Source organism: Chryseobacterium sp. NG-CE01 (assembly GCF_055695505.1).
The window spans coordinates 917,696-975,366 of record NZ_CM146369.1; the positions used below are offsets into that span (position 1 = coordinate 917,696).

Consider the following 57,671-nt stretch of genomic DNA (forward strand, 5'->3'; position numbering starts at 1 on the left):
GCCTGATTGCTGTGATTCTTTTTTATATGCTGAAATCAGGATTGGGATTTTTATTTTTTCAGAGTACGGGAGATGGAAAAAAGTGGACCGTATTTTATTTTACCGCTACAAAATTTTATTTTATCCTGTCTTTCATCCTGATTATCCTGTGTGTAACGCACTATTATTTCCCACTGGACAGAAATAGAATGTTCATGTACTACTTTTACTTTTTCTCTTTTGTGTTCATTTTCAAGGTTTTTTTCTATTTATTTCACAAGAATAATATCTTACCTGAAAAATGGTATTATAAATTTTTGTATATTTGCACCCTCCAAATTGCACCTCTTTTGTTGCTTTGGAAATTATTATTTTTTTAATACTGTCAATGATGAGAATAAAGTCAATATTGGTTTCTCAACCAGCGCCAAGTGAGTCGTCTCCGTACCTGGATATTGCAAAGAAGGAAAAGATAAAAATAGATTTCCGCCCTTTCATCCACGTAGAAGGAGTTGACAATAAAGAATTGAGAACACAGAAGATCGATCTTACGCAATATACCGGAATTATTTTCACGAGTAAGAATGCGATTGATCATTACTTCAGATTAGCAGAAGAGCTGCGTTTTGCAGTTCCCGACACCATGAGGTACATCTGCCAGTCTGAGGCGATTGCCAATTATCTTCAGAAGCATATTGTTTACAGAAAAAGAAAAATCAGCTTCGGGGAAAAGAATTTCTCGGATCTTCTTCCTTTATTCAAAAAATTCCCGACAGAGAAATATCTTTTGCCTTCTTCGGATGTATTGAGCCCGGATATTGTGAAAACAATGGAAGCTTCCAATACAGACTGGAAAAGAGCTATCATGTACAGAACAGTTTGCAGCGATCTTACCGATATCAATGTAAAGGATTACGACATGCTGATATTCTTCAGCCCACAGGGAATCAAGTCATTACAGCAGAATTTCCCGGACTTCAAACAGGAAGAAACAAAAATAGGCGTTTTCGGAACCACTACTCTTGCTGCCGCTGAAGAAGCCGGGCTGAAAGTAGATCTTATGGCTCCTACCAAAGAAACTCCATCCATGACTATGGCCTTGGAGAAGTACATCAAATCGCTTCACAAGTAAGTTTTACTGTAAAATATAAAGCAACCGTCTTTTCATCAGGAAAGATGGTTTTTTTTTAACTAAATTTGAACAAGAATTAATATTGAATGGAAGCTCCAAAGGCAAAAAAAATAGAAAAAATCCTTGAAACACACGGTGATAAAAGAATTGACAATTATTTCTGGCTTAATGAACGGGAAAATCCGGATGTCATAAAATACCTTGAAGAAGAAAATGCCTACGCAGATTTCGTAATGAAAGATACGGAACAGCTGCAGGAAGAACTTTTTGAAGAGATGAAAGCCCGGTATAAGAAAGACGACGAATCTTTACCGTATTTTTTCAACGGATACTGGTATATCGTGCGCTATGAAGAAGGAAAAGAATACCCTATTTTCTGCAGAAAATACCAAAGTTTAGAAAACAATGAAGAAATTATTCTTGATGTTAATATACTGGCAGAAGGCGAAAGCTACTTTGAAGTAGGAAGCGTTGCCGTTTCTCCGAATAATGAGCTGGCTTCTTTTTCAACAGACAATGTGAGCCGCAGAATCTATAGCATCAACTTCAAAAATGTAAAAACAGGAGAAATTCTCCCTGATAAGATTGAAAATACAACAGGAAAAGCAGTCTGGGCTAATGATAATGTGCATGTATTCTACATCCGAAAAGATGAAAGCCTGAGAGCATTCCAGGTGTACAGACATAAGCTGGGAACTGACGCATCAGAGGATGTTTTAATATTCCATGAAAAAGATGATACTTTTGATGTGAATGTTTTTAAAACAAAATCTTTAGAATATATTTTTATTGCAAGCTCGAGCACAATCTCAGACGAACACCGGTTTATTCCTTCCGATAATGTTTTCGCAGAATGGACAATCATTCAGCCAAGAATTGACGACCTGGAATATTCTGTTGAGCATTATGAGGACGAGTTTTACATTATCACCAACGCTGATGATGCTTTTAATTTTAAAATTGTAAAGACGAAGATCAATAACTGCGGAATGGAAAACTGGGTCGACGTAATACCGCACCGCCCTGAAGTTTTGCTGGAAGGTTTTGAGATTTTTAAAAATTACCTTGTTCTTGAAGAAAGAGAGCAGGGATTGCTGCAAATTAAAATCATAGACGAAAAAACTCAGGAATCTCATTATTTGCCGTTTTCCGACCCTACTTATACGGTTTACATCGGGGTAAATCTTGAATTTGACACGGAGGTTTTACGCTATGGTTACACCTCTTTGACGCAGCCCAGCTCCACTTACGAATATAATATGAAAGAAAAAACCACCGTTCTTCTGAAACAGCAGGAAGTTTTGGGTGGAAAATTCTTTGCTGAAAATTATATTTCCGAAAGAATCTGGGCAGACTCCAGGGACGGAAGCTCAAAAGTTCCGATCTCTCTGGTTTATCACAAAGACACCAAAAAATCTGCAGATACACCTTTGCTTCTCTATGGTTACGGAAGTTATGGACATACCGTTGATGCAAGTTTCTCGAATGTAAGATTATCAATTCTGGACCGTGGTTTCATCTATGCGATCGCTCACATCAGAGGAGGAGAATATTTGGGACGAGAGTGGTACGAAGACGGAAAAATGCTGTTTAAGAAAAATACGTTCTTCGATTTTATTGATGCCGGAAAATTTTTAATTAAAGAAAATTACACTTCCTCAAAACACTTATACGCAATGGGCGGAAGCGCAGGAGGACTGCTGGTAGGTGCTGTGATGAATTATGACCCTTCATTATTCAACGGGATTGTAGCGCAGGTTCCCTTCGTAGATGTGGTTACCACCATGCTGGACGAAACAATCCCTTTAACGACTGGGGAATATGACGAGTGGGGAAATCCAAACGACGAAGAATACTATCATTACATGAAAGAATACTCGCCTTACGATAATGTAGAAGCGAAAGAATATCCAAATGTACTGATTACGACAGGCTTGCATGATTCTCAGGTACAATATTGGGAGCCCGCAAAATGGACTGCAAAATTGAGAGAACTGAAAAAGGATAACAATATCCTGATTTTCAAAACAGACATGAGTGCAGGACATGGCGGAGCAAGCGGAAGATTTGAATCTTTAAAGGAAGATGCGCTGGAATATGCGTTTTTACTAAAATTAGAAACAAAAAAATGATTAACGAAGCAGAATACTGGCTAAAAATAGAACAATTTTTCGTAGAAAATTTTGATACGGAAAAAAATGCACCGATAGAAACGTATCTATTTCTGATCGGACTTCAGGAACTGGGGAGCGGTCAGCAGAAATACACAAAAGACGATAAGGTCAACTTAATTCATATTGCAGTCTGCCGATTACTGGAACCTTTTGGGTATTATAAATTTTCACATTACGACGATGATGGCTATCCGCATTTCGAAAAACTGGAAGAACTGCCTGAGCTGAAACCCAATGAACAGCAGCTTTTAATGAAAAAAGCGATTATTCAGTATTTTCAGGATGAAGAAATCGTTTAAAATTAAAGACGAATAAAAAACGGAAAGTAAAAATACTTTCCGTTTTTTATTCATCTTAGTTTTTGGCTAGGCCCCTCCCATTGATATTTAAATATTATTTAATACTGCTGAGAATGCTTTCCAATTGATTTAAGCCTGTTTTAAAACCCTCTTCAAATCCCATTTCTAAGAGCTGATTCATTGCCTCTTCAGAGGCAAAGTGAATATTGATGGTTACTTTTGTTCCTTCTTCCACTCCGGTAAAACCAAACAGCCATTTTGCTTCCGGGAAGTCAGGATTTACATTTCCGTTTTCATCGCAGAAAGAGTCGGTTCCGTCGAAACTTCGATGTTCCGCTATTTCTCCGTACTTTACTTTAGCATAATGTCTTTCACCTTCAGGTCCAAGCATTGAATACAGCCATATTCCTCCATTTTTAAATTCCTGAGTTTTGGTTTTACATTTCCACGGGTTCGGGGCCCACCATTGATCGAGCAATTCGGATTTAGTAAAATAGTTCCACACTTGAGTAACATCAGCATTATAAACATGCATTACATACACACTGGCAGCATCTGCATCTCTGTTAAAAACGATTTCGGATTTCATATTAATAATTTATTTACACAAATCTACTTTTTTATTTAATGAAAGCTCTTTTCCTATGGTAAAGAATTAAAAATTTATAAATAAATGTTAAAAAACACATTTTTAAGAAAAATAACACAATTTTTTGGCTCGTTTTTTGTTTGTCAAGTCATAAAATAATTAATTTTAACAGTCTGTTTTTTAAATTAAAAAAATAATGAATAATAAATTCATCCCAATAATATCGGTGTTTATGACGATTTCACTGATTGTCTTCGTCACGCTCCAGTTTTATTGGTTGAAACGTTATTATGGTGCACTGGATCAGGATTTCTCTTCCAAGGTTTATTCTGCCTTGGAAAACACCTCAAAGATCATCGGTGAAGCTGAAGTTGATAAGTACCTGAACGTCGAAAATAAAGATTTCAGAAACAGCATTCTTGCTAACAGCGACCAGCCGTCGCTAACTACGATTCAGCAGGTAGAGGATTCAGGGACTCAAAGGCAAATTGTTTATTCGAAAAGCATTATTGAAAAAAACCAGCTTCCGATTTCGCCAAAAGGAGACTCGCTGAAGCTTACCACATTGTATTCTGATGAAGCCTCTTACAAAATAAAAAGGGACACTACCAACCGGGAACTCCTGACAGCAGATATCAACCGCGATATTGAAAACGGCGATTATGCCATGAAAGAATTTGTGAGGGTAACCGGAAACAATCTGCCCATCACCAAAAGAGTAGACGAAAAAACATTGGATTCCGTTATTACAAAAGAGCTGCGGATCAGAGGGATTTCAGCTACTTTCGGGTATGGAATTACAGACAAAAACAACAAGCTTACCAGTGTTGTTAATAAATTATATAAAGATAAAAAAGATAACAATACGTACAGCTATCCCCTGTTTACAGATTCTAAAGAAAGAACGCTGTATACGCTTGCCCTGGTTTTTCCCAAAAAGGAATATTCTCTGGCGATGAATAACTGGCCGATGCTGCTGGGAACATTTCTGTCCTTACTTACCATTTTGGGCATTTACATCATTTCTATTAATTATATGATGAGACAGAAAAAACTGGCAGAGGTAAAAACAGATTTCATCAACAATATGTCCCATGAGTTTAAAACACCGCTGGCGACTATTTCCGTGGCTACAGATTCGCTGGCAAATGATAAAATCGCAACCAATCCGGATAAGGTAAAATACTATTCCGAATTGATAAAACAGGAAAATCTGCGCATGAAAAAGCAGGTAGAGAACGTTCTGAACATGTCGAAGCTTGAACGGAATGAGGTAAAATTATTCCTGAAAGAAGCCAATGTAAGAGAACTGATCAGAAGAACGGCAGAATCTTTCAGTCTTATTGTAAAACAGAGAAACGGAACCCTGAGAGAGGAATTCAATGCGACAAATTATAATTTTAAAATAGACGAATTCCACATCTCCAACATGTTGGTAAACCTTCTGGATAATGCCAATAAATATTCTCCGGAAACGCCCGAAATTTCCATTAAAACAAGAAATGAAGGACATTTTTACGTGATTGAAATTTCAGATAAGGGAATGGGTATGGAAACGCAGAACAAAACAAAAATTTTCGAAAAATTCTTCAGAGAAGAAACCGGAAATATTCATAATGTAAAAGGCCAGGGATTAGGATTATCTTACGTTAAAAAAATTGTAGAACTTCATAAAGGTCAGATTCTGGTAGATTCTCACAAAGGAAAAGGAAGCACATTTACCATAAAACTGCCGATGAGTTAGAGATAAAAAACAAGTGAATTATTAAGATTTAAAATTATAATCATCACTTGCTAAGCATTATTTAAGATCAACCAAATAAACAAGATATAAGAAGAGAGAATGGCGTGTTCATTCTTAGTATTAAAATTTAAGTATTAAAACTATGAGCAACAGAATATTATTAGTAGAAGACGATCAGAGTTTCGGAGCAGTTTTGAAAGATTATTTATCCATCAATAATTTTGAAGTTACCTTGGCCACAGACGGCGAGCAGGGATTGAAAGAATTCACGGAAAATGAATTTGACATCTGTATTTTCGACGTTATGATGCCGAAAAAAGACGGATTTTCGCTTGCCGAAGACGTGAAGAAAATTGACAAAAATACACCGATCATTTTCCTGACTGCCAGAAATATGAGAGAAGACATCCTGAAAGGATACCAGCTGGGAGCAGATGATTATATCACCAAACCTTTCGATACGGAGCTTCTTTTATACAAAATAAAAGCCATCCTTCAGAGAAGTTCTACCCTGGAAAATGAAGAGCAGGAACAGTTCAAAATCAGCAATATCTTTTTTGATTCTATGCTGAGACAGCTGAGAGTAGGAGATAATGAATACAAACTTTCACCTAAAGAAAATGAGCTGCTAAAGCTTCTTTGCATCCATAGAAATGATTTTATGCCGAGAGATCTTGCTTTGAGAAAAATATGGAAAAAAGAGAATTATTTCACCGCAAGAAGTATGGACGTATATATCGCAAAACTGCGTAAATTACTGAAAGATGATGAAGGATTGGAGATCATTAATGTACACGGTGAAGGATTCAGACTTTTAGTTAAGAATTAATTACAAAAATCCTTACGATAATTATAAATTAGCAAAGCAATTCAAAATGTTTTGCTAATTTTGTTTTATATGAAGAATACAATTTTCGGCATCCTTGCCATCTCCATAGTAACAATCTCTTGTAAAAAAGACGAGAGAGCAACTTATATTAAAGAAGAAGCCGGTGTTCAGCAGCCTGCCATAGTGGCAAATCAGGCTCCCAAAGCTTCATTGCTGGACCAGGCCGGAATCCAGACTGTACAAACCCCTTCTGCAGCAGCCGTTACAGCTCCCGGGATGAATCCTCCGCACGGACAGCCGGGCCACAGGTGTGATATTCCCGTAGGTCAACCTTTGAACAGCAAACCTGCCCAACCAGGTCAGACTGCTTCAGCGACACCTAATCAGGCTCAGACCATTCAGATTGATCCCAATTCTTTACAACCCGGAAAGTTTTCTGTAGAAAATGGAAAAGCTAAAAATAGTAAAACGGCCAAAGGAATGAATCCTCCGCATGGCGAACCGGGACACAGATGTGACATTCCGGTAGGACAGCCGCTAAACAGCAAACCGGCTCCACAACCTGTGCAACAAAATATTGTCCAAAATACACCCGCTCCGACACCTACTACCGCTCCAACAGGTCCAAAACCCGCTTTGAATCCCGCACACGGAGAGCCCTGGCATAATTGTGCCTTAAAAGTTGGTGATCCTTTGCCATAATTTTTGTATTTTTGCAGTGATGAAAATCGTTCAGATCATAACAATTGTATTTTGCTTAGGAATTTTCCTGATTCCTAAAGACAATTTTTATGCTCAGAACATGCAGGAAACATGTTGCAAAAAGTCATCAGAAAGCTCCTGCTGCAAAAAAAAACATACAGAACATTCTAAAGAAAATCACAGCAAGAAACAGAAAAGTTCTTCATGTCATGACGACTGCTGTACCTCCTGCGCAATGTGCTACAGTTTTATAGAAACTCCTTTTTCCAGAAGTCTTAAGCTGGATATTTCATACTACAAAGCCAATAAAAACTTACACTTTGAATACTCAGACCCTTATATTTCAGGCCGTCTGAGAGAAATCTGGCAACCCCCGAAAATAGGTTAATTAAAAGAAATCGTATAATGTATAATTATCAATCTTCTCATGATTGTTAAATTATTGCATTGTCAATTGTTCCATTAATTTAATTAATCTAAATCTTAAACAATAATGAAATCATATATATCCAGGATTATTCTTGGTCTGTTCTTATTATATACGCCTTTTATATTTGCACAGCATCTTTCCCAAAACCAGTATAAAGTAAAAGGAAACTGCAACCTGTGTAAAGAAAGAATTGAAACAACGGTAAAAAAAGCCGGTGCAAAAACAGCTAGCTATTCCGTAGACTCACAGACTTTAACAATAGAAACGCAAGAAAATGTTCCTCCAAACGATATTTTAAAAGAAGTTGCAAAAGCCGGACATGATAACGAAAAATTCCAGGCAGATGAGGCAGATTACAATGCTTTACCGGCATGCTGTCAATATGAGAGAGACAACAACAAACAGACGGCTGAAGAACAACACATGCATGTAAAAGCAGAAAACGAGTTTTATGTAAAGGGAAACTGTGAATCCTGCAAAGCCAGAATTGAAAAAGCAGCAAAGGAGGCCGGAGCCGATTCGGCAGAATGGAGCGCCGAAAAGCAGACGGTTACTTTAAATTTTAATGATCAAAAAACTTCGGCAGATAAAATCCTCAAAAAAATTGCTGAAGCAGGACACGACAATGAAAAGTACAAATCCAGTGACAACACGTACAAAAATCTTCCATCGTGCTGCTTATATGACAGGGAAATACCATTTGGAGAAGCCAATCCGAAAGTTCATTTGGAAGAAAGTACAGAATCAGAACATGATCACGCTGCTTCAGGCGGTAACCACGAAACAAATATTGAAGGTGTTACCGTAACTGCTGCCAAAGCCTCCACTTCACTTAATAAAAAGGAAGCCGGGCTAATTTTTAATATTGATAAAAAAGAATTATTGAAAGCTGCATGCTGTAATTTATCCGAAAGCTTTGAAACCAATGCAACAGTAGATGTTTCTTTCAGCAATGCCGTAACAGGCACCAAGCAGTTAAAAATGTTGGGACTGGACCAGAAATACACAAGCTTAACGAAAGAACTGCTTCCGGAAATCAGGGGACTTGCTTCTGCTTACGGATTAAATTTCATTCCGGGAAGATGGATTGAAAGCATTCAGCTTACCAAAGGAGGAGGTACGGTAACGAATGGTTATGAAAGCATCACGGGACAAATCAATACCGAGTTGCTTAAAAATTCTGAGAAGCCCGAAACATCACTGAATCTTTTTGCCGATTTCAACGGAAGAACAGAAGCCAATATCACAAGTGTTTCAAAAATCGATGACAAATGGTCTCAGACCTTCCTTCTTCATGGCAACGGAACTTTCGGTGATACAGATATGAATGACGACGGATTTCTTGACAGACCGAAAGGCACACAGCTGAATGCGGCATATTTGCTGAATTATAATGATCTGGAAAAATCAGGCTTCGGATCTCATTTCGGGATCAACTTTATTAAAGATGAAAGAACTGCAGGCCAGGTTGGATTTGATAAAAAAATCCCGCAGGCTCAGCAATCTCTTTACGGAGTAGGAATCGATATCTCAAGATTTCAGGTATGGAATAAAACAGGATATGTTTTTAAAGGAAAACCTTACCAGAGCCTGGGCTGGATGAACCAATATACATTTCATCAGCAGGACAGCTTTTTCGGATTGAGAAATTATTCCGGAAAACAGCAGACTTATTATTCAAATTTAATTTTTGAAAGTATTCTTGGGAACACGAATCATAAATACAAAGCCGGTGCTAGCTTTATGTATGACGGATATGACGAAAACTATTTAACGCAAAATTTTAAAAGAAACGAAATTGTTCCTGGAGCATTTGCAGAATATACTTTAACAGGATTAAAATATACATTGGTCGCAGGAGCAAGAATTGATTTTCACAATTTAGCGGGAACACAATTTACTCCTAGGTTAAATTTCAAATATGATATTACTCCACAAACGATCTTAAGACTTTCTGCAGGAAGAGGCTTCAGAACGGCGAATATTTTTGCGGAAAGCCAACAGTATTTCGCATCCAACAGAACGGTTCAGATTCTTGAAAACGGAGGAAATATTTACGGACTGAGACCGGAGATTGCCTGGAATTATGGAGCAAGCCTTCAACAGGAATTTAAACTATTCGGAAGAAAATCTTCCATTGTTGCAGATTTTTTCAGAACAGATTTTCAGGATCAGGTAATGGTAGATCTGGACCGATCTCCCCAACAGCTAACCTTTTATAATCTTGAGGGAAAATCTTTTGCCAACTCATTCCAGACCCAGTGGGATCTTATGCCTTTTAAAAACTTTGAATTGAGATTTGCCTATAAATATTATGATGTGCAGGCAGATTATCTAAACGGACGAAGAGCAGTTCCTTTTATGGCTAAACACAGAGGTTTTGTAAATGTGGCTTATGCAACCAATAAAAATGATAAAGGCGGCTTCTGGAGCTTTGACACGACTTTAAATATCGTAGGAAAACAAAGGCTTCCGGATACTTCATCCAATCCTTCACAGTTTCAGCTCGCAGCATATTCACCTTCATACAGTGTTCTGAATGCACAGATCTCAAGAAATTTCAACAAAAAAATACGGGCTTATTTAGGTGGTGAGAATTTAACCTCTTACTCACAAAGCAATGCGATTGTTGATTTTAAAAATCCTTTTGGGAGCTACTTCGACGGAGGAATGGTCTATGCTCCGATTATGAAAGCTAATTTTTATGTAGGACTGGATGTAACGTTCTAAGAATACAATATTAATTAAAATTAAACAGCATGGTTTTCAGCAGTAATAAGAAACCATGCTTTTTTTATATCTTTAAGGTAAAGTAACATCATGCCGCATACGCTTATTTTTGAAGAACAGTATAAAAGACTTGGTATAGAAAAATTCTCGGAACAGCATCTCGAAACGATTCATGGAAATAAGTTTCGCTATGACATTAAAGTAATGTACATTCCTGCAGGGTACGAACTATCGGTAGATTTCAATCACTTTTCGGTTACACAGCCAAGTATTTTTTTCTTAACCAATCAGCATGTAAAAATTACAAAAGCTCAGGGAGATGCGAAATTCCTGTATTATAACCGCGACTTTTACTGCATTCAGATTCACGATAAGGAAGTTGCATGTGACGGGCTGTTATTCCACAACGTGTTTGAAATTCCTTTCGTAGAGCTTGATCGCGAAGGAGATATTATCATTCGTCAGCTTTTTCAAAATATAGAGCATGAGCTAGAATGGAAAGATTCTTCCGCAGAAGAAATGATCCGGACGTATGTAAAGCAGATCATCATCCACGCTACCAGAAAATGGAAAAAGCAGAATCTTGATAATAATGTCATAAAAATTCCCAATAATGAGGTTGATTTTTTCCGTGATTTCAGCAGGCATCTGGAAATTCATTTCAGAGAAAAGCATAACGTCTCTGAATATGCAGATTTCCTCCACATAGCTCCCAAGACATTGACCCATAAATTTAAAAGCTTAGGACTTGAATCCCCCAACCAGCTGATCATTAACAGAATTCTTCTCGAAGCAAAAAGACTTCTCATTTATACAGATAAAACGGTGAAAGAAATTGCCTATGATCTTGGTTACGAAGATCCGGCATACTTCAACCGTCTTTTTACCGGCAAAACGGGAAGCACGCCTTCAAATTTCAAGAAAAATTACATTTTGGGAAAAAAGTACAATATTTAAAGCTATTTATGTATTTATTAGCAGCAAAACCCAACATATCTTTGTAACATCAAAACAAGCAATATTTAACAACAAAAAAATTAAAGTATTATGAGACGTAACGCAACAGCCGTTTGGAACGGTAACATCAAAGAAGGTAACGGACATTTAACGACACAAAGTACAACATTAAACCAGACGCAGTATTCATTCAACAGCCGTTTTGCAGACGGAGTAGGCACAAATCCTGAAGAATTGCTGGCTGCAGCTCATGCTGGCTGCTTTACCATGAAGTTGAGCGCAGAACTTTCCCAGGCAGGATTTACCCCTGAAGAATTAAAAACAACTTCCGTGATTACTCTTGATCCAAGTGTAGGAAAAATTACAAAATCAGAACTTACTTTAACGGCAAAAGTTCCGGGAATTTCAGAAGAAGAGTTCCAGAAGTATGCTAAAATTGCAGAAGAAGGTTGTCCTGTAAGCGCAGCGTTCAATTTCGAAATTACTTTGAATGCAACTTTGGAAAATTAAGAATCTGACATTGAATACGGTTAATATCAATTGGAGCGGGCTTTAGCCCGCTTTTTTTAAAGAGCACCGTTGGCTTTAGCCAAAATCTAAGAATCAGGATTTAACCGTATTATATTATTTAATACTGATAACTCGTCAGATATCATTTAATCATAAATTAAAATATACCAATCGGTATATTTTTGTATATTTGCTTAAAATAATGATCTAAAATGTCTAAGGCTGAAAAAACAAGGCAGTTTATCATCGAGAAAACGGCATCTCTTTTTAATACAAAGGGATATACCTCCACATCGCTTTCAGACATTACAGAAGCTACCGGCCTGACCAAAGGAAGTATCTACGGAAATTTTGAAAACAAAGATCAGGTCGCATTAGAAGTATATAAATACAACGCCAATCTTTTAAAACAAAGCATGTCCCGTTCTTTCGGTGATGAATTTCCCTCTACTATGGATAAGCTGCATGCTTTTGTTGCATTCTACAGAAAAAACTGGCAGTCAGTTTTTTTAAACGGAGGATGTCCGCTGATGAATGCCGCGACTGAAGCTGATGATACTTACCCTTTACTAAAAAACCAGGTTACAAGGTCCTTCACGGAATGGATTTTCAGGCTTACAAAAGTAATTGAGCAGGGTCAGGAAAACGGTGAGTTATCCGCAAATGCCAATGCTGCAGAATATGCTTCTCTGTTCATTATGCTGATTGAAGGCGGAATCTTATTGTCCAAAACAACAGGAGAAGAGAAATTTTTAAACCATGCATTAGACAGAATCCTTACTACCATTAATAATGAACTGAACATACACCCATCATAAATATCATCATATGGAAACAAAAAAAGTGGCCATCGTAGGATACAACAGAATTCCGTTTGCCAGAATCAATACCGCATATGCAGAAAAAAGCAATCAGGATCTGCTGACTGCCGCACTGAGCGGACTCATAGAACGGTGCAACCTTCAGGGAAAACTGTTGGGAGAAGTAGCCGGAGGCGCCGTTATCAAACATATTTCTGAGAGCAATCTCATCCGGGAATCCGTTATGGAAACCTCTCTGGATCCTGCCACTCCGGGATGCGATCTCCAACAAGCCTGTGATACCGGAATTGAAGCAGCAATTTATATCGGAAATAAAATTGCTTTAGGCCAGATCGAGAGTGGTATTGCCTGCGGCGTTGAAGCGATGAGCAATATTCCTTTCGAAACATCTGTACGATTAAGAAAAGCTTTACTGAAGGCCAATAAAGAAAAATCTGTTTTCGGTAAAATCAAACAATTATTAGATCCTAGACTAAAAGACTGGATGCCGGTTCCCTACAAAGGCCAGGAACCTAAAACAGGACTCGTGATGGGCGGCCACACGGAAATTACTGCAAAATATTATGAAATTTCCCGCGAAGATCAGGACCTATTGGCATTTAAAAGCCATCAGAATATGGCAAAAGCATACGATGAAGGTTTCTTTAACGATATGATCTCTCCTGCTTTCGGATTGGATAAAGACAATAATCTTCGACGCGATACAAGCCTTGAAAAATTAGCCCAGTTAAAACCGGCTTTTGATAAAGAGAACGGCACATTAACGGCGGGAAATTCTACTCCGTTTACGGATGGTGCGTCTGCCATTCTGTTGGCCAGTGAAGAATGGGCAAAGGAAAACAATCTTCCGATTCTGGCATATATCACGTATGCTGAAGTAGCAGGAATAGAATATGTAGAAAATAAGCAGAATTTATTGCTCGCTCCTGTTTTTGCGGCCGACAGAATGCTGAAAAAAGCAGGGATAAAGCTTGAAGATTTCGATTATTATGAAATTCATGAGGCGTTTGCCGCACAGGTTTTAGCAACATTAAAAATCTGGGAACATGATGATCTTGCCAAAAAGGTCGGACTTGAAAAATCATTAGGAAAAATTGACCGGAATAAACTGAACGTGAGAGGCGGAAGTCTTGCTGCGGCACACCCTTTTGCAGCAACGGGAGGAAGAATCATTGCAACACTAGCCAAGCTTTTAGATCAAAAAGGAAGCGGAAAAGGATTTATTTCCATCTGTGCAGCCCGCGGACAAGGCGTTACTATGATATTGGAAAAATAAAAATGATGGACAGGCTCGCACAATTAAAACAGTATATAGGAAAAGAATTCACCCAATCACCATCTCCTTTTATGAAATGGCTGAATCCGGTAATTCTTTCCGCAGAAGAAGGGAAGCTCGAATTTCAATACACCATACGACACGAATGGCTCAATCCGGCAGGAAATCTCCACGGCGGAATCACAGCTGCGATCATTGATGATATTATTGGTGCGACTATGTTTTCATTAAATGAAAATTCCTTCATCACAACCATCAATAATGTTATTGATTATTTTTCCACTGCCAAAGAAAATGATATTATTGTCGCGGAAACAACAATCATTAAAAGAGGTAAACAATTTGTAAATGCCCAATGCGAAATCTGGAATGCAGACAAAACACGAATCATTGCTAGAGGAACCTCCAACCTATTCAAAATCAACAATTAAAACATCATCATTATTTGATGATAAGACTAATAAAGTTAAATATCTACGAATGAAAAGAGTAGTCATTACAGGACTCGGCGCAGTAACGCCTTTAGGAAATAATGTCGGAGAATTCTGGAAAAACAGCATTGACGGAGTAAGCGGAGCCAACAAAATCACCCATTTTGATACGGAAAAATTTAAAGTACACTTTGCCTGTGAGGTGAAAAATTTCGATCCTAAAACTCATTTAACCCACAATGAAATCAAACGAAGTGATCTTTTTTCACAATATGCGATGTATTCTGCTGCGGAAGCGTTAAAAGATTCAGGACTTGAGCTTGAAAATATGGATCCATTTGACACCGGTGTGATCTGGGGAACAGGCCAGGGCGGAATGTGGACATTTGAAAGCGAAGTGATGGAATTTACAAAAGGAGACGGAACCCCGAGATTTAATCCTTTTTTCGTTCCGAAATTCATCGCCAATATGGCTTCAGGAATGATTTCCATGAAATTCGGACTGCAAGGAATAAACTATACAACGATTTCAGCCTGTGCTACAGGGAATACGGCATTGATGGATGCTTTTAATTACATCAGGCTCGGAAAGGCAAAAGTTATTGTGAGCGGAGGATCCGAAGCAGCCATTACACCAGCTTCCATCGGAGGATTTTCCATTATGAAGGCGATGTCTACAAGAAATGATGATTTTACAACAGCAAGCCGCCCTTATGATGCAGACAGAGATGGTTTTGTTATGGGAGAAGGGGCAGGTGCTTTAATTCTTGAAGAATATGAACATGCAAAAGCAAGAGGAGCAAAAATCTACGCAGAATTGGCTGGAGCCGCAATGACGGCAGATGCTTATCACATGACCGCACCTCATCCGGATGGTGTAGGAGCCATTAAAGCAATGCAGCTGGCATTAAAAGAAGCCCAGATCAATACGGATGATATTGATTATATTAACCCCCATGCCACTTCCACTCCAATGGGAGATCTGGTAGAACTGAACGGAATTAACAAATTGTTTAAAGGAAGTAAAAACTTTGATATCAGCGCAACAAAATCAATGACCGGCCATTTGCTGGGTGCAGCAGGAGCTGCCGAAGCGATTCTGTCCATTAAAGCCATTGAAACAGGAATTATCCCGCCAACAATTAATCTTCACAACATAGATGAGAATATCCCTAAAGATATTAATATTGTTTTTGGAGAGGCTAAAGAGAAAGTCATCAATTATGCTTTGAGTAATGCTTTTGGTTTCGGAGGACATAATGCGACAGTAATTTTCAAGAAATTTTCATAAAAGATTTGTTTCATTTAAATATGATCGGATCCCAATCATCATGCAAAAGAGCAGTCAAAATCTGACTGCTCTTTTATTTAATCAATTAAAATATTTCTAATTACGATCAGGAATGAAGAAACTTTCATCTTGATCTGTAATGGGAATATAAATCCTTTCCCACGTTTCTCCTTCTTCAAATTGCCAGCTGTGACCTTTTCCTTCTACGTCTTCTGCCAAAAGAATAATTCCGGGTTCAATAAGAAATGTTTCTCCACTGCTCACTTTAAACCTGATTTTCCCTTTTACCGTTACTACATATTGTCTTCTGGGTGCGGGATGATCAGATTTTTCCCATTCTTCTACGGTATTGCTGATGCGGAAAGAAGTAGTACTGATTGTTTTCAGAACAGGAAGTTTTCCCATTTCGAAAGTACTGCTTCCGTCAGGAGCATTTATCAACCGTATTGCCGGAATATATTTGTGGTTTTCTTTCATTTACACTGATGTTTTCAGCCATTCTGATTTAGAAAGATAATTTTGGTCCGGATAATAGATAAACAGAAGATTCCTTCCTTTAATGGTATTAATAATCGGCTGTGTAAGATCTCTCGGTACGGCAGGGCAGCCCCAGCTTCTCCCGATTCTTTTATGCATTGCTGCAAATTCATCGCTTACATAATCTGCGCCGTGCATTACGATAGCTCTTCTGTACGCCGCATCATTAAATCCTTTATCCATTCCCAGTAATCTCAGGGAAAATCCGTTATCCCCGTTGTACGTTGCATCGGTAATATAAAAACCTAAGCTGCTCTGAAGCGAGCTATCAGTATTAGAAAAATTCGTTGCAAACTCTTCTCCGGTATTTTTACCGTGTGCTACCAGTGAGTTGAACAGTACTTTTCGCTCATTCATATCAATTACCCAAAGTCTTTTCGTATTTGAGGACATGGAAAAATCGCATACCGTAAGTAAATGCGAATCCTGATTAAGCAAACCAGCTTTCTTCAAATTCTCAAACCCTGTTAAGGCTTTGAAGAAAACTTCTTCGTTAAGTTCATGTCCTTGTTCAAATGCGATAGATCTGTATAACTCTTCTGATGAGGATACTGTTTTTCCTGCGGTCTTTCCCGATTCTCCGTCGGTTACTCTTTCAATCTTTTTTGTACTGATTTCATTCCTGGCCTCTTTTTTTTCGGGCGACAAGTAGAATGAAGTAGTTACCATGTAAACAATAGTTAATACGCTATAAAATCCTTTCATTCAATATTATGTTAATCCAATTGAGTCAGCAAATGTATAAAAACATACGTATCTGAAAGAATAACTCCACGGGTTTAACTCAAATTTAAGAAACTTTAACTTCCTGATTTCGTGAATAAAAACTATTTTATATCTGCTCATCCGGAACAAATTCCAGACTCACGGAATTCATGCAGTACCTTAATCCGGTGGGCTTCGGACCATCATCAAAAACATGCCCGAGATGGGAATCGCACCGTTTACACAGAACCTCTACCCTATCCATTCCGTACGTTAAATCTCTTTTATAATAAACACCGTCTTTATCCGCTTCAAAAAAGCTCGGCCATCCACAGCTGCTGGAAAATTTCTCCGTAGACCTGAAAAGATGATTTCCACATACCGCACAGTAATATTCTCCCAATTCATCAAACTCATTGTATTTCCCGGTAAAGGCTCTTTCGGTTGCCGCTTCTCTTGCTACAGCATACAGTTCCGGCGAAAGTATTTTTTTCCATTCTTCATTGGAAATATTCACTGCTGTTCTGTCTGTTCTTGAGTAGTATGGATTGTTTTTTGCTTCGTTTTGCATATGATTTTACTTAAAAGATTTAGGTGACTAAAAATTTAACCACAAAAGTCACAAAAGTTTTTAGCCCAAATTGATGCTGGTAAAATTACACAGTATATAAAATCTAATGTGTCTTCGGCAGAAACATTTAACTTTAAATATCTTGAAAATTCTTTTGTGACTTTTGTGGTAAAAAATATATACCAAATGTACTAAATTTGAGCATATGAATGATGAGGCCAAAAGAAAACAATTAAGAAAATATAAGGCATTTGCTACAGGGCTGTTCCTTTTAATGGCGGCCGTTTTTATTGCCACCACTCTTCTCCAAAAAAATGTAGACTCGCACTGGGTCGGCTATGTACGGGCATTTTCCGAAGCGGCAATGGTGGGTGCACTTGCTGATTGGTTCGCGGTTACCGCGCTTTTTCGCCATCCGTTAGGATTACCCATTCCTCATACCAACCTTATTGAAAACAGCAAGGAGAGACTGGGCGACAATCTCGGCAGTTTTGTGGTGAGTAATTTTCTTTCTCCACAGAATATCAGGCCTTATATGATGAAGCTGAAAATTTCCGGGTTTGTGGGAGAATGGCTTGGGAAACAGAAAAACCAGGAAATTGTGATCAAAAATATTTCAGATATTGTTCTGGACATTCTCAATAAGCTTGACGATACTGCGGTGAGCCAGTTTATCAGTAAAAAAGTTCAGGAAATGACCGATGATATCAAGCTTAACAAGATCGTAGGAAACGGAATCGGTTATATTATTGAGAAAAATGACCATCAGAGAATGGTAACCAATCTTTCGGCACAGATCAAAAATTACATTCTTGAAAATGATGAAATGATTAAAGAGCGGGTAAAAAAAGGAAGCTACACCTTTATTCCTTCTTTTGTTGATAATAAAATTGCTGATAAAATTGCAACCGGACTGTCAGATTTTTTCAGAGAAATTGAAGAAGATCCGCAGCATGAGATCAGACAACTGATTACCCAGAAAATACTTGAATTTTCTGTTGATTTAAAAGAAGATCCGAAGTGGGATGAAGAGTTTAAAAACATTAAAAAAGATCTCCTGAAGGGTGACAAACTGAATGAATATTCAAATGACATCTGGATTTCCATTAAAAATACATTAAAGAATGAACTTCAGGAAGAAGAATCATCTTTAAAAAACTATTTATCCAAAAACCTCAGCGAATTTTCAGAGAATTTAAAAACAGACGAAAACCTTCAGAATAAGATCGACGACTGGATTCGGGTGACGGCTTACAAATACATCCTGAGAAACACCCATCAGTTCGGAAACCTCATCAGTTCCACCGTAGGAAACTGGCAGGGAAAGGAGCTCAGTGAGAAATTGGAGCTTGAGGTCGGTAAAGATTTACAGTTCATCCGGGTCAACGGAACTTTAGTTGGCGGATTGGTAGGACTGATTATTTATACCATTGCTCATTTTTTCCTCTGACATTAACCCAAACGCAAACCTAACCATGAAAAACATATTTTCTCTCTTGTTTTCTTTTAGCATAGCATTTTTTACCTGCCAAAAAGTGGAACTGAAAAAAGTGACCGATTCCTCCCAGATTTTCAAGGGAGAAATTGCAGGAAATCCGATTACTTTACAGCTTAATTTTGACGGAATTGTAGATTGTAACCAGTACCAGCATTTTATGAAAGGTTGGTATTATTATGATAAGTACAAAAAGAAAATTCCTTTAACAGGAATCTACGATCAGGCAAACCTATACCTGTATAATTTCGGAAGCCAACAAAGTCGTGCGGCAAAATTCCTCCGTCAAAAAATTACAGATCAAGAATCAGTCACAAAGACAGACAGTATTGCTAAAATCATGAAGCCGAAAGAAGCCCTGCTTTTTGAAAGTGACTATTCCCTTAAAAAAGCAGTTGAAGGAAAATTTTATATGGATAATAAAATCCTGCCTGCAAAATTATTTACCAAAGATACAAGGATATACCGCTACAACAATTATCTCATCCTTCCTCACAACAAAAAGATAAACACCTACGATGTGATCAATCCTTCCGGAGGAAATAAGCTTATTTCGTATGCTTCAGATAAATCCGGAAACAGGGTTTTATTATATTTTGAAGAAGTCTCCAATTTTAATTTCTGCGGAATGTGCGGTGCCAGCGACGGCGAAAAAGGGTACAGAGTGCTCTACTTCACCAATGACTGGAATTTCAAAAATTTTGATGAATACATTACAGAAAGCTGCATAGAAAATATATATGACACCAAAAGCGTAAAAAAGAATGACAAAAAAATCCTGAATATTCAGAAAAATTCCTCATCTCCTGCTTATACCTTAACCGTTGATTTTAAAAATGCAACCATCACCAAGTCGAGGCAGCAATTACCTCGGTAATCGGCTGGCTCTCGTTAATATTGCTTTATTGATCTCATTAATCAGTTCCGGGCCTTCATAAATAAATCCTGTGTACAGCTGCACAAGGGTAGCTCCCACATCCAGTTTTTCCAGGGCATCTTTTGCAGAATGAATTCCGCCTACTCCAATAATCGGGAAAGATCTGTTGCTTTTGTCGGAAAGATATTGGATCATTTTTGTGCTTCGCTCACGAATAGGTTTTCCGCTGAGACCACCGTTTCCGATTTGTGCCAACACTTCCGGTGATGTTTTCAAACCTTCCCGGTTTACCGATGTATTGGAAACTACAATTCCGTCAATTTTAGTTTCTGCGATCAGCTCAATGATTTCATCAAGCTGATTGTTATTCAGATCCGGAGCAATTTTCAGTAATATAGGTTTTTGTACAGCTTTTGACTCGTTGATTTTTTTAACTTCGGTAATTAACTCTCTCAGATATTCTACATCTTCAAGCTTAGCGTGACTTCCTACGTTCGGACAGCTTACATTCAGCACGAAATAGTCTACATAAGGATGAAGCCCTTCGAAACATTCCAGATAATCCTGGGTATAGTTTTCCGGTGTTGTGTCTGTATTTTTACCGATGTTTCCGCCGATGATGATTTTGCCTTTATTACCTTTCAGTTTTTCAATGGCAGCTTCCAATCCATCGTTATTGAAACCCATTCTGTTAATGATTCCGCCATCTTCTATCAAACGGAAGAGTCTCTTCTTAGGATTTCCTGCTTGTGCTCTTGGCGTAACCGTACCTATTTCTACAAATCCGAAACCCAAATCTCCCAATTCATTAAATAAAACGGCGTTCTTGTCAAAACCTGCTGCCAACCCGACAGGATTTTTAAATTTCAATCCGAAGACTTCTCTTTCAAGACGTTTATCTTCAACAGGTTTCGGGAAAAATAATTTTGTTAGAAATCCAAAATTTTTAAGCATTGAAAAAGTAAAATGATGAACTTCTTCAGGGTCAAATTTAAAAAGAATCGGGCGGATGAGCGACTTGTACATTGAAAAAAAGTTTTACAAAAATACTCATTTTTAAATTAATGATTCGTTAACCTGTGATATTAATGGGAAAATTGTATGATATATACTGTCTATAACATGTAATCATCTGCAAAATCTGCTTAAATATGTAAGATAACGTAACGCTGATTGTAAAGTTTTTCAGGAGCTATTTCCCGCTTTCCATTACAATCTTTTTTCCTCACCCTAAATCCCTCTCCAATGGAGAGGGACTTTCAGCAGCAAAAAGGATTTTCATTGCAATCGGGGCTAGGGTTGCAGTCGCTTATTCAATCGTATGAAATTAACCCGATTTGTGATTTCATAGCAACTGAAATTATTATTATCCTTTGTTTAGATCTTTCCAGGATGACAAACTGCGTGTTAAGAATAGGCACTCAAATCCAGGTTCAGAATATCTCCTACATTTTTGAACTCATTATCTATCGTCGCATTAATTGTTATTTTCTCACCGGAAATCGGATGATTAAACGTAAGTTGATGGGCATGCAACGTCATTTTGCTGATGCCAAATGTCTGAAGCCACAACTTATTCTGCTTATTACAGCCGTGCTTGCGGCAGCCTAAAATAGGGTGCAGAATATGTTTAAAATGTTTTCTCAGCTGGTGAAATCTTCCTGTTTTAGGAACCGCTTCCACCAGGCAATATCTTGAGGTCTGATGTTTTAAAAAAGGTAAATCGATTTCCGAAGTCTGCAAACGCCGGTAATACGTAACAGCATTCTGCGTAACTTCGTTTTCATTGACCAGGTCATAATCAATGGTTTCTTCTTCTTTGGCCCAGCCCCGCAGAATCGCGATGTATTTTTTCTCTACTTCCCGCGTGGCGAACTGATCGCTCATTATTCTCAATGTTTCTCTATCTAAAGTAAACAGCAAGACACCCGAAGTTTTCCGGTCTAACCGGTGTACCGGATACACTTTTTGCCCGATCTGCTTTTTTAATTCCTGAATGGCATACGTATCTGCTTCTCCAGCATAGAAAGATTTATGAACCAATAATCCGCTGGGTTTATTGATGGCAATAAGATACTCGTCGCGATAAAGAATTTCTAACATCCGGCAAAAGTAGAGAATTTCTATCACTAGTCCTGATTGAGCGGCATGTTTGAGCTCATTTTCCGGGATTTTGGCGGCGCGGCTTCGCCGCGCCGCCAAAATCCCGGAAAATAGCGAGTAGCGAAAGCAGGTTCCCGACTCCTAAAATTCTATATTATAAAAACTTCTAACTTCCCGGTTTTTCACTATTTTTGCAACTTCAGACGTTAAAAATTATGGCAAAGCAAGAAGATGTTTTCAAGAAAGTGATTTCTCACGCTAAAGAATATGGTTTTATTTTCCCTTCGAGTGAGATTTACGATGGTTTATCCGCTGTTTACGATTATGGTCAAAACGGTGCCGAACTCAAGAATAATATTAAGCAGTACTGGTGGAAAGCCATGGTACAGCTTAATGAAAATATTGTCGGCATTGATTCTGCAATTCTCATGCATCCGACCACATGGAAGGCTTCGGGACACGTAGACGCTTTCAACGATCCATTGATTGACAATAAAGATTCTAAAAAACGTTTCAGAGCAGACGTTTTGGTGGAAGATTACTGCGCCAAAATTGAGGATAAAGAAAACAAGGAAATTGAAAAAGCTGCGAAAAGATTCGGAGAGGCTTTTGATAAAGATCAGTTTGTCGCAACCAATCCTAAAATACTGGAATACAGAGCCAAAAGAGAAGCCATTCTTTCAAGGCTGGCAAAATCCCTGGAAAATGAAGACCTTGCTGATGTAAAAGCCTTAATCGAAGAGCTGGAAATTGCCGATCCTGATACGGGTTCTAAAAACTGGACGGAAGTACGACAGTTCAACCTGATGTTCGGAACCAAGCTGGGCGCTTCTGCAGACTCTGCAATGGATCTGTATTTAAGACCGGAAACTGCTCAGGGTATTTTCGTGAACTTTTTGAATGTTCAGAAAACATCACGACACAGGCTTCCTTTCGGTATTGCACAAATCGGTAAAGCATTCAGAAATGAGATCGTTGCAAGACAGTTTATTTTCAGAATGCGTGAATTTGAACAGATGGAAATGCAGTTCTTCGTGGCTCCGGGAACAGAATTGGAATTTTACGAACAATGGAAGCAAAAACGTCTGAATTGGCACTTAGCTTTAGGATTAGGTGATGAAAATTACAGATTCCACGATCATGAAAAGCTGGCTCATTACGCGAACGCTGCGGCTGATATTGAATTTAATTTCCCGTTCGGTTTCAAAGAGCTGGAAGGTATTCACTCAAGAACAGATTTCGATTTAAAGGCTCATGAAAAGCATTCAGGAAGAAAATTACAATTCTTCGATCCCGAAAGAAACGAAAACTATGTTCCGTATGTGGTGGAAACTTCTGTAGGTCTGGACAGATTATTCCTTTCTATTTTCTCTCATTGCTTAAAAGACGAAGTATTGGAAGATGGTTCGGAAAGAACAGTTTTATCATTACCACCGGCTTTAGCACCGATTAAAGCTGCTATTCTTCCGTTAATGAAGAAAGATGGTCTTGCAGAATATGCTGAGCAAATCTTCAATGACCTGAAATACGATTTCAACCTGTTCTACGAAGAAAAAGATGCCATCGGAAAACGCTACAGAAGACAGGATGCCATAGGGACGCCTTACTGTATTACGATTGATCACGATTCATTGACGGATCACACCGTAACGATCAGAGACAGGGACACCATGCAGCAGGAGAGAGTTCCTGTTTCAGAGCTGAGAAGAATCATTGATGAAAAGACCAACTTCAGAAATTTACTTTCAAAAATATAGAGCAAAAGCCTTGAGAAATCAGGGCTTTTATTTTTGCTGAAAAATCCGGTTCGTCCGATATTTTCAAATTTAGCTTACATTTGCTTTAAGATCAATTAGTATGATGATTATTATGTATATGATTACAGTTCTTGTAATCGCTGCGGCACTTTTCTATCTTTTCGGATACAGTTATATTTTTAATGGAATTTCAAAAACCTACCTGAAGGGAAAAATGAGCGCTCATATTGATGACGGAAAGTTTTCACCCATAATGTCATCGCGGCCGGCAATCCTATCCGTTGGGAAAAAGATCCGGAGTACAATAAAACCCCATTACCTAAAAATATCGTTGAAGACCTGCATCATTCCAACACCGCTTCTTTTCTTGTAGTAAAAAACGGCAAACTCGTTCATGAACAATACTGGAACGGCTACAATGCATTATCAAAAACCAATTCCTTCTCCATGGCAAAAGCAGTTACCGTTATGCTTTTAGGAAAAGCGATTGAAGAAGGGAAAATCAACAGTGTGGATGATTGTTTTGCTGACTACTTTCCGGAATTTAAAAGCAAAGAATTTGCTGAAAATTTAACACTGAAAAATCTGGCCCAAATGGAATCCGGCCTTAACTGGGAAGAAAACTATAAAAATCCTTTTTTACCCAATGCCAAAGCCTACTACGGAAGAAGTCTTATAAAAGCTACTTTTTCAAGAACATTTAAGCATCATCCCGGAGAACGATTTGAATATCAAAGCGGTTCTACCCAACTGCTGGGCTTCGCGGTGAAAAAAGCAGTTAACCAGACTCTTGCGAGCTATTTATCTGAAAAAATATGGATTCCGCTCGGGATGGAACATCAGGCAGAATGGAGCACCGATGAAAGCGGAATGGAAAAAACCTATTGCTGCATCCATGCTACAACCCGGGATTTTGCAAAGCTGGGACAGTTATTCCTGAATAACGGAAAAGCAGGAGAAAAGCAGATTCTAAATCCTGATTTTATCAATCAAATGCGGACTCCTACAGAAAAATCTGAAGAAATCTACGGAATGGGATTCTGGATTAATTATGACAATCCCATTAAACATTATTATTTTTTAGGACTTCAGGGACAATACATCATCATGGTTCCTGAATACAATATGGTCATCGTAAGAACAGGAAGCTACAACAATATTCCTAAAAACGACCGCGGAAGGCCCGATCAGGTAAAGTTTCTGGTGAATGAAGCCGTACAATTATTTGCTGACTAATGGAACCTGAAATTGGCTTCCGTAAAAGTATTATTCTTAAGGAAAGCTTCGTATTCGGGAGATAATTGTTTTCTTCCGTAAGTATTTTCTCCGCTCATACTTCCCAGTCGTACTTTATCTTTCCCGAATTTCCTATTCAATGCATCCATGGCTTTCATTACCGGTAAATGCTGGTTTTGGGTATCTTCTTCGAAAAGGTTGATTAACCTTTGGTCTTCGGGTACGAAATCATTGACGATCACTCCCGCTTTTTTATAATGGAATCCTTCTTTAAAAACAGCCTCGAATAATTCGTTTACGACCCTTCCTATCAATATGGAAGAATTGGTAGGATTCGGGAGAATTTGAGTGATGGCATTTCTGTATTCAGGCAAATCTTTCCTGAAGCGGTTGGTCTGTACAAAAACCGTTACCATTTTACAGCAGGTATTTTGCTTTCTTAAACGTTCAGAGCAGTACATCCCGAAAGTCTCTACCCTTTCTCGCACCTCTTCTTTTTTGGTAAGCATTTCCATAAAACTTCTGGTTACCGCAATAGATTTCTTCGGAGACGGAGCATCCAGTTCCAGCTGCCGGATTCCTTTGAGCTCATTGATCATCCTTATTCCATGAATTCCCATTACTTTGCGTACCCACATTTCGGGTTTCTGCAGCAGATCCCATGCTTTATGAACACCGTTATCATTCATTTTTACGGCAAGTCTGCGCCCTATTCCCCATACATCTCCTATTGGCAGCCATTTTAAAGCTTTCTCAATTTTATCCGGTGTATCCAGTATAAATACTCCATCAAAATTATCCGGGTACTTTTTTACAATTCTGTTGGCAACCTTACATAATGTCTTTGTGGGTGCAATTCCGATACTTACCGGAATATTTGCCTCTTTCCCGATTCTGTTTTTTATTTCAGTACAATAATCGTGGATGTTGATGTATTTAAAACCAGTAAAATCCAGAAACAGCTCGTCAATACTGTACACTTCATAATCCAGAACATACGATTTTGCTATTTCAATAACCTGCTGACTTTTAAAATTATATAACTCGAATTTTGCAGAAAAACTTTTTACATCATGTTCTTTGAAAAGCGCTTTGTATTTAAACGCAGGCGCCGCCATAGGAATGTCCAGCTCTTTGGCTTCTCTGCTCCGGGACACAACACATCCGTCGTTGTTGGAAAGTACAACAACGGGTTTATTTTCAAGCGTAGGATCTAAAGTCCGCTCGCAGGAAACAAAGAAATTATTACAATCTACCAGAGCATACATAATTAAAAACGGAGCATTTCAATAAGCAAAATTATAACTTTTAAACTATAATATTATGTTTAGTATAAATTTTAACATTAAATTTAAATGATTGATATACAGAATATTAAATTTATTTTAATACGTCAAGTTTTGTCGTCATATACCTGTAATTTTGTTTTCTAAAATGCTAAATTATTGATATGGATAAAGTAACAGTACAAAGAATTGAAAAACTACATCCTCTTGTAAGGGAAGAGGTAAAACAGATCATAGAAGATTGTGATGAAGCGTTGAACGGAAGAGCAAAAGTAAGAATTACACAAGGTCTGCGAAGTTTTGAAGAGCAGGAAAAACTGTACGCAATCGGAAGAATTACTTCCGGGAAAAAAGTGACCAATGCCAAAGCCGGCCAGAGCATTCACAATTATGGACTCGCCGTTGATATATGCATGATGATCGACGGCAAGACAGCCAGCTGGGACACGGTGAAAGACTGGGACAATGACAGGGTAGCCGACTGGTATGAATGTGTGAAAATTTTTGCCAAATACGGCTGGGACTGGGGCGGCAACTGGAAAACCTTCAAAGACCTCCCTCATTTTGAGAAAAAAAGCATCCCTACAGAGAAAGGTATGGTAAAAACAAGCTGGCGGAACCTGATTAAAATGAAACGGGATAAAGAAAATTATGTAATCTTTTAATTCTCCTTTGTTTGAAAAATTATTTTAATACGACAAGTTCTGTCGCTTCCCAGTCCTACTTTTGCTTTAGAGAAACACCAAAACAATCTCTATACAATTAAAAACCAATAGTTATTTCTTCGGAAATCTATTGGTTTTACTTGTCTTTAATTGTCTGGTTTTCTCCGGAAAAAAGCAAAAAACAAATGAAAAAGACAACCATTCTATCTTTGGACGGGGGCGGAATCAGGGGAATCATCACCTGCATTATTCTGCGTTACATAGAAGAACAGCTGCAGATTTATGATAACCCGGGTGCTAAGCTCGGTGATTATTTTGATTTTGTTGCGGGAAGCAGTACAGGAGGTCTGATTGCATCTATTATTCTATGTCCCGATGAACACCGAAAAGCAAAATATTCCATCCAAAAAGGGCTGGAGCTTTATGCTGAAAAAGGTGGCGACATATTCCAGGTTTCTTTCTGGGAAACACTCATTAATCCTTTTGGACTGATTAACGAAAAAATATCCCAGAAAGCACTTGAAAAAAATCTAAATGACTTTTTTGGAAATTTAGAATTAAAGGAACTGATAAAACCTTGTTTAATAACGAGCTATGATATTGAAAACAGAAGAGCAAAGCTGTTTAACTCCTGGAAGGCGAGACTTAACACTGACAACTTTTACGTACGAGATGTGTGCAGGGCAACTTCAGCGGCACCTACTTATTTTTCACCGGTACAGATCAAATCAATGTACGGACAGATTTTCAGCCTGATTGACGGCGGCATGTTTGCGAATAACCCTTCGCTCTGCGCGTATGCGGAAGCAAGAAAGATTCCTTTTGCCGAAGTATTGAAAAATAATCAGAAAACCAACCATCCTACCGTAAATGATATGATTGTTATTTCTATCGGGACCGGTATTGAAGCACGCGCTTATTCTTTCAAAAAGCTTGAAAAGGCAGGAAAAATAAGCTGGGTAAATCCCATCATCGATATTTTAATGTCGGCCAACGCGGAAACAGTAGATTACCAGCTTTGTCAGATGTTTGATACACTGGAACAGCGAAATCAGAAAAATTATTACCGCCTTAATCCTTCATTGAAAAATGCTTCACCGGCAATGGACAATGTAAGAAGGTCTAATATAGAAAATCTGATACAGGCCGGGCTATGCTATATTGATGATAATCGTGATGTTCTCAATCAAATCGTTCAGAAACTGATTAAAAATAAAATATAAGCGATTTAACTTATAAAATGATAAAATAAGCTCTTAACCTTATATTTTGAAAATAATTTTTATACGTCATGTTTTGTCGCTGCGACAAAATATCTTTGAATCAGAATTAAAACAATAACCATGAAAACTCAAATTATTTTAGATTTATCTAAAACTATAACCAATACAAATATATAAACATGGAAACACCAAACCATCATGCCGATACTGTTTTCGATAGAGATCTTTATACGATTGACTGGAGTGAGATCGAAAATACAGAAATAGATTATGAAAATTATCTTATTGACATTGAAAGCTTTTTTCGGGATGATTTTGAAAACGATATTCCTGATGATGAATAAAAAACTAAGCAGCCATTTCACATAAACATTTCAGAACTCCGCAGAATTTCATTCTGCGGAGTTCACTTTTAATAAAGTTCTAATTTTTGACCATGAACAAAATATCGTAGATTATTTATGGGATATGGATTTCTAATGAATCTTTCGCAGGCAATAAAGGTTGCTGAACTTATCCACAAAAATAAAACACGACACGTTTTGTCGCATTAAGCTTATATATTTGTCTTAGAATATAACCATGAAACGCCTGGCGTTCCATTCGAAATTAACAACCTGCAGAAAAAATAGACCGAATGAAAAAAGACTTTTACCTGACCAGATACGCTTTGATAATCAAAAGATTAGAAAACTCTCCAGCGACCTATTCGCAGCTGGAAGAATACCTGCTCAACTCTTTTGAATTTCAGGACGCAGACATTAAAAGCTATTCGATCCGTACTTTGCAGAGAGATATCCGTGAAATTTCCGACCTGTTCAACCTGTCCATCCACAATAAGAAGAAAGGCGATAACCGATATTATATTGAGAGCCGCCCCATCATGGAAGTAGATGAGTATAATCAGAAGTTGCTCGAATCCTTCCAGGTAAGCAACGCCCTGAATCTTCATCCTGATTTCTCAGATTTTATCTTTTTTGAAAGCAGAAAACCTACAGGCGTTGAACATTTTTATGACCTGTTCTTTGCCATCAGAAATAAAAGAATTGTCTCTTTTGAACATTATAATTATAAAAATAAGCTGATGACTTCCCGAAAGGTACACCCGCTTGCTTTAAAAGAATCCAAAGACCGATGGTATCTCATCGCTATTGATACTAAGGATAAAATGCTGAAATCTTTCGGGCTGGACAGGATCAATTATTTGGATGTTTCGAACAGCAAATTCAAAGAAAAATATAAATATAATTTCAGGGAACATTTTAAAAATGCTTTCGGCGTAATGAATCTTACGGCCCAAAACCCTCAGAAAATTGTTCTCAAATGCAGCAGGCATCAGGGAGAGTATATCAAAAGTTTCCCCCTTCACCAGTCTCAGAAAGAAGTAAAGGAAACCCCGGAAGAGATCTTTTTTGAGTTCTTCCTCCATCCCACCTACGACTTTATGCAGGAGATCTTATCGTATGGAAAAGAGGTACAGGTTTTAGAACCGAAAATTTTAGTTGATGAAATACGCAGCCACCTGCAGGAATCGCTGAACAGCTATCTGAAAGACTGAACAATGTATTGGATTTTTTGATTACTTTTACATAAATATATCAAAGTGAAATTCCTGTTTCCATATCTTCTGTGCCTTATTTCTTCCTTTTGCTTTTCGCAGCAGACCGAAGACTTCAGGCTCGTTAAACAGTATTACAACCAGCACCGCTCTATGCTTGGTCAGGAATTCAAGAAAAAGTTTGACGCAGAAACCGATAATTTTCATAAAGCTTCTATAAAAAGTGATTACCTTCTTTTCATGCAGAAGATGGACAGTATAGAAAATGTTGCATTGACTGGTGTTTTATTAAAAACAAAAAATCTGGAGGATCTGGCGAGACTCCACCTCATAAAAGAAAACACTACACCCGAAGCTCATGAAGTTCCGAATGTCGTTATAGACAAAGCGGCAGATTATCCCGGAGGGATCAACGAGCTCAGAAGAGAAGTGGCCGGCCTTTTTTACCTGGGAGGTATATATTCTGAAACCAAGACCATTAAAACAAATGTTGCTTTCATCGTAGAAAGAGACGGCTCGATAACAAATGTTGAAGCCCAGGGAGATAATTTCACTTTTAACAGGCAGGCTGAAATCGCCTTATATTCTGTTTCGCAGAAATTTTCCCCGGCCGTCGTCAATGGCCATCCTGTTCGATACCGCTTCCGGCTTCCCTTAACTATGAATCTTGAAGAATAAAAATGTTTACCGACGAATATTTTATGAAAATGGCGCTCAATGAAGCGCATCTTGCTCTTGAAAAAGATGAAGTTCCGATTGGCTGCGTTGTCGTTTCCAACAACAGGGTCATTGCAAGAGCCCACAATCTCACTGAAACCTTGAATGACGTTACTGCCCATGCTGAAATGCAGGCCATTACTTCGGCTGCGAATTTTCTTGGCGGAAAATATCTTATCAACTGTACGCTTTATGTAACACTGGAACCATGTGTAATGTGTTCCGGAGCACTTTCATGGACACAGATTTCAAAAGTGGTCATCGGAGCAAGAGATGAACAGCGGGGTTTTATCAACAAACATCTTTCTCTTCATCCCAAAACAGAAATCGTAACCGGAATTATGGAAAATGAATGTTCTTCTATCGTAAAAGAGTTTTTTAAGTCAAAGAGATAATGAGTACAGGCTAAGATTGAGGCTGAAAAAAAAATGATCTGCGCCAAATTCAGCAAAGATCATTCAGCGCCAACCTTAACTTTACCTTACAAATCCTTTCCTAAAAAGTAAAGTCCTTTCAGGGTATGGAGTCTGTCCATTACATGGATTTTGTCTGTTAAAGGTTTATAGACATGAGAGACTCCTCCTGTAGCTACTACAAAACAATTATCTTCCACCTCATCATTGATTCGATCGATAAATCCTTCCACCATTCCTAAAAACCCGTATACCATTCCGCTCTGCATACAGGTAACGGTATCTAATCCTAAAACGGTCTTCGGCTTTACCAGCTCTATTTCCGGGAGCTGAGCGGTCTGGCTGATCAGGGAATTTAAAGCGGTAACGATTCCGGGAGCAATGATTACGCCCAATGTTTCGCCATTTTCTGCAACACAGCTTGCAGTAAGGGCTGTCCCAAAGTCCAGAACTATTTTTTTCCGGTCCGGGTACATATTATGCGCTGCCACCAGGTTGGCATAAATATCGGTTCCCATCTGTTTGGATTTGGCCTGAACTCCGGATAGAGTATTTCTGTCGACAATCACGGGATTAATCCCATGGATCTTCCTGATGGCCGAACTCATTATTTTTGTGAGCTGCGGCACTACAGAACCCATGATGATCTTATTAATTTCTTTTGGCTGAATTTTATAGGTCTGGTATAGCATAAGCATCTGAACATAAAGTTCGTCTGCCGTTCTGTAAGGCTTGGTATTGATGACCCACGAAATATCGCAGTTATCATCATTAAAAAGACCGAATCTGATATTGCTGTTTCCTACATTAATTACTATTGAATTCATTTATTTGATCTAATGGAATCACTAATTATTTAAGGCTTTAAATTTAATGATTTTATATAAGCCTGCTTACAATCTTCGAAATAAGTTTTATGCTGAAAGGAATGCTTTTAATAAAAATCCCCGCAGAAAAATTTCTACAGGGATTTTTATCTATGTTAAAATGTTATTTCACTTCAACAAAATTGTTTTCCATATTCACATCCGCCATTCTTTCACTGAAATCTATTCCTAAAACCGACAGCTGCGATTTTGTATAGGGAACAGTAATGGAGTATTCTTTTTGCGTCCATGGCCAATAAGGCATTGTCTTGAATTCTCCGTAAGCATCTTTCTCTTTCCAGGTGTGGGTCATATTCATCGGGATCTGATACGTTATTATTTTCTTGTCGGAAGTTATGACACTGAAGTCAACCGGCATGGGTACCTGACCGTTGTTTACCAGGGTAATGGTTGTAGATTTTGCATCGTACTTCACCTCTTTGATTCCGTAATCAATTGTTTTGGTAGTATTGATCCAGTAATGATGAAACCACTTCAGATCCATCCCGGAAACTTTCTGGGCAATATGCAGAAAATCTCTGTCGGAAGGATGCTTCAGTGCCCACTGATCATAGTACTGCTTTAATGTTTCCGCCAGATTCTGCTCTCCCATAATATAACCCAGCTGTACCAGATACAGTTCTCCTTTTACATAAGAGGCATAGGTATAGGAAGTACCGTTGTCATGATGATCTCCCAGCCATACCGCAGGCTCTTCGATTCCCTTTTTAATAAAATTCCTGTAAGCATTTATGGAGTTTACGAACGGATTCGGAAGCTCTTTCGAAGGAGGGAAAAGCTGATTCATCACGTAGCCTTCTGCATAGCTGGTAAAACCTTCATCCATCCAGGGACGCATCGGTTCATTGGTAGCCAGCATCTGCTGATACCAGGAGTGAGCGCCTTCGTGAGCCATAAGTCCCATCAGATCTTCCATACTTTTAGCTTCTCCTAAAATCATGGTACACATCCCGTATTCCATTCCGCCATCTCCTCCCTGGATAAAAGCGTAGGTAGGATACACATATTTCCCGAAATGAGCATTCATCAGCTGGAAATATTTTGTAACGTACGGCTGAGCCTGCTCCCAAACTTTAGTTTTATCATTATTCTGATACACGAGGAAAACCTTCGGGCCTTGAGGAACATCAAAACTTTTTACAATGTAGTCTTTGTCTGCCGCCCAGGCGAAATCCAGAATATTTCTTGCCGTCCATTTCCAGGTAACTTTATTATTCTTATCAACCGTAAGCAAAGATTTTTCCTGATACCCTTTTACAGTTCCGGGATTTTCGAGGATTCCTCCTGCTCCGATCACATAATCTTTGTTGATTTTAATATTAACTTCAAAATCTGAGAATGGCGCATGAAATTCTCTTCCGATATAATCGAAAGTTGCCCAGCCATCATAATCGTACTCTGCAATTTTAGGATACCACTGGGTCATCGTCATATCCACGCCTTCCCTGTTGTTTCTTCCGCTTCTTCGGATCTGCTGAGGAATCACGGCATCCCATTCTAATGTAAAGGTTGTGGAAGAATTTGGCTTAATAGACTCGGCCAGATATACTTTCATTACCGTTTCCTGAATTTCATATTTCAGCGTTTTTCCATTTTGTTTAATCCAGTGAATATTTTGTGCGCCTTCCTGATCTTTCGGGATAGAGGCAAGTCTTGAGATTCCGTCTTTCTGCAATCTTGAATCGCCGTTTTTTCCTTGTCCGGCAACTCTCTGATCCATCATTGAATTAGGCTTAAAGGCATTCCAGTACAGATGAAAATACACGACATTAAGCTCATCCGGAGAATTATTTTTGTAGTCTAATGTCTGTTTGCCTTCATAAGTGAATTTTTCAGCATTAACATCAATATCCATTTTGTACTTCGCACTCTGCTGATAATAAGGCCCCTGCTGAGCCTGAAACTGAGAAATGATAAACGCAAAGAGGATTGCAAAAGATCTTTTCATGTATAAAATTTATTTTCCTTAAAGGTATGTATTTAAATAAAAACCTCAAAAAATTGTGATTGTTGTTAAGGTTTTGTTCTATTGATAAAGTTTAGATTAAAATTATGTAGATTGTTAAATTTTCCGCTGATTTTCCTGATTATACAGACTCTTTTTGTTGAAGCAGTTTTTTAATTAAAGTAATCTGACCTAAATGATAGTAACAATGTTCAATCATTCCATCAATATTCCTGAGATAGGTTCCATATTTTTCGTTCACAAAAACCTCATTCATTTTGGAATCCGGCATCAGGTCCAGTAAGTTGGCGAATTTTTCAGCGTCATTCCATAATTTATTTTTAAGACTCTTCCACTGTTCTTCACTTTCAACAGGCGGAAGATCAAAACTGTACTGATCTCTTATTTCCAGATCTCCTCCTTCAAAAACATGGATAAGTCCGGCAATATAATAATCAATATGAAAAGTAAGCATGGCAATGGTGTTCAGAGAACCTATTTTAGCTGTAGCCTGTTCCATATTTACATTAGATAACTGGTCTTTAAAATTGGTATTGGCGATCCACAAACCATCCAGCAACACTTCACGGAATCTTTTGGCTAATTGTGATGATGAGCTCATTTGTTTTAATTTTTTTAAAGATAAGTTTTTCTAAACACAAATTTCTCAAATGAAAAACACAATTTTTAACACAAAAATTTTGCAATTCGTGGTAAATGAAAAATCCTTCAAGATTGAAGCCTTGAAGGATGTAAATTGCTATAATAAATTATTTATTTTTTAACAGAAATCTCTTTCTTTCCGCTTTGTAAAATCTTTTCTAATATTCTTAACGTAATAAGATAAGTAGGCTTCACTCCTGTCAGTCCTAAACCGCCTGAAGAAAGCGTGCTGCCTGTTTCCAACGGATTATCCGAAGCATAGTAAGCATACATTACAAATAGATCCGGGGTGATATGATGCCTGATCTTGGAAGCAACCTGAATGGCTTTCTGGTAATGCGCTCCTTCCATTTCAAGTCCGATGGCTTTCCATGAAGTGTTCATAAAATACGAAAGAATATCCCTGTTCTGAAGTGAAGTTCCCAATACGGTAATCATCGGCCCTTCGAAAGCCTGAAGTTCGTCATCTTTGAAATCTTCCAGTTTTAATGCATTTTCAAAAGGATAATTATCGGCTGTTCCTTCAAAAATATGGGAAGTCGGGATCATGACATCTCCTTTTCCACCGGCGAGAATTCCGGCTTTCCCCATAATAGAAACAGATTTCACCTTCATCATATAGACTTCTCCTTTATGTTCAAAAGGTCTAAGTAACTCGTCCATTACTTCAAAAGCCTGCTCTCCGAAAGCATAATCGAAAACCATGATCACATCGTCACCTCCGAATTTAATATCCTGGAACGGCGTGTTTTTAAGCTCGGTTTTGCTGAGGTCGATGATCTGAACATCAATATTACTTCCACTCTTATCATTAATATAGATCATGCCCTGCTCAAGCGCATATTTCGAAACTTTGTCGCGAAGCTCTTTTTTATCGGAAATTTCTCCGTATAGTTTGTAGTCAACCTTATGATCCTTCTTTTTGAGGGCTTCATTGGCATACAGCATATTTTTCACCGAATGCATATTGGCGGAAATAATATGAAGCGGGCGCATATGAAGATCATTTTCATACAACACCTCTTTTACTTTATGAGCCCATTTTTCACCAAAATAATGATGTCCTACTCTTTCTTTTAATATGGCACTGAAATGTATTTCGCGTTCTCTGGTCTGCTTGGCATCTTCAAGACTCACTTTAGCGAGATTATAGATGATTTTGAAAAGACGGTCCGGATTGTTGTCTTCGCCAAAAGTATTATAGGCATTCAGCGTTTCATCAAAAGTTCTTCCGATAAGAGATGACAGGTGAATCAGCGCGACTTCTTTTTCTTTTCTGCTGAATTTTTTCTCTCCTTTTACTACTTCTTCAATGATTTTGAAAGCACGTGTCGGCTTCCAGTTTTCATCCTGAATGAAGGCCAGGTTTCTTACTTTATCCGCTTCTATAAATAAGAAAGTTAAATGCGTAAGAATATCATAGATCTCGGAACGGCCCAAAAGCACTTCGATATTCATCTGATGTTCATCGATCCTGTAGCAGTTTCTTCTTCTCTTTTTGGGAACAATCGGTTCGAAACTTCCCTTATCAAATCCTTCATCCGAAGTAAGATGAATAAAAGCACATTCTTCAATTCCTTCCGGAAGCCTGTCCAGCACATACATCAACCCGTTGAGTTCGAGTTTACTCGGCACGTTCATACTTCCGTAGATTTCCGGATTGATGGTCTTTAACAAACTTCTGATCGTCTCCCCCGAAACACCGGCAGGTTTAAAAAAACCTCTGTAAAAGAGGTGTCTCATAGAAATATACAATCTTTCAATTGCTTCCGTTGTTTCTCTAGCTCTAGAATTTGTCATAAAATAAATTTCACACAAATATACAAAATCTCCGTCTAAGTTATTTTAAGTGTCTTTTAATAAATGGCTTAACATAATATAAAGGAATGGTATTATTTGGATTTAAAACCGAAGAAGCACAAAGAAACACTAAAAACCTATCTCTTTCAAATCTCAGAAGTTAATCAGGAGCTTTTTCCCGCTTTCTGCTGTATCTTTTTTGTCCCCTGCTTTTTAAGCCCTCCGCAGACAAAAAAGGATGTCGCGGCAATCGGGGCTAGGAAAAACCGGAGGCTTCGAGTCCCTCAGCCTCCGGTTTTTATAGATGATATTATTAGATACATCTTACTTTGGATTGTATTTGTTGATAAGAGCTAGAATTTACAATTGCAGAAGAAGTGATAATTTCGTCGTTTAAACTGGTAAAGTAATATTATTAATTAAAATTAATCCGTAATCAATAAAAATAGATGAAACATTTTAGTGATGCCTATAATATAATTTATAAATTGTACTCATAATAATATCGAGTTGCTGTTATCAGTTCCTAGCACAGCTGTTGTTCCTTTATTTTGATATCTATATCTCGAGATACCCCTCCTAAAATTACAATCAACGGTTAAATTTTAATTAATTTTACAATTACCCCTTAATTTTTTAGGGTTAAAATATTTTTGTTTTATTTTTTTCGTAAATTTGCATCGTAAAAATCAAACCTAATATGTCAACTTTAAGATTCAAAGCGTTAGAAACTTTACCATTTAAGGACTTTAGAAGAGATAATTCTGTAGAAGTTCCTGTAAAACTATCCGAATTGTTTTGCCAAAATGTTTTCTCAGAAGAGACAATGAGAGAATATTTAACAAAAGAAGCATTCAATTCTATTATGGATGCCGTAAAAAAAGGAACTAAGATCCAGAGACACATTGCCGATCAGGTAGCTGTAGCAATGAAAGACTGGGCCATGAGCAAAGGGGTAACCCACTACACACACTGGTTCCAGCCTTTAACAGGAAGCACTGCTGAAAAACACGATTCTTTCTTCACCCCTATTGAAGGCGGAAGAGCCATCGAAAGATTCAGCGGAAATTTATTGATCCAGCAGGAGCCGGATGCATCTTCTTTCCCGAACGGTGGTATCAGAAACACTTTTGAGGCAAGAGGTTACACAGCATGGGACCCTACATCTCCGGCATTTATTATGGGAACAACATTATGTATTCCTTCTATTTTCATCTCTTATACCGGAGAAACCTTAGATTATAAAGCGCCTCTTTTAAGAGCACTTAACGCGGTGGATGAAGCTGCAACCAACGTAATGCAGTATTTTGACAAAAACGTTACCAAAGTAACGCCTACTTTAGGTTGGGAACAGGAATATTTCCTGGTAGATTCAGCATTATACCAATCTCGCCCGGATCTTGTATTAACGGGTAAAACTTTATTAGGCCATTCCCCTGCAAAAGGACAGCAGCTTGATGACCATTATTTCGGGTCTATTCCTACGAGAGTAATGAACTTCATGATGGAATTAGAAGTGGAGTGTATGAAGCTGGGAATTCCTGTAACAACGAGACATAATGAGGTAGCACCGAACCAGTTTGAGCTAGCTCCGATGTTTGAAGAAGTAAACGTTGCCGTTGACCACAATTCTTTATTGATGGATGTAATGGCAAGAGTTGCCCACAGACACCACTTCCATATTTTATTCCACGAAAAACCATTCGCAGGCGTAAACGGAAGCGGAAAGCACAACAACTGGTCTTTGGCGACCGATACAGGTGAAAACTTATTAAGCCCTGGAAAAAACCCTAAGAAAAACCTACAGTTCTTAACATTCTTCGTGAATACCATCAAAGCGGTTCATGAATATGCAGATCTTTTGAGAGCAAGTATAGCTTCTGCAAGCAACGATCACAGATTAGGTGCCAACGAAGCTCCGCCGGCGATCATCTCCGTATTTATCGGGAGCCAGCTGTTCAGAGTATTGGAAGAACTTGAAAAAGTGAAGGAAGGAAAACTTTCTCCGGATGAAAAAACAGATTTAAAACTGAATGTTGTTGGGAAGATTCCTGAAATTTTGTTGGATAACACCGACAGAAACAGAACCTCTCCGTTTGCATTTACAGGAAATAAATTCGAGATCAGAGCGGTTGGATCTTCTGCAAACTGTGCAGAATCTATGACGGTAATGAATACTATTGCTGCAAAACAGCTTCGGGATTTCAAAAAGGAGGTGGACACCCTTATCGAAAAAGGTCTTAAGAAAGATGAAGCCATCTTCAATGTATTAAGAGAATATATCAAGCAGTGTAAAAACATTATGTTTGAAGGCGACGGTTATTCTGACGATTGGGCTATTGAAGCCGAAAAGAGAGGATTAAACAACCTGAAAACCACACCGGAAGCTCTGAAACAGGAAATGGATGAGAAATTCCTGGCTCTTTACGAAGAAATGGGAATCTTTACCCACAGAGAAGTTGAGGCAAGAAATGAAATCAAATTAGAAAAATACTCAACGGTTATTGATATTGAAGCAAGAGTACTCAGTGACATCGCAAGAAACCACATTATTCCTTCTGCATTAAATTATCAGAACAGACTGATTGAAAACGTAAAAGGTCTTAAAGAAATCTTCGGAGATAACGAATTCAAATCTTTAGCAAAAGAACAGATGAGCTTAATAACAAGCATTTCTGAAAATGTATCTGCGATCAAACTGGGTGTTGAAGATCTTATCAAAGCAAGAGAAGAGGCAAAAGCAGTTTCCGACAGCCAAAAACAGGCAGAAGATTACTGCAGCAAAGTAAAACCGTTATTCGACGTTATCAGAGAAGCATCAGACGCGCTTGAAATGATGGTGGATGATGAGCTTTGGCCAATGACAAAATATAGAGAAATGTTATTTACAAAGTAACATCTGTAAAGTTCCATATTAGTTAAACTCTCCGGTATTTCCGGAGAGTTTTTTATTATACTAGACCTGCGTTCCAATCGATTCTCTTGTAATGACTTATACGATGAAAATCAGATAGGATTCATTCATTTCCTTATTCTTAAAAATTAGAATTATCCTTTACATACCACAGATTTTTAAGTATATACAATTATTGTTTGTTAAAGAATCTTAATAAAAAAAACCGCGAACACACCCAAAATAGGCCGTTGCGGTTTATTTTTCTTTAACATACTTTAATAATATGTTAAAATGTGTTAAAAAAAGAACGCGGTAATATTCATATCCAAGTCCTTTTGTAGGGAATACATATTTTTGTAATGCTTTTGAAAAATACTAATCCCTTTAACACGGTAATCAAATATATATGAAGAAAAGAGTTTTGTTTTATTTAGTTGCTTTAGTTTCTACAGTATCGTTACAATCGTGTGTTACAAACTACGTAGTTTCAAAACCAGCAACTTACGCTAAAGAATACAAAACAGATGCCAAACTGGCTTCTATCGATACTCAAAAGATGGAGCAGGATAAACAGCAATTAATCAATTCATTTCTTGCGGAAAAGGCAGCTTCTTTAGCCAATGCTAAAAATTCAATTAAAAATTCTGAGATTGCTAAGGCAATCATGCACAATAAGACCATCGACAACATTTTAACAGAGGCACAGACTTACCTTGGGACTCCTTACCGATACGGAGGGATGACCAGAAACGGGATAGACTGTTCAGCGTTTGTTCTTTCGGTTTTCGGGGCAGCAGCTGGTCTTAGCTTACCAAGAGTAGCCGCTTCTCAATCTCAGGAAGGAGAAAAAGTAGAAAAAGAAAACCTTCAGAAAGGAGACCTAATCTTCTTTTCTCACGGAAGAAGAATTTCTCACGTAGGTATTGTAGAAAGTGTATCGGAAGACGGTGAAGTGAAATTCATTCATGCTGCAACTTCTAAAGGAGTAATGGTTTCTTCACTAAATGACTCTTATTGGGGTCCAAAATACAGATTCGGAAAAAGAATCATCAATGAGAACGGAGAAGCCATCAACAATCTGGCAGCAACAACTCCCGCATCAAACGGAACAAGTTTTTAATTTTAAATAATTGATTTAAATAATGAAACCATCAAAATTTTGATGGTTTTTTTATTTCTGTTTTGTTTGGCTGCTGGTAAATCTTTTTATTAATCCGTCTTTTGCTTTCAAAATCCACCCTTCAAAGAATGGAATGCTTTCCTAATACTAACGGATGCAACTTATATGAACTATCCGTTTCTATCAATTTCTATATCGAATTGATGCAGGAGTCCATGAATTTCAGAGAGGGAAAATTTCGCTTTTTTAAGCCTGTTTTGGGAAGGATCTATTGAGTAATTGACGGATGTCCTAAAGTCCGCCTTTTCGAGGTTTGTATTGTCAAATACAGCGCCGGACAAATCACAGTTATTAAATACTGCAAATGAGAGATCAGCATCAGAGAAATCTACTTCAATCAGTTTTGAATCTTTAAATAATGTCTTTTTAATGTTTGTTTCGTAGAAAACAGAATTATTCAGATAACATCCGTCAAACGTAAATGACCTTCCGAATTCGTTGCATTCATTAAAGTGAAGCCCGAACATTTTACATTCTTTAAAAATAACTTCCCGGAAAGCAGTGGAAAGAAGTTTTGTCATGCTCAGATTACAGCCTGAAAATTCACAGTCATTAAAGCTGAAACCAGAAAGATCAGCATATTCGAAATTACAATTCCGAAAGATGCAATTCTCATATTCGCATTTTTGAATTTGGGAAAAATCTGCCTTTTCGAAAGTCTGATCCAGAATATATACTTCCCTCATAAGATTTGTGATTTAAATTAAAAAATTATCTCCCAATGTTTTTGCAGATTGCACAGATTTAATACGTAAATAAAAAACAGACTGATGGTAATCTTTAAAATTCACGCTTAGACAAGGCTGTTCTTATCCGAATAATTTAATTTAAAGAAAATAAAAGTCATCATCGAGAAGGCAAGCAAGGAACTTCCTCCGTAACTGAAGTAAGGCAGAGGAATTCCTACAGTCGGAAACAGCCCCATAACCATTCCTAAATTGATGGTAAAGTGCATCAGCAGGATGGAAGCAAAGCAATATCCAAAAACGCGGTTAAAGCCCGATTTCTGCTGTTCCGCCAGATAATAGATCCTTCCGATGTAAACCATATAACAAAGAATCAGAATGACACTTCCTGCAAATCCCCATTCTTCACCAACGGTACAAAAAATATAATCGGTTTCCTGCTCCGGAACGAATTTCCCCTGCGTAACGGAACCTTCACGGTATCCTTTCCCCCAAAGGCCTCCTGAACCTATCGCCGTTTTCGAATACAGCAAATTGTAACCGGATGTGTCTCTGAATGCTTTTTCACCTTTATAAAGAACCTCAATCCTTTCTCTCTGGTGTTTTGGAAGCTTTTCTAAAATATAAGGTGAACCGAAAGCCAGTCCGCAAAGTAATACAACAGAGCCTACAATACCTGAAATGGAAATTACATTCCAGGACATTTTATAGTAATTCATAGCAATCCATCCTCCTATAATCGCAACTATGGTAATCGCAACCCAGATGGGATCAACAGCCAGTGAGATCAGGAAAACTCCGGCAAACAAAAATCCGATCCCGAATAATAATCCACTCAACCCTTCGCGATACAATGCGATGAAAAAGGCAATAAAAACCAACATGGAACCCACATCGGGGATTGCCAGCACAACTGCAGCAGGAATTCCGATAATGGCTAATGTCGTCCAAAGCGACTTTTTATTATTCAGGTTAAATTCTGGTCCTGAAACATAATTGGCAAGCATCAGTGCTGTCCCGATTTTGGCAAACTCCACCGGCTGCATGGTAAAGCTTCCGAATTTATACCAGTTTTTTTGTCCGAGAATCTCTTTACCAAAAGGGAAAAGACCTATCAGCAGCAAAACCCCGCCGATGTAAATGATCCCTGACATATTTTCGAAGAACTTACTTCTTCCAACAAAAATCACCAGCCCCACAAAAAGAGAAATACAGAAGAAAACCAATTGCTTTTCTCCTAATTTCTGATCTACACTGTAAATGTTTGCAATGGCAAAAGCACAAAGCAGAAAATACAGTCCGAGACCTAATTTATCTATTCCTTCTGCCCATTTCATTGCTTAGCCGGTTTTGTTTTGTTAAGATTTTTGGTTTCTTCGTCTATTTTCTTCTGCAGTTTTGCCTTCTGTTCTTTAATGAATTTCAGACTGTCCTGTATCCTTTTTTGTTTTACAGAATCCAGAGCGGGATCTTTATACAGACCTTTACGCTTCAGATCTGCGATCCACTGTCTTTTATATTCAGGCATAAAGCTGGAAGTGACCATTTTTTTATAAAGATGTTCTCTTTTCAGATCTCCCGTAATATATTTTTCTGCAATTACCGTTGCGGCAGGTCCGGCCCAGGTTGCCCCGAACCCGGCATGCTCCATGACGGCAGCTACGACAATTTTAGGTTTATCTGCAGGTGCAATTAATACAAAAATGGAATTATCTTTTCCCTGTGGAACCTGAGCCGTACCTGTTTTTGCCAACTGAGTAAAATCATTGGACTTCAATCCGTGAGCCGTACCTCTTAAAACTACAGCTTCCATCCCTCTCAGCACGGGATCGAAATGCTTTTTATCGACCAGCGTCTGATGTTTCTTTTTGAATCTCGGGTCTGGATTGGGTTTACCGTCAATTGATTTTACGATATGAGGCGTATAATACCATCCTTTATTAGCAATTGCAGCTACGTAATTTGCCAGCTGAAGCGGTGTAACAAGTACATCTCCCTGACCCATTCCGTTGAAAATAGCTCCCGTAGCCAACGGGTCCCAGTTTTTATAATCTTTTTTAGAACCGCTTGCTTTCAAAATGCTTTGCATTCTCTTTTCATAAAATTCTCCTGTAGGAATTCTTCCTTTTGCTCCTACAGCAAAGTCATTATTCAGGAATTCACCCACCCCAAAGCTGCTCATGATTTTCTTCCATTCGTCTACCCCTTTTGATGGATTCCCCGGATATTTATTAATAATTGCTAAATACGCATACGAAAAATAACAGTTGCTGGAAACCTGGATTGCAGGAACCAGAGGATCAGCACCACCGTGGCCTTTGATTCTTAAACCTCTATAGCTAAACCCTCCGCCACATGGGAAGATGGTATTTTCATCCATAACCCCCATCTGCATGGCAGATAAAGCAGTCAGAAGCTTAAAGGTAGATCCCGGCGGATATGCTGCCTGCAAAGACCGATCGAATGTCGGTTTGTTTTCGTAGATGGTATCTTTAGATAAAGCGTATAAATTTCTTGATTTATCAGGGCCGGTAAAAAGATTCGGATCAATATCTGGACCTGTGGCAGCAACGAGCACTTCACCATTATTCGGATCGATTGCGACAATAGCTCCGTGTTTATTCACCAGCATTTCTTCCGCCATTCTCTGGAGATCATAATCTATGGTAAGAGTGATATCTTTTCCCGTTACAACATCTTTATCCAAAGATCCGTTTTTATAGGGTCCTACATTGCGCAGCTTTATATCTTTCTGAATGTATTTCATTCCTTTGATCCCGCGCAATTGTTTTTCATACGCCTTTTCGATTCCTGCCTTGCCGATGAAATCTCCCGGCAGATAGTAGGCAGAGTCTTTTTTGATTTCTCTTTCATTGACCTCACTGGTATAACCCAACAGGTTTCCTGACGTTGAAACTTCATACTGACGCTGCGGTCTTGAAACGATGCTGAATGCCGGATATTTGAATATAATTTCCTGAACCCTTGCAATATCTTCCCTGCTGAGGTTCTTCATAAAGGTCATGGGCGTCAGCTTGGAATAATATTTTTCTTTTTTAATAGCGTCAATGGTTCTGATAAAATCATTTTTGGAAATTTTCATCAGGTTGCAGAAAGCAATCGTATCAAAATCCGGTCTCATCAACGCCTGGGTAAATGAAACTTCATAGGCTGGCTGGTTTCCCACCATAATCTTCCCATTTCTGTCGAAAATAACTCCCCGCTGCGGAATAACATATTCTATTTTAATGGAAGTATTGGCTGCGTTGAGCGCATACCGGTCGGTAAAAAGCTGTAAATAAGCCAGTCTCGCTATAAAAATTACAGCGACCACAAGAAGTACGGAAAAGATTTTTAAATAACGTGTGTTCAAACTTTTTGTTTGATTTTAAATATTAATGCGTAAATAACTATAAATATAAACGAAATTACACTAGTTACCAATACATTAAATAATATTTCAAAAAATCTGCTCAGCTTAAAGAATTCTATATACTGTACCAAAAGCTGATGTAGAAAGATACTCGTGAATAAAAACAGCAAAAACTGCGCCCATTGAAGGGACTGAAATGAGAAGAAGTCGGTAGAAGTATCTGTAGATGTTCTGAAGATCAAGGTTCTGAAATAAGCAATCAGAGTTGTGGCAAAGGCATTGATTCCCCATGAATAAAGGAATGCATCAACTGACAAACCGATCAGAAAACTTAATGCCAAAAACTGAAATTTATTTCTGAAAAAAGGATAAAACATAACGAATACAGGATAAAGCACCGGCGTGTACTTCCCGAAAATGGTAATCCTGTTCAATACAAAAATTTGTAATGCAACCAGAAAAATCATGATTAATATGTCCGTAAATAAAGTCCTGCTAATCATCTTCCTTTTTTATTACAGATTGCATTGTATCCTGAATTTTTTGTACTTCGGCTTTTTTAAGATTTTTAACAACATAGACTTTGCTTAAAGCACCCATCTTTTCGCTAAGCTCAACTGAAATATCCCAAAATCCTGTTTTATTATCAACAGAATATCCGGCAACAGTACCGATCATTACGCCTTTTGGAAAGATTGCCGATTTTCCGTCAGTTACCACCGTATCACCGATTTTCAGTGCTACATATTTCGGAATATCAGCAAGGTGCATCACTCTGGAATTATCTCCATTCCAGGTAAGTGTCCCAAAATATCCTGAATTTTTCAGGGCAGCATTGAGCCTGATTTTATTTACACTCAACACCGACTGTACCAAAGCGTAGCTATCTGTAGAGTTGATTACAATTCCCGCAATGCCTTTAGGTGCCATAACGCCCATCTGTGGAAATACACCGTCTCTTCTTCCGCGGTTGATGGTAAAATAATTGTTTCTTCTGTTGATACTGTTGAAAACGATTTCACCATCTACAAATGTATAGATCTGTCCGCCTCCCAGCGTATCATGAACTTTTCTGAACTGAGGATTTTTAGCGCCTTGTTTTCCGTAAAGCTCCATCATCAAAGCCTTATTTTGTGTTACAAGGTCTTCGTTGATCTGTTTGAGCTTCAGATAAGAAACTCCTTCATCAATATATCCTGAAACCCAGGAATTCAGTGCAGCAGACTGTCCTGCGATCCAGGATTTCTGCATGGCATTTTTGGAGAATATCAGAATAAGAGCAATAATTTGCAGAAATATAAAGAAAACAAAAAGTGCATTCTTCGAAAATAATCTCAGCAAAAATCCCATTCAGATATATGTCGTAAAAAGTTAGAATTATTTTATTAAGAAATTGAATTTATCCATATTCTTAAGTGCGATACCCGTTCCGCGAACTACAGCTCTCAACGGATCTTCTGCTACAAATACAGGAAGACCTGTCTTTTTGTGCAATCTGTCTGCAAGTCCTCTTAATAAAGCACCTCCTCCGGCTAAATAAATACCGGTTTTATAAATATCTGCGGCCAATTCCGGCGGCGTTAAAGAAAGTGTTTCCATTACGGCATCTTCGATTCTGATGATCGATTTATCCAATGCCCGGGCAATTTCTTTGTAGCCCACCATAATTTCTTTAGGTTTTCCTGTAATAAGGTCTCTACCCTGTACCGGAATATCTTCGATATCCACATCAAGATCTTCAACAGCAGAACCGACTTCAATTTTAATTCTTTCAGCAGTTCTTTCCCCGATGTAAAGGTTATGGTGTGTTCTTAAATAATAAGCAATGTCATTGGTAAATACGTCACCTGCAATTTTTACAGATTTGTCGCAGACGATACCACCCAAAGCAACTACTGCAATTTCCGTAGTACCACCACCTATGTCGATGATCATATTCCCTTCCGGTTTCTGAACGTCAATTCCTACTCCTATTGCCGCAGCCATTGGTTCGTAAATCAGGCGTACTTCTTTTGCGTTTACTTTTTGTGCTGAATCTCTTACCGCTCTTTTTTCAACCTCTGTAATTCCTGAGGGAATACAGATTACGATTCTTAGTGCAGGCTGAATAAATTTACCTTTAATTCCGGGAATTTTTTTGATAAATTCTTTGATCATATGTTCAGAAGCGTGGAAATCGGCAATTACCCCATCTTTCAAAGGGCGGATTGTTTTGATATCCTCGTGAGTTTTACCCTGCATATGTTTCGCCTGTTCACCGACAGCAATCGGTCGTCCTGTTGAGCGTTCAATAGCAACAATCGAAGGCTGATCTATAACAATTTTATTATTATGGATGATTAGGGTGTTGGCGGTACCCAGGTCTATCGCAATCTCTTGCGTAAACATATCGAATAAACTCATACTTTTACTTCTGATTTTTTAAAGAGTTACAAAGATATAAATTTAAGACGTGTGGAGAAATTTAACAGGCAGATAATTTGGTTAAAATTTTATTAAAATTTATAATCACTTATTAACTTTTACTTTAAGTATTTACAGACTGTAATTTAAACCAGATTCAAGATGAAAAGAGGCTGGATAAAGGATTGTGTGAAACAGATTATTTATTATTTTGCATCTGCACCGGAAATGCGCCAACTAAATGCTAATTTTCTTTAACATTAAAATGATATTTCTGTTTAATTTTAACCTTTAAAACACAATAATCCGCATCAGGTTTCAAATATTATTTAGAATAATCCCAAAATAGTTTTTTACGATAATTATCATATACATTTTCAGAAAGTCATTTATCAAAATTTGCGTAAATTTGCCCCGCTTATGTTACAGTATTCCAACATACATCAGACGTCTAATTTTGCCGTACTTTCCATTAGTTATGAAAAGGCTGATGTAGAAACGAGGGGCAAATTTGCATTTTTTGATGAAAACATTAAAAATTTCGTTACCCGGATTCACAATGAAAATTTAGGGGATGCCTTCGTTGTTTCTACCTGTAACAGAACCGAGATCTACACTACCTCTCCCAATTACCTGTTAGTTGCCGAAGAATATTGTAAAACAATAGGGGTAAACCTGATGGATTTCCTGCAGTTTGCCAATATCCTTACAAAAGAAGAAGCTCTGGCTCATCTGTTCAGAGTAGCAGCGGGTCTGGAAAGCCAGATTATCGGTGATTTTGAAATTATCGGCCAGATTAAAAAGGCCTACAGCAGGTTCCGTAAAGAAAGACAGAATTCTAACCCTTACCTGGAAAGAGCGATTAATGCTGCCATTCAGATTTCGAAAAGAATAAAAAATGAAACCGGAATTTCCAACGGTGCGGCTTCCGTATCCTACGCAGCGGTTCATTATATCCTCAACAATCAGAAGAGACTTACCGAAAAGAATATTCTTCTTCTGGGGGTCGGAGAAATAGGCCAGAATACGGTGGAAAACCTTGTAAAACATGTGTATCAGCCTAAAATAAAAATAGCCAACAGAACACAGGAAACCGCCGAAAAAATTTCTGAAAAATATCATATTCCTCATATAGATTATGCCGATTTTGATCAGGAGCTTAAAAGTACGGATATCTTGATTGTTGCTACCGGAGCAAGACATCCTATTGTCAATAAATCTCATTTCCCGAACGGAAAAGAAACACTGGTCATTGATCTTTCAATCCCTAACAATGTGGATAAAAATGTGACTGAGAACAGAAATGTTACATTAATTGATGTTGATGAACTTTCAAAACAGATCCAGGAAACCATCCAGCAGAGAGAGAAAGAGATTCCAAAGGCTGAAAAAATCATTAAGGAACTGATGAAAGACTTCCTTGAGTGGGAAAAAAAGAGAAAACTGGCACCCAACATTCACCATTTCAAAGCCGTTCTGAAGAATATGGAACGTAATGAAATGCATAATTTTTACAAGAAAAATAAATACATAAACATCACGGACATGGAACTTTCTGATAAAATGATTCAGAAAATCACCAACCGTTTTGCAAAATATATCATCGATAATCCTTTAAAAGCCGAAGAAATTAGTAAATTAATGCACGAAATATTAGTTGAACAACCAAACAACGAATTCAATGAAAAGCATTAGAATCGGAACCAGAAATTCCGCATTGGCACTTTGGCAGGCAAGAGAAGTTGCGAGACATCTTCAGAACAATAATTATTTAACGGAAATTGTTCCTATTGTATCATCCGGCGACAAAAATCTTACGCAGCCACTTTATTCCCTGGGAATTACAGGTGTTTTTACAAGAGATCTGGATGTTGCATTATTGAACGATGAGATTGATATTGCCGTACATTCTTTAAAGGACGTACCTACAAACCTTCCCCAAAACCTGGAAATTATATCTTATCTGGAAAGAGATTTTCCTCAGGATGTTCTGATCCGGAAAGAATCTGCAAAAAATAAAGAACTTCATGAGCTTAAACTGGCAACAAGCAGTTTGAGAAGAAGAGCTTTTTGGTTAAAAAATTTCCCGCAGGCTGAATTTTCAGATATCCGCGGAAATATACAAACCCGACTTCAGAAACTTGAAGAAGGCGATTTTGACGCTACCATTTTATCATTAGCAGGTATTAAAAGAATGAAAATGGACATTGATTATGAGATGATCCCATTTTTAATTCCGGCTCCTTCACAAGGAGTTATTGCGGTTGCGGGACATTCAGACAAAACAGAAATCAACGGGATTGTAAAGCAATTTACCAATCATACCAATACTCAGATCTGCGTAGAAATGGAAAGGAATTTCCTCAACACCCTGGAAGGAGGCTGTACCGCACCTATCGGAGCTTTTGCTGAGATCTTTGATGATCAGATCCGTTTTAAAGCAGCACTCTGCTCTTTAGACGGTAAAAACTGTATTGCTACTGACGAAAACTTCATCTATAACGAAGAAGAAAATTTCGGGAAGAAGTTTGCCAAAGTCGTTCTTGAGAACGGAGGGAAAGAACTTATGGCAGAAATTAAAACCCAGATTTAAAACGCTCATCTTCAGTTTTTTCCATCTTCAGCCCTTAAAATATGAAAATCTTATTTACCAAAAATATAGACCGCACAATTATATCCAGAGAACTGGGAGATGATATTGTGGCTGATTCTATCGAGGTAATAAGAACGCTTCCTGTGAAGATAAAGCCTTTTGAGCTGAAAGATTACTCTCTCATCTTCACCAGCGTAAACGGCGTAGATTCATTTTTTAAAAACGGATTCAGACCAAATGAAGATTTTACGGCAAAAAATTACAATAAGGTCTACTGTGTCGGAGAAAAAACAAAAAAAGAACTGAGAAAGCACGGATTCGGAACTTTTAAAGTCCTGAAAAATGCCGATACGCTATCAAAATTCATTACCGGAAAATGCCAGCACGAACGTTTTATTCATTTCTGTGGAAATCTGGCCATCAGTGTGCTGGACAACGAGCTTCCGCTGCAAAATATTAAATACAAAAAAGTTGTCGTTTACAATACCGAAGAAATTAATCCGTTGATAACTGAAAAATATCATGCTGCCGTTTTTTTTAGTCCGAGCGGAGTTCGTAGTTTTGCAGATCAGAATTCCTTGGAAGGCATGACCCTGATATCCATTGGCGAAACGACTTCCCGCGAGCTCAGAAAACATACTTCAGCCTCAGTATTAACGTCAGAAGGAAATACCCTTCTATCCGTTTTTAAGCTGATACGAAAAGAAATTTTAAACAAAGACTGATATAAAGTTGTTCATTGGTGACAATACTATTAATAGATTATGATTAAAAACGACCTATATTTAAAAGCGCTTCGCGGAGAGACCGTAGAAAGACCTCCCGTATGGATGATGAGGCAGGCAGGAAGATATTTGCCGGAATTCATTGCCCTTCGTGACAAATATGATTTCTTTACAAGATGTCAGACTCCCGAGCTGGCTTCTGAAATCACCGTGCAGCCTATCCGAAGATTTCCGCTGGATGCAGCCATTTTGTTTTCGGATATTTTGGTGGTTCCGCAGGCAATGGGAATCGATTTCAAAATGAAAGAATCGGTAGGTCCGTGGCTTGATACCCCGATCAGAACCATGGAACAGGTTCAGAATGTTGCCGTTCCCGATGTCAATGATACTTTAGGTTACGTTTTTGATGCTATTGAACTGACTTTACAGAAATTAGACAATGAAATTCCGTTGATCGGTTTCGCAGGCTCTCCCTGGACCATTCTCTGCTACTGTGTGGAAGGAAAAGGAAGCAAGGCTTTTGATATTGCCAAATCTTTCTGCTTTACACAGCCCGAAGCGGCACATTTGTTACTGCAAAAAATTACCGATACGACTATTGCTTATCTGAAAAGAAAGGTTGAAAAAGGCGTTTCTGCAGTTCAGGTATTTGATTCATGGGGCGGAATGCTTTCTCCGGCAGATTACCAGGAATTTTCATGGAAATATATCAACCAGATCGTAGAAGCATTAAGTCCGCTGACACATGTTGTGGTTTTCGGAAAAGGATGTTGGTTTGCTTTGGAAGAAATGGCCCAGTCTCCTGTTTCAGCTTTAGGTGTTGACTGGACGATTAAGCCTGAGTTTGCCAGAACGTTAACCAATCACACAATGACGCTACAGGGAAATTTTGATCCTGCAAGGCTGCATTCAACGCCTGAAACGATTAAGAAAATGGTAACGGAGATGATCAACCGTTTCGGAAAAGACCGATATATTGCCAATTTAGGACACGGAATTTTACCAAACATTCCTGTTGAAAATGCAGAAGCGTTTATCAGAGCGGTGGTGGATTGGAAACCAAATGCTGAGTTTTAATATTAACTTTATCAGAAACAAAATATCCCTTTCAATTTGTTTTGAGAGGGATTTTATTTAAAATAATTTTTATACATTTGATTATCAAATATTTCTAAAATGGACATTCAAAGCAGAAAATTAGCTTTTATACAATCGTTTCTCAATCTTAAAAGTGAGGAAGTGATTGCCCAGTTTGAAAAACTGATGAAAAAAGCTAAAAATATTGATGAGGAAAATCAATTTAATCCTTTCACTGTTGAAGAAATAAATGAGAGAATTTCACGATCTGAAGATGATTTTAAAAATAAAAAATTCAAAACTACTTCTGAAATTCTGTCAAAATACGAACGGTGAAATATAAAATTATATGGTCAGAATTCTCTGAAAAGCAGATTGATGATATTTTCAATTATTACGAGCTGACATCAGGAAGTTATACGGTTGCCTTAAAAATTATTACCGGTATTCTTTTGGCTCCGGATAAATTAATTGACAATCCGAGAATTGGTCAGGCAGAATTTTTATTTAAAGACCGCATGACCCCATATCATTACATAGTAGAATCAAACTACAAAATTATTTATTCTATAGATGAGGAAAATAATCTGATTAAAATTGCAGATGTTTTTGACACAAGACAACATCCTGACAAAATACATCGGGAAAAATAAAACACCCTTTCAACAATTGAAAGGGTGTTTTTATGAGTAAAATAATCAATTTTAGTTGATTTCCGTAATGAAATCTTCTTTCGGTTTTCTTATTTTGGTAAGGTTTACCAGCCAGTCGTTCGAAGGATCTCTATATCCCAAAGGCAGTAAAAGAACGCTTTTTAATCCTTTTTCCTGTAAGTTTAAAACTTTATCTACTTCTTCCGGAACAAAACCTTCCATCGGAGTAGAATCTATTTCTTCAAATGCTGCCGCGATAATTGCTGCACCAAATCCGATATAAGCCTGCTTTGCCGCATGGGTGAAGTTTTCTTCAGCAGGTCTTTGCGGATACATTCCCAACAGCATCTGTCTGTAGTTTTCCCACCCTTCGTTTTTAAAACCTCTGATTTCATTCGTAAGATCGAACATTCTGTTGATTCTGTCTTCCGTATAATTATCCCATGCTGCAAAAACCAGCAGATGCGAGCAGTCCGTAATCTGCGGCTGATTCCAGGCATGAGGTTTTATCTGCTCTTTAATTTCCTGATTGGTAATGACAATAATTTCGAAAGGCTGAAGACCGCTTGATGTAGGCGCTAATCTTGCGGCTTCCAATATTTTATCCACCTTTTCCTGTGGCACTTTCTGACCGTTCATTGCTTTGGTAGCATATCTCCAGTTCAGTTTTTCTAATAATTCCATAAATTAAATTTTAACGGAACAAATTTAAATGATGTACCACAAATTTCAATAAATGTTTTTTAAATCTGATGTATTGCTAATATCTATTAAACCGGATTATTTACAGTTTCAGTAGAGCTTGAAATCTGATCTGCAAAATAGCGCTCAAGCTCTTTCAGAGTTTCAGGATTCGTCTGAATATCTTTTACCAGCTGTCCTTTATTGACCACAACAATTCGGTTACATACTTCCGTTGTGTGGGAAAGATCATGACTGGAGATGAGGAACGTCACGCCTTCCTGTTTTGAGAGCTCTTTAATCAGGTTTTTAAGCTTGATCTGGGTAGAAGGATCGAGGTTGGCAAATGGCTCATCAAGGATAATGATCTCCGGATTTCCGATAATGGCGCCCACGATGCCTACTTTCTTCTGGTTTCCTTTAGAAAGGTCACGAACATATTTCCCTGAATTTAAAATTTCACCGCTGAAAAGGTCATGAAACTGTTTTAAAAATTCATCAACGGAAGCTTTGTTCTGTCCTCTTAATTCACCGATAAAGTAAAAATACTCTTCCGGGGTAAGATAACCGATCAGGAAAGAATCGTCCACAAAAGCAGAAACTTTGTTCTTCCACGCTTCAGATTCGTGAACTTTGATACCGTCGATGCTTACATAGCCCGTCGTAGCCTGGATAAGATCCAGCATAAGACTAAACAGTGTTGTTTTTCCCGCACCATTATTTCCTACCAAACCGAAAGTTTCACCATTCGGGATTTCAAGATGTTCTATATTTAAAACGGTTGCTTTACCGTATGTTTTCGTTAAATTATTAATTGTGATCATATTAGTCTTTATTTTTGAATGCTTCTAACGTACTGTATTTTTCTACCTTGTAATGTTTTACGATAATATCGAATATTTTTTCTCTCAGCAAAAATCCTATTAATCCTAAAACAGCAATGCTGATAACGCCTGCCGTAATATTAAAAAAGTATTGCATCAGTGCGAAAACGACCATCGGCAAAAATAATTTAGGAATCAGCAGCAGCAGAGATTTCATATTAAAGCTGTTTTTCTGCCCGAATCTTTTCTCTTTTGCATTCAGGTCGATCTGCATTTTGTTAAACGCTCCGGACCAGAGTGTAAACTGGGAATTGACCCCGATATTATAAATTCCTGCCGCAAAAAAGGTAAGGTACATGTCCCATCCGAAATACGCATAGCAAAGTGCCAGAATGATTGAAAAGCCTGTCACGATATTCATGAGCCACCATTTTGCCTTTAAATATTCTTTATAAGGAACATTCAGTGTCATCATCAGAGGATAATAAGAGCTGTCGAAAGCAGGAACTCTTTGTCCGAACATAAACTGGAAACCTCCCGTTACAAATAACCCCATGAACATCATCATGGCTGGTGTCTTATAAATAGATGACGAAAACATCAAAAGCCCATAAAAAAGAAACAGAAAACTGCCCCATACAATTCCTTTGGTAACTTTGTTTCGCTTCAGTAATTTAATATCATTGTTAATAAATGTTCCAATGGCTCCGTATTTATTCAGGAACATGATATTCTCTGTTTTTCCGACTGCTTTTTTAGCCTCCAAACCTTCATCCAGATAAAATATCTGTCGGATATGATTGAAGCAGATCTTCCATAAACCGAAGAACAATACAATTGAGATTACCACCAAATAGGGTTTTTCGTAAAAACTAAAGAAAAATCTCTCGGAATAATCCAATACGGGAACGATATTATAATATGCTAATGCTGCCGCTCCCGCGATGATACATCCGACAACAATGGCAATGATCTCTTTATCGTTGAAAAGAATGTTGATAAAATTGTTCAGGTAAAACAACAGCGAAATTCCTATCAGCCACCCTAAAACGCCCAAAACGTCATATCCGCTGAATAATGCGATAGTGGCAAAGGTGATCAGAAAAAGAGAATTGAACCAGCTGAAAGCAGACAAAAATGTCTTTCCCATCATATAGTTGACCAGAGTTTTCTTGGAAATATTAAGGGTAAGAAACGGCTTGATGTTTTGGGTAGGCAGTTCCTGCCAGATGTATTTGGCGATAAGATCCACCGCCCAGGCTGCAATCATAAATCTCGAAACAACTTGTACAGGGTTCTTATGCATTTCCTCCTGAATGTAGAAGAATGCACCAAATGCACCTCCCACCAGACATGCCATAAAATAAAGAATTCCGATAAAGCGAAGAATCTTCATTGCCAGATTGATCCCCAAAGAACTGCCTCGAAAAAAACTTTTGAATTCTAATTTCAGGAATTTTACAAACATAGTTAGCTTTTATTACATTAGTTTGCATAAAGCTACAATTGTTACAATTTTTAACTTTTTAATCAGGATGTATTTTACAGCAAACAGACCTGTTTTGAACCACCGGACATCTACGGAAGTTCCAAACAGTCTGCGTAGGTCTTCAGCAGATGTCCGTTTGTTTAAAACATTTTGCGGAGAACCAACGGAGGTCTCCTGAAGTCTCCCGCAAGTTGCAGGAAACCAAAGAACATCTCCGGAGGTTTCAAACATGCTGTTGCTAAGCTCAGGAGATTTTAGCTGTATAAAAAGAGGTACAGGTGATCATTCTTTAGGAGTTTAAACATAAGATCAGAAATGTTGATGCTATATTAGATCCTTTCAGGATGACAGACTAAATTAAAAAAAAGACCTCTGAAAAATTCGGAAGTCTTTATATGTTTAAATTAATTTAAATTTATCCTATTAATTCTTTAGCCTGCGCCAACGCTGCTTCTGTGATTTTACTTCCGGAAAGAAGCTGGGCTATTTCATTGAGCTTTTCCTCAGCACTTAAAGGAACGATAGTAGATTGCGTTCTTCCGGCAACATCCTGCTTTACTACTTTATAGTTATTGTTTCCTTTTGCCGCAACCTGCGCAAGGTGAGAAATCACGATCAGCTGCATATCGGCAGACATTTCGCGCATCAGGTTTCCGATCTCTTCCGCTACTTTTCCGGAAACTCCGGTATCGATTTCATCTAAAATTAAGGTCGGAAGCTCATCACTCTCGGCAATAATTTTCTTTACAGCCAGCATCACCCTCGATCTTTCACCACCGGAAATGGCTGTCTGAATAGGTTTTAAAGGAAATCCGGAATTGGCCTGAAACAACAGCTGAATATTTTCTTTCCCAAACTGATTGAAATCCGCAGCATCCTGCAATTCAATATCCACTCTGGCTTTCTCAAGGCCTAATTTTTTGAGTAGAGCTTCTGCTTTCTTAATGAAGACAGGAATATGTTTTTTTCTGTTTTTTGATAATGTGCCGGATAACGTCTGAAGTGATTTTTCTTTTTTAGCAATATTGGCCTGAATTTCTTCAATCTGGGATTCCAGCTCAGAAGCTCCCTGCTGTTCTCCCGCAAGCTGATCCCTGATTTCTTTTAACCCCGTAACATCAGTAACATTATGCTTTACAAAAAGGCTGTTGATCCTGTTATTCAATTCGATTAACAGAAACAGATTTTCCGGGTTGACTTCAATATTTTCCGCCTCATCTTCCAGTTCGGAAATGATGTCTTTCAGTTCCACAAAAGAAGCTTCCAGCCTTTCATCAAGTTCTGCAAAGCTAGCAGATACTTCTGCAATTCTGGAGAGTTTGTTCTTAGCCTCATTAAAAAATGAGAAAATCCCTACCTCTTCCTGATGAAATCTCGACAGTACCTGAGCCAGATTATCAGAGATCATTTCAGCGTTTTCCTGTATAGAAAGCTGGTTCTGAAGCTCATCATAATCTACATCATCCAGATGGAGCTCTTCCAGCTCATTGAGAAGAAATGTTTTATAATCGCTTTCCTTATTGGCTTCCGAGAGCTGTGTCTGAAGTTTCTTAAGCTGTGTTTTAAGACTTTGGAAATCTGAAAATTCATTCTGATAATCATGGATGATCTGTCTGTTATCAGAAAGTCCGTCAATGATTTTGAACTGGTATTCTGCGGTAAAAAGATTGGAGGTTTCAAACTGTGAATGAATATCAATCAGTCGGGAAGACAGTTCTTTTAAAATATCCAGGGTGACCGGAACATCGTTAATGAATGCCCGTGATTTTCCGGAAGGTAAGATTTCCCTTCTGATGATGGTCTGGTGCTCATAATCCAGATCGTTTTCGATAAAGAATTTTTTAAACTGATTATTTAAAGAAAACTCGGTTTCAACGATGCTTTTCTCTTCTGCTTTTGAGATCGATTTTACATCTGCCCTTTCTCCAAGGATCAGTCGCAAAGCACCCAAAATAATAGATTTCCCGGCACCGGTTTCCCCGGTGATTACCTGCAGACCGTTATGCAAAGACACTTCAAGGGTGTCAATAAGGGCAAAATTTTTAATGTATATTCTCGAAAGCATTGATAATAGCGATTATTTTAGCTATTGCAAATATAGAACATTAGATTTCAGGATTCAAATGAAGATTACTGTTTCCACTTGTTCCAACGGGACTCTGTACTTTTGGGTGAAAGAATCATCATTTCGTTTTTCAGATCTCCCAAAACAATACCTCCGTTGTTTCCTGAATTGAAAATATTGAAAATCTCGTCTGCCTTCGTATCTAAGATAAGATTGATAAAATAGGCCTGTTGGAAAGAGTTTTCGTATTGTTTTAGCTGCATTAAAGCGTCAAAAATTACTTTTTTTGCAGCTGTCTGGTCCTGGTTAAAAAGATTATCGAGTCCTGCTCGGTGGTAAGAATAAATTGTTGCACGGAGCTGGCTCCAGTTCGGACTCATGATTTCTTTGATCAAAATGGAACGGCTTCTCGGCTCGTTGATCTGCTTCCATCCGTCATACGTATTCTGAGATTCCCCGTTCTGGGCAATCTGCTGTGCCTTCTGATACCATTGGGTTCCTGCCATCGACTGAAAACTGTCTGCATCAACCCCCAAAATTACATAGACATAAAAGCTGATGACATCGATAAGGTTTTTTCCTGAAAATTGCCTTTCATTGAAAATAAGGTTTTCATTTTCCACGTAATCGAAAGAAAAGCGCTGATCCTGAAGATTGAGAAGCGGTGATTCATAAGTTGTGTTATACACCGGAC

Annotated in this window: 57 protein-coding genes (2 of these 57 running past the window's edge); 34 read left to right on the forward strand and 23 right to left on the reverse strand. The window is 38.1% G+C overall.

Annotated elements, in window-relative coordinates:
• From ACYT6F_RS04465 to ACYT6F_RS04480, 4 genes are all read left to right on the forward strand, one after another.
• Positions 1-359, forward strand: the 3' portion of a protein-coding gene (locus tag ACYT6F_RS04465) for a DUF4271 domain-containing protein (RefSeq protein WP_472600060.1). The gene continues 211 nt to the left of window position 1, outside the view; 359 of the gene's 570 nt are visible here — the last part of the coding sequence; the start codon falls outside the window, past its left edge; its stop codon occupies positions 357-359.
• An 11-nt stretch (positions 360-370) separates the two neighbouring features.
• Positions 371-1,111: a uroporphyrinogen-III synthase gene (locus ACYT6F_RS04470; RefSeq protein ID WP_472601098.1), complete on the forward strand. Its 741-nt coding sequence runs from the start codon at positions 371-373 to the stop codon at positions 1,109-1,111.
• Positions 1,112-1,197: 86 nt separating this feature from the next.
• A complete protein-coding gene (locus ACYT6F_RS04475; protein WP_472600061.1) occupies positions 1,198-3,243 on the forward strand; it encodes a S9 family peptidase in 2,046 nt (681 codons plus the stop codon).
• Positions 3,240-3,584, forward strand: coding sequence for a hypothetical protein (locus ACYT6F_RS04480; RefSeq protein ID WP_472600062.1), 345 nt, complete (start codon positions 3,240-3,242; stop codon positions 3,582-3,584). Before ACYT6F_RS04475 ends, ACYT6F_RS04480 begins: the two co-directional genes overlap by 4 nt.
• 94 nt (positions 3,585-3,678) lie before the next feature.
• On the opposite strand, the gene ACYT6F_RS04485 is transcribed toward ACYT6F_RS04480, so the two are convergent.
• Positions 3,679-4,173, reverse strand: a complete 495-nt coding sequence (locus ACYT6F_RS04485; protein WP_472600063.1) for an SRPBCC family protein — start codon at positions 4,171-4,173, stop codon at positions 3,679-3,681.
• Positions 4,174-4,369: 196 nt separating this feature from the next.
• Here ACYT6F_RS04485 and ACYT6F_RS04490 point away from each other — a divergent pair, with 196 nt between their 5' ends.
• The 11 genes from ACYT6F_RS04490 (at position 4,370) to fabF (ending at position 15,894) form a co-directional block, all read left to right on the forward strand.
• A complete protein-coding gene (locus ACYT6F_RS04490; protein ID WP_472600065.1) occupies positions 4,370-5,917 on the forward strand; it encodes a sensor histidine kinase in 1,548 nt (515 codons plus the stop codon).
• 142 nt (positions 5,918-6,059) lie between these two features.
• Positions 6,060-6,746, forward strand: a complete 687-nt coding sequence (locus ACYT6F_RS04495) for a response regulator transcription factor (protein WP_169231468.1) — start codon at positions 6,060-6,062, stop codon at positions 6,744-6,746.
• A 69-nt stretch (positions 6,747-6,815) separates the two neighbouring features.
• Positions 6,816-7,448: a hypothetical protein gene (locus ACYT6F_RS04500; RefSeq protein ID WP_472600066.1), complete on the forward strand. Its 633-nt coding sequence runs from the start codon at positions 6,816-6,818 to the stop codon at positions 7,446-7,448.
• Positions 7,449-7,467: 19 nt separating this feature from the next.
• Complete coding sequence (locus tag ACYT6F_RS04505; protein ID WP_472600067.1) at positions 7,468-7,836, forward strand: hypothetical protein; 369 nt, start codon at positions 7,468-7,470, stop codon at positions 7,834-7,836.
• 105 nt (positions 7,837-7,941) lie between these two features.
• Positions 7,942-10,608 (forward strand): TonB-dependent receptor domain-containing protein, encoded by a 2,667-nt coding sequence (locus tag ACYT6F_RS04510; RefSeq protein WP_472600068.1) that lies wholly within the window; start codon positions 7,942-7,944, stop codon positions 10,606-10,608.
• Positions 10,609-10,698: 90 nt separating this feature from the next.
• Positions 10,699-11,565, forward strand: a complete 867-nt coding sequence (locus ACYT6F_RS04515; RefSeq protein ID WP_472600069.1) for a helix-turn-helix domain-containing protein — start codon at positions 10,699-10,701, stop codon at positions 11,563-11,565.
• A 90-nt stretch (positions 11,566-11,655) separates the two neighbouring features.
• Positions 11,656-12,075 (forward strand): OsmC family protein, encoded by a 420-nt coding sequence (locus ACYT6F_RS04520; RefSeq protein WP_072883785.1) that lies wholly within the window; start codon positions 11,656-11,658, stop codon positions 12,073-12,075.
• Positions 12,076-12,287: 212 nt separating this feature from the next.
• The gene (locus tag ACYT6F_RS04525; protein WP_472600070.1) at positions 12,288-12,893 is read left to right on the forward strand and encodes a TetR/AcrR family transcriptional regulator; all 606 of its coding nucleotides are present in this window, start codon (positions 12,288-12,290) and stop codon (positions 12,891-12,893) included.
• Positions 12,894-12,903: 10 nt separating this feature from the next.
• Positions 12,904-14,172, forward strand: coding sequence for an acetyl-CoA C-acetyltransferase (locus ACYT6F_RS04530; RefSeq protein ID WP_472600071.1), 1,269 nt, complete (start codon positions 12,904-12,906; stop codon positions 14,170-14,172).
• Positions 14,173-14,174: 2 nt separating this feature from the next.
• Positions 14,175-14,603 carry a PaaI family thioesterase gene (locus tag ACYT6F_RS04535; RefSeq protein WP_472600072.1) on the forward strand — a complete coding sequence of 143 codons (429 nt, stop codon included), beginning with the start codon at positions 14,175-14,177 and terminating at the stop codon, positions 14,601-14,603.
• Positions 14,604-14,652: 49 nt separating this feature from the next.
• Positions 14,653-15,894 (forward strand): beta-ketoacyl-ACP synthase II, encoded by a 1,242-nt coding sequence (fabF, locus tag ACYT6F_RS04540; RefSeq protein WP_472600073.1) that lies wholly within the window; start codon positions 14,653-14,655, stop codon positions 15,892-15,894.
• Between the two features lie 96 nt (positions 15,895-15,990).
• Here the strand turns inward: fabF and ACYT6F_RS04545 are convergent, their stop codons facing one another.
• From ACYT6F_RS04545 to msrB, 3 genes are all read right to left on the reverse strand, one after another.
• Positions 15,991-16,371 carry a cupin domain-containing protein gene (locus ACYT6F_RS04545; protein ID WP_472600074.1) on the reverse strand — a complete coding sequence of 127 codons (381 nt, stop codon included), beginning with the start codon at positions 16,369-16,371 and terminating at the stop codon, positions 15,991-15,993.
• Positions 16,372-17,136: a murein L,D-transpeptidase catalytic domain family protein gene (locus tag ACYT6F_RS04550; RefSeq protein ID WP_472600075.1), complete on the reverse strand. Its 765-nt coding sequence runs from the start codon at positions 17,134-17,136 to the stop codon at positions 16,372-16,374.
• Positions 17,137-17,263: 127 nt separating this feature from the next.
• Positions 17,264-17,707, reverse strand: a complete 444-nt coding sequence (gene msrB / locus ACYT6F_RS04555) for a peptide-methionine (R)-S-oxide reductase MsrB (RefSeq protein ID WP_472600076.1) — start codon at positions 17,705-17,707, stop codon at positions 17,264-17,266.
• A 205-nt stretch (positions 17,708-17,912) separates the two neighbouring features.
• Here msrB and ACYT6F_RS04560 point away from each other — a divergent pair, with 205 nt between their 5' ends.
• Together ACYT6F_RS04560 and ACYT6F_RS04565 are read left to right on the forward strand one after the other, a co-directional pair.
• Entirely contained in the window at positions 17,913-19,157 is a 1,245-nt protein-coding gene (locus ACYT6F_RS04560) for a DUF445 domain-containing protein (RefSeq protein WP_472600077.1), read from the forward strand.
• Between the two features lie 25 nt (positions 19,158-19,182).
• Positions 19,183-20,079, forward strand: coding sequence for a hypothetical protein (locus ACYT6F_RS04565; protein ID WP_472600078.1), 897 nt, complete (start codon positions 19,183-19,185; stop codon positions 20,077-20,079).
• Here ACYT6F_RS04565 and ACYT6F_RS04570 read toward each other — a convergent pair.
• Both ACYT6F_RS04570 and ACYT6F_RS04575 read right to left on the reverse strand, forming a co-directional pair.
• On the reverse strand, positions 20,068-21,105 hold the full coding sequence (locus ACYT6F_RS04570; RefSeq protein ID WP_472600079.1) for a quinone-dependent dihydroorotate dehydrogenase: 1,038 nt from the start codon (positions 21,103-21,105) through the stop codon (positions 20,068-20,070). The two genes, ACYT6F_RS04565 and ACYT6F_RS04570, sit on opposite strands and share 12 nt — an antisense overlap.
• 381 nt (positions 21,106-21,486) lie before the next feature.
• Positions 21,487-22,182: a pseudouridine synthase gene (locus ACYT6F_RS04575; RefSeq protein ID WP_472600080.1), complete on the reverse strand. Its 696-nt coding sequence runs from the start codon at positions 22,180-22,182 to the stop codon at positions 21,487-21,489.
• 215 nt (positions 22,183-22,397) lie between these two features.
• Between ACYT6F_RS04575 and ACYT6F_RS04580 the strand changes: the two genes are divergently transcribed.
• From ACYT6F_RS04580 to ACYT6F_RS04590, 3 genes are all read left to right on the forward strand, one after another.
• Positions 22,398-23,939 carry a glycine--tRNA ligase gene (locus tag ACYT6F_RS04580; protein WP_472600081.1) on the forward strand — a complete coding sequence of 514 codons (1,542 nt, stop codon included), beginning with the start codon at positions 22,398-22,400 and terminating at the stop codon, positions 23,937-23,939.
• Positions 23,940-24,039: 100 nt separating this feature from the next.
• Positions 24,040-24,312, forward strand: coding sequence for a hypothetical protein (locus ACYT6F_RS04585; protein ID WP_472600082.1), 273 nt, complete (start codon positions 24,040-24,042; stop codon positions 24,310-24,312).
• On the forward strand, positions 24,279-25,175 hold the full coding sequence (locus tag ACYT6F_RS04590) for a serine hydrolase domain-containing protein (RefSeq protein WP_472601099.1): 897 nt from the start codon (positions 24,279-24,281) through the stop codon (positions 25,173-25,175). Before ACYT6F_RS04585 ends, ACYT6F_RS04590 begins: the two co-directional genes overlap by 34 nt.
• On the opposite strand, the gene ACYT6F_RS04595 is transcribed toward ACYT6F_RS04590, so the two are convergent.
• Positions 25,172-26,443 (reverse strand): Y-family DNA polymerase, encoded by a 1,272-nt coding sequence (locus ACYT6F_RS04595; protein WP_472600083.1) that lies wholly within the window; start codon positions 26,441-26,443, stop codon positions 25,172-25,174. The genes ACYT6F_RS04590 and ACYT6F_RS04595 overlap by 4 nt on opposite strands.
• A 182-nt stretch (positions 26,444-26,625) precedes the next feature.
• On the opposite strand from ACYT6F_RS04595, the gene ACYT6F_RS04600 reads away from it, so the two are divergent.
• From ACYT6F_RS04600 to ACYT6F_RS04625, 6 genes are all read left to right on the forward strand, one after another.
• A complete protein-coding gene (locus ACYT6F_RS04600) occupies positions 26,626-27,126 on the forward strand; it encodes a M15 family metallopeptidase (protein ID WP_472600084.1) in 501 nt (166 codons plus the stop codon).
• Between the two features lie 185 nt (positions 27,127-27,311).
• Positions 27,312-28,349 carry a patatin-like phospholipase family protein gene (locus ACYT6F_RS04605; protein WP_472600085.1) on the forward strand — a complete coding sequence of 346 codons (1,038 nt, stop codon included), beginning with the start codon at positions 27,312-27,314 and terminating at the stop codon, positions 28,347-28,349.
• Between the two features lie 179 nt (positions 28,350-28,528).
• A complete protein-coding gene (locus tag ACYT6F_RS04610; RefSeq protein WP_472600086.1) occupies positions 28,529-28,693 on the forward strand; it encodes a hypothetical protein in 165 nt (54 codons plus the stop codon).
• A 293-nt stretch (positions 28,694-28,986) separates the two neighbouring features.
• Positions 28,987-29,907, forward strand: coding sequence for a helix-turn-helix transcriptional regulator (locus ACYT6F_RS04615; RefSeq protein ID WP_472600087.1), 921 nt, complete (start codon positions 28,987-28,989; stop codon positions 29,905-29,907).
• 45 nt (positions 29,908-29,952) lie between these two features.
• The gene (locus ACYT6F_RS04620; RefSeq protein ID WP_472600088.1) at positions 29,953-30,585 is read left to right on the forward strand and encodes an energy transducer TonB; all 633 of its coding nucleotides are present in this window, start codon (positions 29,953-29,955) and stop codon (positions 30,583-30,585) included.
• A gap of 2 nt (positions 30,586-30,587) precedes the next feature.
• Positions 30,588-31,019 (forward strand): nucleoside deaminase, encoded by a 432-nt coding sequence (locus ACYT6F_RS04625; protein ID WP_472600089.1) that lies wholly within the window; start codon positions 30,588-30,590, stop codon positions 31,017-31,019.
• A gap of 86 nt (positions 31,020-31,105) precedes the next feature.
• On the opposite strand, the gene ACYT6F_RS04630 is transcribed toward ACYT6F_RS04625, so the two are convergent.
• The 4 genes from ACYT6F_RS04630 to ACYT6F_RS04645 all read right to left on the reverse strand — a co-directional run bounded on the left by ACYT6F_RS04630 (position 31,106) and on the right by ACYT6F_RS04645 (position 36,332).
• On the reverse strand, positions 31,106-31,864 hold the full coding sequence (locus ACYT6F_RS04630; RefSeq protein ID WP_472600090.1) for a type III pantothenate kinase: 759 nt from the start codon (positions 31,862-31,864) through the stop codon (positions 31,106-31,108).
• A 163-nt stretch (positions 31,865-32,027) separates the two neighbouring features.
• Entirely contained in the window at positions 32,028-33,872 is a 1,845-nt protein-coding gene (locus ACYT6F_RS04635; RefSeq protein WP_472600091.1) for a M1 family metallopeptidase, read from the reverse strand.
• A gap of 139 nt (positions 33,873-34,011) precedes the next feature.
• Entirely contained in the window at positions 34,012-34,491 is a 480-nt protein-coding gene (locus tag ACYT6F_RS04640; protein ID WP_472600092.1) for a DUF1572 domain-containing protein, read from the reverse strand.
• 152 nt (positions 34,492-34,643) lie between these two features.
• Positions 34,644-36,332 carry a DUF6909 family protein gene (locus ACYT6F_RS04645; protein ID WP_472600093.1) on the reverse strand — a complete coding sequence of 563 codons (1,689 nt, stop codon included), beginning with the start codon at positions 36,330-36,332 and terminating at the stop codon, positions 34,644-34,646.
• A gap of 700 nt (positions 36,333-37,032) precedes the next feature.
• Here ACYT6F_RS04645 and ACYT6F_RS04650 point away from each other — a divergent pair.
• Positions 37,033-39,228: a glutamine synthetase III family protein gene (locus tag ACYT6F_RS04650; protein ID WP_472600094.1), complete on the forward strand. Its 2,196-nt coding sequence runs from the start codon at positions 37,033-37,035 to the stop codon at positions 39,226-39,228.
• Positions 39,229-39,634: 406 nt separating this feature from the next.
• A complete protein-coding gene (locus ACYT6F_RS04655) occupies positions 39,635-40,348 on the forward strand; it encodes a C40 family peptidase (RefSeq protein WP_472600095.1) in 714 nt (237 codons plus the stop codon).
• 170 nt (positions 40,349-40,518) lie between these two features.
• Here the strand turns inward: ACYT6F_RS04655 and ACYT6F_RS04660 are convergent, their stop codons facing one another.
• The 6 genes from ACYT6F_RS04660 to ACYT6F_RS04685 form a co-directional block, all read right to left on the reverse strand.
• Positions 40,519-41,094 (reverse strand): pentapeptide repeat-containing protein, encoded by a 576-nt coding sequence (locus ACYT6F_RS04660; protein WP_472600096.1) that lies wholly within the window; start codon positions 41,092-41,094, stop codon positions 40,519-40,521.
• A 107-nt stretch (positions 41,095-41,201) separates the two neighbouring features.
• On the reverse strand, positions 41,202-42,431 hold the full coding sequence (gene rodA / locus ACYT6F_RS04665) for a rod shape-determining protein RodA (RefSeq protein WP_472600097.1): 1,230 nt from the start codon (positions 42,429-42,431) through the stop codon (positions 41,202-41,204).
• Positions 42,428-44,467: a peptidoglycan D,D-transpeptidase FtsI family protein gene (locus ACYT6F_RS04670; protein WP_472600098.1), complete on the reverse strand. Its 2,040-nt coding sequence runs from the start codon at positions 44,465-44,467 to the stop codon at positions 42,428-42,430. The genes rodA and ACYT6F_RS04670 overlap by 4 nt, the downstream gene beginning before the upstream one ends.
• Positions 44,464-44,970: a rod shape-determining protein MreD gene (locus ACYT6F_RS04675; RefSeq protein WP_072883757.1), complete on the reverse strand. Its 507-nt coding sequence runs from the start codon at positions 44,968-44,970 to the stop codon at positions 44,464-44,466. The genes ACYT6F_RS04670 and ACYT6F_RS04675 overlap by 4 nt, the downstream gene beginning before the upstream one ends.
• Positions 44,963-45,817, reverse strand: a complete 855-nt coding sequence (gene mreC / locus ACYT6F_RS04680; RefSeq protein WP_169231505.1) for a rod shape-determining protein MreC — start codon at positions 45,815-45,817, stop codon at positions 44,963-44,965. Before mreC ends, ACYT6F_RS04675 begins: the two co-directional genes overlap by 8 nt.
• 27 nt (positions 45,818-45,844) lie before the next feature.
• A complete protein-coding gene (locus ACYT6F_RS04685; RefSeq protein WP_027381028.1) occupies positions 45,845-46,870 on the reverse strand; it encodes a rod shape-determining protein in 1,026 nt (341 codons plus the stop codon).
• A 420-nt stretch (positions 46,871-47,290) separates the two neighbouring features.
• On the opposite strand from ACYT6F_RS04685, the gene hemA reads away from it, so the two are divergent.
• The 6 genes from hemA to ACYT6F_RS04715 all read left to right on the forward strand — a co-directional run bounded on the left by hemA (position 47,291) and on the right by ACYT6F_RS04715 (position 51,918).
• A complete protein-coding gene (gene hemA / locus ACYT6F_RS04690; RefSeq protein WP_472600099.1) occupies positions 47,291-48,565 on the forward strand; it encodes a glutamyl-tRNA reductase in 1,275 nt (424 codons plus the stop codon).
• Positions 48,552-49,463, forward strand: a complete 912-nt coding sequence (gene hemC / locus ACYT6F_RS04695; protein WP_472600100.1) for a hydroxymethylbilane synthase — start codon at positions 48,552-48,554, stop codon at positions 49,461-49,463. The genes hemA and hemC overlap by 14 nt, the downstream gene beginning before the upstream one ends.
• 41 nt (positions 49,464-49,504) lie before the next feature.
• The gene (locus ACYT6F_RS04700; protein ID WP_472600101.1) at positions 49,505-50,188 is read left to right on the forward strand and encodes a uroporphyrinogen-III synthase; all 684 of its coding nucleotides are present in this window, start codon (positions 49,505-49,507) and stop codon (positions 50,186-50,188) included.
• 39 nt (positions 50,189-50,227) lie between these two features.
• Positions 50,228-51,265, forward strand: coding sequence for a uroporphyrinogen decarboxylase (gene hemE, locus ACYT6F_RS04705; RefSeq protein ID WP_472600102.1), 1,038 nt, complete (start codon positions 50,228-50,230; stop codon positions 51,263-51,265).
• 99 nt (positions 51,266-51,364) lie between these two features.
• The gene (locus ACYT6F_RS04710) at positions 51,365-51,601 is read left to right on the forward strand and encodes a hypothetical protein (protein WP_472600103.1); all 237 of its coding nucleotides are present in this window, start codon (positions 51,365-51,367) and stop codon (positions 51,599-51,601) included.
• Positions 51,598-51,918, forward strand: a complete 321-nt coding sequence (locus tag ACYT6F_RS04715) for a type II toxin-antitoxin system RelE/ParE family toxin (RefSeq protein WP_472600104.1) — start codon at positions 51,598-51,600, stop codon at positions 51,916-51,918. Before ACYT6F_RS04710 ends, ACYT6F_RS04715 begins: the two co-directional genes overlap by 4 nt.
• Before the next feature lie 51 nt (positions 51,919-51,969).
• On the opposite strand, the gene ACYT6F_RS04720 is transcribed toward ACYT6F_RS04715, so the two are convergent.
• The 6 genes from ACYT6F_RS04720 to porD all read right to left on the reverse strand — a co-directional run.
• A complete protein-coding gene (locus tag ACYT6F_RS04720; RefSeq protein ID WP_472600105.1) occupies positions 51,970-52,602 on the reverse strand; it encodes a nitroreductase family protein in 633 nt (210 codons plus the stop codon).
• A gap of 86 nt (positions 52,603-52,688) precedes the next feature.
• Positions 52,689-53,423: an ABC transporter ATP-binding protein gene (locus tag ACYT6F_RS04725; RefSeq protein ID WP_472600106.1), complete on the reverse strand. Its 735-nt coding sequence runs from the start codon at positions 53,421-53,423 to the stop codon at positions 52,689-52,691.
• Position 53,424: 1 nt separating this feature from the next.
• A complete protein-coding gene (locus ACYT6F_RS04730) occupies positions 53,425-54,891 on the reverse strand; it encodes a DUF5687 family protein (protein ID WP_472600107.1) in 1,467 nt (488 codons plus the stop codon).
• Between the two features lie 12 nt (positions 54,892-54,903).
• A complete protein-coding gene (locus ACYT6F_RS04735) occupies positions 54,904-55,143 on the reverse strand; it encodes a hypothetical protein (RefSeq protein ID WP_472600108.1) in 240 nt (79 codons plus the stop codon).
• A gap of 184 nt (positions 55,144-55,327) precedes the next feature.
• The gene (locus tag ACYT6F_RS04740; protein ID WP_472600109.1) at positions 55,328-56,977 is read right to left on the reverse strand and encodes a DNA repair protein RecN; all 1,650 of its coding nucleotides are present in this window, start codon (positions 56,975-56,977) and stop codon (positions 55,328-55,330) included.
• A 65-nt stretch (positions 56,978-57,042) separates the two neighbouring features.
• Positions 57,043-57,671: the 3' portion of a type IX secretion system protein PorD gene (porD, locus tag ACYT6F_RS04745; protein ID WP_472600110.1), read on the reverse strand. The gene runs 280 nt beyond the window's last position; 629 of the gene's 909 nt are visible here — the last part of the coding sequence; the start codon falls outside the window, past its right edge — the gene reads right to left on this strand; the stop codon is at positions 57,043-57,045.

Coding starts and splice junctions, on each gene's coding strand:
- ACYT6F_RS04470 (WP_472601098.1), top strand. CDS start 371: ATGAGAATAAAGTCAATATTGGTTTCTCAACCAGCGCCAAGTGAGTCG.
- ACYT6F_RS04475 (WP_472600061.1), top strand. CDS start 1,198: ATGGAAGCTCCAAAGGCAAAAAAAATAGAAAAAATCCTTGAAACACAC.
- ACYT6F_RS04480 (WP_472600062.1), top strand. CDS start 3,240: ATGATTAACGAAGCAGAATACTGGCTAAAAATAGAACAATTTTTCGTA.
- ACYT6F_RS04485 (WP_472600063.1), bottom strand. CDS start 4,173: ATGAAATCCGAAATCGTTTTTAACAGAGATGCAGATGCTGCCAGTGTG.
- ACYT6F_RS04490 (WP_472600065.1), top strand. CDS start 4,370: ATGAATAATAAATTCATCCCAATAATATCGGTGTTTATGACGATTTCA.
- ACYT6F_RS04495 (WP_169231468.1), top strand. CDS start 6,060: ATGAGCAACAGAATATTATTAGTAGAAGACGATCAGAGTTTCGGAGCA.
- ACYT6F_RS04500 (WP_472600066.1), top strand. CDS start 6,816: ATGAAGAATACAATTTTCGGCATCCTTGCCATCTCCATAGTAACAATC.
- ACYT6F_RS04505 (WP_472600067.1), top strand. CDS start 7,468: ATGAAAATCGTTCAGATCATAACAATTGTATTTTGCTTAGGAATTTTC.
- ACYT6F_RS04510 (WP_472600068.1), top strand. CDS start 7,942: ATGAAATCATATATATCCAGGATTATTCTTGGTCTGTTCTTATTATAT.
- ACYT6F_RS04515 (WP_472600069.1), top strand. CDS start 10,699: ATGCCGCATACGCTTATTTTTGAAGAACAGTATAAAAGACTTGGTATA.
- ACYT6F_RS04520 (WP_072883785.1), top strand. CDS start 11,656: ATGAGACGTAACGCAACAGCCGTTTGGAACGGTAACATCAAAGAAGGT.
- ACYT6F_RS04525 (WP_472600070.1), top strand. CDS start 12,288: ATGTCTAAGGCTGAAAAAACAAGGCAGTTTATCATCGAGAAAACGGCA.
- ACYT6F_RS04530 (WP_472600071.1), top strand. CDS start 12,904: ATGGAAACAAAAAAAGTGGCCATCGTAGGATACAACAGAATTCCGTTT.
- ACYT6F_RS04535 (WP_472600072.1), top strand. CDS start 14,175: ATGATGGACAGGCTCGCACAATTAAAACAGTATATAGGAAAAGAATTC.
- fabF (WP_472600073.1), top strand. CDS start 14,653: ATGAAAAGAGTAGTCATTACAGGACTCGGCGCAGTAACGCCTTTAGGA.
- ACYT6F_RS04545 (WP_472600074.1), bottom strand. CDS start 16,371: ATGAAAGAAAACCACAAATATATTCCGGCAATACGGTTGATAAATGCT.
- ACYT6F_RS04550 (WP_472600075.1), bottom strand. CDS start 17,136: ATGAAAGGATTTTATAGCGTATTAACTATTGTTTACATGGTAACTACT.
- msrB (WP_472600076.1), bottom strand. CDS start 17,707: ATGCAAAACGAAGCAAAAAACAATCCATACTACTCAAGAACAGACAGA.
- ACYT6F_RS04560 (WP_472600077.1), top strand. CDS start 17,913: ATGAATGATGAGGCCAAAAGAAAACAATTAAGAAAATATAAGGCATTT.
- ACYT6F_RS04565 (WP_472600078.1), top strand. CDS start 19,183: ATGAAAAACATATTTTCTCTCTTGTTTTCTTTTAGCATAGCATTTTTT.
- ACYT6F_RS04570 (WP_472600079.1), bottom strand. CDS start 21,105: ATGTACAAGTCGCTCATCCGCCCGATTCTTTTTAAATTTGACCCTGAA.
- ACYT6F_RS04575 (WP_472600080.1), bottom strand. CDS start 22,182: ATGTTAGAAATTCTTTATCGCGACGAGTATCTTATTGCCATCAATAAA.
- ACYT6F_RS04580 (WP_472600081.1), top strand. CDS start 22,398: ATGGCAAAGCAAGAAGATGTTTTCAAGAAAGTGATTTCTCACGCTAAA.
- ACYT6F_RS04585 (WP_472600082.1), top strand. CDS start 24,040: ATGATGATTATTATGTATATGATTACAGTTCTTGTAATCGCTGCGGCA.
- ACYT6F_RS04595 (WP_472600083.1), bottom strand. CDS start 26,443: ATGTATGCTCTGGTAGATTGTAATAATTTCTTTGTTTCCTGCGAGCGG.
- ACYT6F_RS04600 (WP_472600084.1), top strand. CDS start 26,626: ATGGATAAAGTAACAGTACAAAGAATTGAAAAACTACATCCTCTTGTA.
- ACYT6F_RS04605 (WP_472600085.1), top strand. CDS start 27,312: ATGAAAAAGACAACCATTCTATCTTTGGACGGGGGCGGAATCAGGGGA.
- ACYT6F_RS04610 (WP_472600086.1), top strand. CDS start 28,529: ATGGAAACACCAAACCATCATGCCGATACTGTTTTCGATAGAGATCTT.
- ACYT6F_RS04615 (WP_472600087.1), top strand. CDS start 28,987: ATGAAAAAAGACTTTTACCTGACCAGATACGCTTTGATAATCAAAAGA.
- ACYT6F_RS04625 (WP_472600089.1), top strand. CDS start 30,588: ATGTTTACCGACGAATATTTTATGAAAATGGCGCTCAATGAAGCGCAT.
- ACYT6F_RS04630 (WP_472600090.1), bottom strand. CDS start 31,864: ATGAATTCAATAGTAATTAATGTAGGAAACAGCAATATCAGATTCGGT.
- ACYT6F_RS04635 (WP_472600091.1), bottom strand. CDS start 33,872: ATGAAAAGATCTTTTGCAATCCTCTTTGCGTTTATCATTTCTCAGTTT.
- ACYT6F_RS04640 (WP_472600092.1), bottom strand. CDS start 34,491: ATGAGCTCATCATCACAATTAGCCAAAAGATTCCGTGAAGTGTTGCTG.
- ACYT6F_RS04645 (WP_472600093.1), bottom strand. CDS start 36,332: ATGACAAATTCTAGAGCTAGAGAAACAACGGAAGCAATTGAAAGATTG.
- ACYT6F_RS04650 (WP_472600094.1), top strand. CDS start 37,033: ATGTCAACTTTAAGATTCAAAGCGTTAGAAACTTTACCATTTAAGGAC.
- ACYT6F_RS04655 (WP_472600095.1), top strand. CDS start 39,635: ATGAAGAAAAGAGTTTTGTTTTATTTAGTTGCTTTAGTTTCTACAGTA.
- ACYT6F_RS04660 (WP_472600096.1), bottom strand. CDS start 41,094: ATGAGGGAAGTATATATTCTGGATCAGACTTTCGAAAAGGCAGATTTT.
- rodA (WP_472600097.1), bottom strand. CDS start 42,431: ATGAAATGGGCAGAAGGAATAGATAAATTAGGTCTCGGACTGTATTTT.
- ACYT6F_RS04675 (WP_072883757.1), bottom strand. CDS start 44,970: ATGATTAGCAGGACTTTATTTACGGACATATTAATCATGATTTTTCTG.
- mreC (WP_169231505.1), bottom strand. CDS start 45,817: ATGGGATTTTTGCTGAGATTATTTTCGAAGAATGCACTTTTTGTTTTC.
- ACYT6F_RS04685 (WP_027381028.1), bottom strand. CDS start 46,870: ATGAGTTTATTCGATATGTTTACGCAAGAGATTGCGATAGACCTGGGT.
- hemA (WP_472600099.1), top strand. CDS start 47,291: ATGTTACAGTATTCCAACATACATCAGACGTCTAATTTTGCCGTACTT.
- hemC (WP_472600100.1), top strand. CDS start 48,552: ATGAAAAGCATTAGAATCGGAACCAGAAATTCCGCATTGGCACTTTGG.
- ACYT6F_RS04700 (WP_472600101.1), top strand. CDS start 49,505: ATGAAAATCTTATTTACCAAAAATATAGACCGCACAATTATATCCAGA.
- hemE (WP_472600102.1), top strand. CDS start 50,228: ATGATTAAAAACGACCTATATTTAAAAGCGCTTCGCGGAGAGACCGTA.
- ACYT6F_RS04710 (WP_472600103.1), top strand. CDS start 51,365: ATGGACATTCAAAGCAGAAAATTAGCTTTTATACAATCGTTTCTCAAT.
- ACYT6F_RS04720 (WP_472600105.1), bottom strand. CDS start 52,602: ATGGAATTATTAGAAAAACTGAACTGGAGATATGCTACCAAAGCAATG.
- ACYT6F_RS04725 (WP_472600106.1), bottom strand. CDS start 53,423: ATGATCACAATTAATAATTTAACGAAAACATACGGTAAAGCAACCGTT.
- ACYT6F_RS04730 (WP_472600107.1), bottom strand. CDS start 54,891: ATGTTTGTAAAATTCCTGAAATTAGAATTCAAAAGTTTTTTTCGAGGC.
- ACYT6F_RS04735 (WP_472600108.1), bottom strand. CDS start 55,143: ATGTTTGAAACCTCCGGAGATGTTCTTTGGTTTCCTGCAACTTGCGGG.
- ACYT6F_RS04740 (WP_472600109.1), bottom strand. CDS start 56,977: ATGCTTTCGAGAATATACATTAAAAATTTTGCCCTTATTGACACCCTT.